47 protein-coding genes and 1 riboswitch (2 of these 48 only partly in view) are annotated in these 57,671 nt (G+C 65.6%); of the genes, 29 read left to right on the top strand and 18 right to left on the bottom strand.

The features are described 5' to 3' along the window. From BMX85_RS13245 to BMX85_RS13225, 5 genes are all read left to right on the top strand, one after another. Positions 1–174, top strand: the end of a protein-coding gene (locus BMX85_RS13245) for a sugar ABC transporter substrate-binding protein (RefSeq protein WP_090318512.1). 792 nt of this gene lie to the left of the window's left edge; 174 of the gene's 966 nt are visible here — the last part of the coding sequence; its start codon lies off the left edge, out of view; its stop codon occupies positions 172–174. Between the two features lie 62 nt (positions 175–236). Then, on the top strand, positions 237–1,196 hold the full coding sequence (locus tag BMX85_RS13240; protein ID WP_090318508.1) for an ABC transporter permease: 960 nt from the start codon (positions 237–239) through the stop codon (positions 1,194–1,196). A 2-nt stretch (positions 1,197–1,198) separates the two neighbouring features. After that, positions 1,199–1,993 (top strand): ATP-binding cassette domain-containing protein, encoded by a 795-nt coding sequence (locus tag BMX85_RS13235; protein WP_090318505.1) that lies wholly within the window; start codon positions 1,199–1,201, stop codon positions 1,991–1,993. Beyond that, complete coding sequence (locus tag BMX85_RS13230) at positions 1,986–2,438, top strand: RbsD/FucU family protein (RefSeq protein WP_090318502.1); 453 nt, start codon at positions 1,986–1,988, stop codon at positions 2,436–2,438. The genes BMX85_RS13235 and BMX85_RS13230 overlap by 8 nt, the downstream gene beginning before the upstream one ends. 7 nt (positions 2,439–2,445) lie before the next feature. Then, positions 2,446–3,711, top strand: a complete 1,266-nt coding sequence (locus BMX85_RS13225) for an ROK family transcriptional regulator (RefSeq protein ID WP_090318499.1) — start codon at positions 2,446–2,448, stop codon at positions 3,709–3,711. Between the two features lie 17 nt (positions 3,712–3,728). Here the strand turns inward: BMX85_RS13225 and BMX85_RS30465 are convergent, their stop codons facing one another. Together BMX85_RS30465 and BMX85_RS30970 are read right to left on the bottom strand one after the other, a co-directional pair. After that, entirely contained in the window at positions 3,729–4,868 is a 1,140-nt protein-coding gene (locus BMX85_RS30465; protein WP_177196738.1) for a cellulase family glycosylhydrolase, read from the bottom strand. Positions 4,869–5,066: 198 nt separating this feature from the next. Continuing rightward, on the bottom strand, positions 5,067–5,711 hold the full coding sequence (locus BMX85_RS30970) for a PEP-CTERM sorting domain-containing protein (RefSeq protein ID WP_090318496.1): 645 nt from the start codon (positions 5,709–5,711) through the stop codon (positions 5,067–5,069). Between the two features lie 281 nt (positions 5,712–5,992). Here BMX85_RS30970 and BMX85_RS13210 point away from each other — a divergent pair, with 281 nt between their 5' ends. The 8 genes from BMX85_RS13210 to BMX85_RS13175 are packed head-to-tail and all read left to right on the top strand — an operon-like array spanning position 5,993 to position 13,277. Continuing rightward, the gene (locus tag BMX85_RS13210) at positions 5,993–6,736 is read left to right on the top strand and encodes a GntR family transcriptional regulator (protein WP_090318493.1); all 744 of its coding nucleotides are present in this window, start codon (positions 5,993–5,995) and stop codon (positions 6,734–6,736) included. A 46-nt stretch (positions 6,737–6,782) separates the two neighbouring features. After that, on the top strand, positions 6,783–8,567 hold the full coding sequence (locus BMX85_RS13205; RefSeq protein WP_090320020.1) for a fumarate reductase/succinate dehydrogenase flavoprotein subunit: 1,785 nt from the start codon (positions 6,783–6,785) through the stop codon (positions 8,565–8,567). An 11-nt stretch (positions 8,568–8,578) separates the two neighbouring features. Next, positions 8,579–8,812: a 4Fe-4S dicluster domain-containing protein gene (locus BMX85_RS13200; RefSeq protein ID WP_090318490.1), complete on the top strand. Its 234-nt coding sequence runs from the start codon at positions 8,579–8,581 to the stop codon at positions 8,810–8,812. Positions 8,813–8,829: 17 nt separating this feature from the next. Next, positions 8,830–10,242 (top strand): ABC transporter substrate-binding protein, encoded by a 1,413-nt coding sequence (locus tag BMX85_RS13195; RefSeq protein WP_090318487.1) that lies wholly within the window; start codon positions 8,830–8,832, stop codon positions 10,240–10,242. Positions 10,243–10,252: 10 nt separating this feature from the next. Next, positions 10,253–11,143, top strand: a complete 891-nt coding sequence (locus BMX85_RS13190) for an ABC transporter permease (RefSeq protein ID WP_090318484.1) — start codon at positions 10,253–10,255, stop codon at positions 11,141–11,143. Beyond that, positions 11,140–11,973 (top strand): ABC transporter ATP-binding protein, encoded by an 834-nt coding sequence (locus tag BMX85_RS13185; RefSeq protein WP_090318481.1) that lies wholly within the window; start codon positions 11,140–11,142, stop codon positions 11,971–11,973. Before BMX85_RS13190 ends, BMX85_RS13185 begins: the two co-directional genes overlap by 4 nt. 9 nt (positions 11,974–11,982) lie before the next feature. Then, positions 11,983–12,981: a HEAT repeat domain-containing protein gene (locus BMX85_RS13180; protein ID WP_090318477.1), complete on the top strand. Its 999-nt coding sequence runs from the start codon at positions 11,983–11,985 to the stop codon at positions 12,979–12,981. Continuing rightward, positions 12,981–13,277, top strand: a complete 297-nt coding sequence (locus BMX85_RS13175; RefSeq protein ID WP_090318475.1) for a DUF971 domain-containing protein — start codon at positions 12,981–12,983, stop codon at positions 13,275–13,277. The genes BMX85_RS13180 and BMX85_RS13175 overlap by 1 nt, the downstream gene beginning before the upstream one ends. Here BMX85_RS13175 and BMX85_RS13170 read toward each other — a convergent pair. From BMX85_RS13170 to BMX85_RS13160, 3 genes are all read right to left on the bottom strand, one after another. After that, complete coding sequence (locus BMX85_RS13170) at positions 13,271–15,379, bottom strand: TonB-dependent receptor (RefSeq protein WP_090318473.1); 2,109 nt, start codon at positions 15,377–15,379, stop codon at positions 13,271–13,273. The genes BMX85_RS13175 and BMX85_RS13170 overlap by 7 nt on opposite strands. 189 nt (positions 15,380–15,568) lie before the next feature. Next, positions 15,569–15,787: riboswitch (cobalamin riboswitch) on the bottom strand. Positions 15,788–15,934: 147 nt separating this feature from the next. After that, a complete protein-coding gene (locus BMX85_RS13165; protein WP_090318470.1) occupies positions 15,935–17,107 on the bottom strand; it encodes a hypothetical protein in 1,173 nt (390 codons plus the stop codon). Positions 17,108–17,217: 110 nt separating this feature from the next. Continuing rightward, positions 17,218–18,120 carry an AraC family transcriptional regulator gene (locus BMX85_RS13160; protein WP_090318468.1) on the bottom strand — a complete coding sequence of 301 codons (903 nt, stop codon included), beginning with the start codon at positions 18,118–18,120 and terminating at the stop codon, positions 17,218–17,220. A 97-nt stretch (positions 18,121–18,217) separates the two neighbouring features. On the opposite strand from BMX85_RS13160, the gene BMX85_RS13155 reads away from it, so the two are divergent. From BMX85_RS13155 to BMX85_RS13125, 7 genes are all read left to right on the top strand, one after another. Continuing rightward, complete coding sequence (locus tag BMX85_RS13155) at positions 18,218–18,976, top strand: SDR family oxidoreductase (RefSeq protein WP_090318465.1); 759 nt, start codon at positions 18,218–18,220, stop codon at positions 18,974–18,976. Between the two features lie 86 nt (positions 18,977–19,062). Continuing rightward, on the top strand, positions 19,063–19,398 hold the full coding sequence (locus BMX85_RS13150; RefSeq protein WP_090318463.1) for a hypothetical protein: 336 nt from the start codon (positions 19,063–19,065) through the stop codon (positions 19,396–19,398). A 270-nt stretch (positions 19,399–19,668) separates the two neighbouring features. Beyond that, positions 19,669–22,890 (top strand): di-heme oxidoredictase family protein, encoded by a 3,222-nt coding sequence (locus tag BMX85_RS13145; RefSeq protein WP_090318460.1) that lies wholly within the window; start codon positions 19,669–19,671, stop codon positions 22,888–22,890. Positions 22,891–22,999: 109 nt separating this feature from the next. Then, complete coding sequence (locus tag BMX85_RS13140) at positions 23,000–25,741, top strand: HAD-IC family P-type ATPase (protein ID WP_090318457.1); 2,742 nt, start codon at positions 23,000–23,002, stop codon at positions 25,739–25,741. A gap of 87 nt (positions 25,742–25,828) precedes the next feature. After that, entirely contained in the window at positions 25,829–29,704 is a 3,876-nt protein-coding gene (locus BMX85_RS13135) for a beta-galactosidase (RefSeq protein WP_090318454.1), read from the top strand. 92 nt (positions 29,705–29,796) lie between these two features. Then, positions 29,797–32,199: a glycosyl hydrolase 115 family protein gene (locus BMX85_RS13130; RefSeq protein ID WP_229210437.1), complete on the top strand. Its 2,403-nt coding sequence runs from the start codon at positions 29,797–29,799 to the stop codon at positions 32,197–32,199. Positions 32,200–32,286: 87 nt separating this feature from the next. After that, positions 32,287–33,141: a class I SAM-dependent methyltransferase gene (locus BMX85_RS13125; RefSeq protein WP_090318447.1), complete on the top strand. Its 855-nt coding sequence runs from the start codon at positions 32,287–32,289 to the stop codon at positions 33,139–33,141. A 180-nt stretch (positions 33,142–33,321) separates the two neighbouring features. Here BMX85_RS13125 and BMX85_RS13120 read toward each other — a convergent pair whose 3' ends face one another. From BMX85_RS13120 to BMX85_RS13060, 13 genes are all read right to left on the bottom strand, one after another. Further along, a complete protein-coding gene (locus BMX85_RS13120; protein WP_143067968.1) occupies positions 33,322–34,023 on the bottom strand; it encodes a poly(ADP-ribose) polymerase family protein in 702 nt (233 codons plus the stop codon). A 258-nt stretch (positions 34,024–34,281) separates the two neighbouring features. Further along, positions 34,282–35,841: a TerC family protein gene (locus BMX85_RS13115; RefSeq protein ID WP_090318441.1), complete on the bottom strand. Its 1,560-nt coding sequence runs from the start codon at positions 35,839–35,841 to the stop codon at positions 34,282–34,284. A 77-nt stretch (positions 35,842–35,918) separates the two neighbouring features. Then, a complete protein-coding gene (locus BMX85_RS13110) occupies positions 35,919–37,322 on the bottom strand; it encodes a glycoside hydrolase family 28 protein (RefSeq protein WP_090318438.1) in 1,404 nt (467 codons plus the stop codon). Positions 37,323–37,465: 143 nt separating this feature from the next. Continuing rightward, positions 37,466–39,667 (bottom strand): aldehyde oxidoreductase molybdenum-binding subunit PaoC, encoded by a 2,202-nt coding sequence (paoC, locus tag BMX85_RS13105; RefSeq protein ID WP_090318433.1) that lies wholly within the window; start codon positions 39,665–39,667, stop codon positions 37,466–37,468. A 4-nt stretch (positions 39,668–39,671) separates the two neighbouring features. Then, a complete protein-coding gene (locus BMX85_RS13100; RefSeq protein WP_090318431.1) occupies positions 39,672–40,625 on the bottom strand; it encodes an FAD binding domain-containing protein in 954 nt (317 codons plus the stop codon). Then, positions 40,622–41,275, bottom strand: a complete 654-nt coding sequence (gene paoA / locus BMX85_RS13095; RefSeq protein WP_090318428.1) for an aldehyde dehydrogenase iron-sulfur subunit PaoA — start codon at positions 41,273–41,275, stop codon at positions 40,622–40,624. Before paoA ends, BMX85_RS13100 begins: the two co-directional genes overlap by 4 nt. Positions 41,276–41,482: 207 nt before the next feature. Continuing rightward, the gene (locus BMX85_RS13090; RefSeq protein WP_090318425.1) at positions 41,483–42,307 is read right to left on the bottom strand and encodes a ferritin-like domain-containing protein; all 825 of its coding nucleotides are present in this window, start codon (positions 42,305–42,307) and stop codon (positions 41,483–41,485) included. 119 nt (positions 42,308–42,426) lie between these two features. After that, positions 42,427–42,747 (bottom strand): type II toxin-antitoxin system PemK/MazF family toxin, encoded by a 321-nt coding sequence (locus BMX85_RS13085; protein ID WP_090318422.1) that lies wholly within the window; start codon positions 42,745–42,747, stop codon positions 42,427–42,429. Then, a complete protein-coding gene (locus BMX85_RS13080; RefSeq protein ID WP_090318420.1) occupies positions 42,741–42,989 on the bottom strand; it encodes an AbrB/MazE/SpoVT family DNA-binding domain-containing protein in 249 nt (82 codons plus the stop codon). Before BMX85_RS13080 ends, BMX85_RS13085 begins: the two co-directional genes overlap by 7 nt. Before the next feature lie 104 nt (positions 42,990–43,093). After that, entirely contained in the window at positions 43,094–44,047 is a 954-nt protein-coding gene (locus tag BMX85_RS13075; protein ID WP_229210436.1) for a S66 peptidase family protein, read from the bottom strand. A gap of 110 nt (positions 44,048–44,157) precedes the next feature. After that, entirely contained in the window at positions 44,158–46,923 is a 2,766-nt protein-coding gene (locus BMX85_RS13070; RefSeq protein ID WP_090318414.1) for a TonB-dependent receptor, read from the bottom strand. A 236-nt stretch (positions 46,924–47,159) separates the two neighbouring features. After that, complete coding sequence (locus tag BMX85_RS13065) at positions 47,160–48,050, bottom strand: LysR family transcriptional regulator (protein ID WP_090318411.1); 891 nt, start codon at positions 48,048–48,050, stop codon at positions 47,160–47,162. Between the two features lie 29 nt (positions 48,051–48,079). After that, positions 48,080–48,964 (bottom strand): N-acetylmuramic acid 6-phosphate etherase, encoded by an 885-nt coding sequence (locus BMX85_RS13060; protein ID WP_090320017.1) that lies wholly within the window; start codon positions 48,962–48,964, stop codon positions 48,080–48,082. A gap of 225 nt (positions 48,965–49,189) precedes the next feature. Between BMX85_RS13060 and BMX85_RS13055 the strand changes: the two genes are divergently transcribed. From BMX85_RS13055 to BMX85_RS13015, 9 genes are all read left to right on the top strand, one after another. After that, positions 49,190–50,431 (top strand): D-amino acid dehydrogenase, encoded by a 1,242-nt coding sequence (locus BMX85_RS13055; protein WP_090318409.1) that lies wholly within the window; start codon positions 49,190–49,192, stop codon positions 50,429–50,431. A 139-nt stretch (positions 50,432–50,570) separates the two neighbouring features. After that, a complete protein-coding gene (locus tag BMX85_RS13050) occupies positions 50,571–51,134 on the top strand; it encodes a PRC-barrel domain-containing protein (RefSeq protein ID WP_090320015.1) in 564 nt (187 codons plus the stop codon). 202 nt (positions 51,135–51,336) lie between these two features. Then, positions 51,337–52,767 (top strand): circularly permuted type 2 ATP-grasp protein, encoded by a 1,431-nt coding sequence (locus tag BMX85_RS13045; RefSeq protein ID WP_090318406.1) that lies wholly within the window; start codon positions 51,337–51,339, stop codon positions 52,765–52,767. A 9-nt stretch (positions 52,768–52,776) separates the two neighbouring features. After that, complete coding sequence (locus tag BMX85_RS13040) at positions 52,777–53,730, top strand: alpha-E domain-containing protein (protein WP_090318404.1); 954 nt, start codon at positions 52,777–52,779, stop codon at positions 53,728–53,730. 15 nt (positions 53,731–53,745) lie between these two features. Further along, entirely contained in the window at positions 53,746–54,549 is an 804-nt protein-coding gene (locus BMX85_RS13035; RefSeq protein ID WP_090318402.1) for a transglutaminase family protein, read from the top strand. Between the two features lie 46 nt (positions 54,550–54,595). Next, positions 54,596–55,465 (top strand): proteasome-type protease, encoded by an 870-nt coding sequence (locus BMX85_RS13030; RefSeq protein WP_090318400.1) that lies wholly within the window; start codon positions 54,596–54,598, stop codon positions 55,463–55,465. A gap of 116 nt (positions 55,466–55,581) precedes the next feature. After that, a complete protein-coding gene (locus tag BMX85_RS13025) occupies positions 55,582–55,992 on the top strand; it encodes an Hpt domain-containing protein (protein ID WP_090318398.1) in 411 nt (136 codons plus the stop codon). 524 nt (positions 55,993–56,516) lie between these two features. Next, positions 56,517–56,822, top strand: a complete 306-nt coding sequence (locus BMX85_RS13020) for a hypothetical protein (protein ID WP_229210434.1) — start codon at positions 56,517–56,519, stop codon at positions 56,820–56,822. A gap of 229 nt (positions 56,823–57,051) precedes the next feature. Further along, positions 57,052–57,671: the beginning of a serine protein kinase gene (locus BMX85_RS13015; protein WP_090318394.1), read on the top strand. 1,318 nt of this gene lie beyond the right edge of the window; 620 of the gene's 1,938 nt are visible here — the first part of the coding sequence; the start codon lies at positions 57,052–57,054; its stop codon lies beyond the right edge, outside the window.

Here is a 57,671-nt window from a genome sequence, read left to right as displayed (position 1 = left end):
CCGTTGAAGATGGCCGCGCTCGGCGTCGAGGCCGGCCTGCTGTACGCCAAGACCGGCAAGAAGACCAGCGGCTATGTCGACACCGGCGTCACGCTCATCACCGACAAGCCGGTGGCGGGTGTGGACAGCAAGGACACCCAGGCCGGCCTCGACGCCTGCTGGGGCAAAAAATAAAAGGAAGAACGACCATGAATACTCCCCTGCAGGGCTCGCTGCCCCTTACCAAGGACGCCTCCATGAACGCCCGCCTGCTCGACCGCCTGCCACCCGTCTCCACGCTGGGGCCGTTCATCGCGCTGGTGGTCGCCTCGCTGTTTTTCGCGTCCCAATCGGACCGCTTTTTGACCGGCCAGAACTTCTCGCTGATCCTGCAACAGGTGATGATCGTCGGCGTCATCGCCCTCGGACAGACGCTGATCGTGCTAACCGCCGGCATCGACCTGTCGTGCGGCATGGTGATGGCGCTCGGCTCGGTCGTGATGAGCAAGTTCGCCGTCGACATGGGCATCGATCCGTACGTCGCCATCGCCTGCGGCATCGCCGTGTGCACGGCCATCGGCGCGCTCAACGGCGCGCTGGTGACGCGGATTAAGCTGCCCGCCTTCATCGTCACGCTCGGCACGATGAACATCGCCTTCGCGCTGACGCAAATCTACTCGGGCGCGCAAACCGTCACCGACGTGCCGGAATCGATGATGTTCTTCGGGAATACCTTCCAGCTCGGCCAGACCTCGATCACCTACGGCACGGTGCTGATGATCGCGCTGTACATCCTGACCTGGCTGTTCCTGCGCGACACCGCGCCCGGCCGCCACGTCTACGCCGTCGGCAACAATCCCGAATCGGCGCGGCTGACCGGCATCGCCACCGACAAGGTCATGCTGGGCGTGTACATGGCCGCGGGCCTGTTCTACGGCATCGCCTCGATGTTGTCGGTGGCCCGCATGGGCGTCGGCGATCCGCAGGCCGGCGCCACGGACAACCTCGACAGCATCACCGCCGTCGTCATCGGCGGCACCAGCCTGTTCGGCGGACGCGGTTCGATCGTCGGCACCTTGATCGGCGTGCTGATCGTCGGCGTGTTCCGCAACGGTTTGACGCTGATGGGCGTGCCCTCGGTGTATCAGGTACTGGTCACGGGCGTGCTCGTGATCCTGGCTGTGGCCACCGACCAACTCACCCACAAGAAGGGTTAATCATGACGATCCCCAACGCAATCCCCGTGTTCCAGGCGCGCGGCCTGACCAAGCGCTATGGCAACGTCACCGCCCTCGACGGCACCGACTTCGAACTGCGCGCCGGCGAAATCCTGGCCGTGATCGGCGACAACGGCGCCGGCAAGTCGAGCCTGATCAAGGCGCTGTCGGGCGCCATCGTGCCCGACACCGGCGAACTGCTGCTCGACGGTAAAGCCGTCCACTTCGGCTCGCCGATCGACGCCCGCCGCCACGGCATCGAAACGGTCTACCAGGACCTGGCCGTCGCGCCGGCGATGACCATCGCCGAGAACCTGTTCCTCGGCCGCGAGATCCTCAAGCCCGGCATCATGGGCAAGTACTTCCGCGTCATCGACAAGAAAAAGATGCTGTCGGAGGCGATCCGCCACATGCAGGATCTTAAAATCGGCATCCGCTCGATGCAGCAGGCGGTCGAAACCCTGTCCGGCGGCCAGCGCCAGGGCGTGGCGGTGGCCCGCAGCACTGCCTTCGCCCGCCACGTCGTCATCCTCGACGAGCCGACCGCCGCGCTCGGCGTCAAGGAAGGCAATATGGTGCTGGAGTTGATCCGCCGCGTGCGCGACCGTGGCCTGGCCGTGGTGCTGATCAGCCACAACATGCCGCACGTGTTCGAGATCGCCGACCGCATCCACATCCAGCGGCTGGGAAGGCGCGCCGCCGTGGTCAACCCCAAGACCATCAGCATGTCCGACACCGTCGCCGTGATGACCGGCGCCAAGGACCCCGCCCACCTGCCGGAAGACGCCCATGCTTAAAGGAATCGATGCCGCGCTCACGCCCGAGCTGCTGAAGGTGTTGTGCGAGATGGGGCACGGCGACGAGATCGTGGTGGTGGACGCCAACTTCACGGCCGCGTCGCTGGGCCGTGGCAAGCCGGTGATCCGCATGCCCGGCATCGACCTGCACCGCGCCTGCAAGGCGGTGCTGTCGGTGTTCCCGCTGGACCAGTCGGTGCAACAACCGGTGGCCTACATGAAGGTCGAGCACACACCGGAGGGCTACGCCTCCGACGTGCAGCGCTCGGTCATCGCGCTGGCCGGCGAACTGGCGGCGGCGGCGCCCGAACAATGCGCGGCGGTCGAGCGTTTCGCCTTCTACGACCGGGTCGGCGGCGCCTACGCCATCGTGCAAACGGGCGAGGCGCAACCGTATGCCAACTTCATTTTTAAGAAGGGCGTTATCGGTGCCGCTCTGGCATAATTAAATAATGCCAAACAATCAAAAATTACAAATAGAGACCGAGCCTGGCGGGCTTCCCGCCGAGGCGGACATCAGGACCTTGCGCCCGCGCGGCTCCAACCAGATCGGCATGAGCCAGTTCAACGAACGGGTCGTGCTGCAAACCATCCGTCTGCACGGCCCGATGCCGAAAGCCGATCTGGCCAGGCAAACCAACCTCAGCACGCAGACCATCTCGCTGATCATCAACCGCCTGCTTGACGAGGGCCTGGTGCTCAAACGCGAAGCGCTGCGCGGCAAGGTCGGGCAACCGTCGGTGCCGATCGCGCTGGACCCGGACGGCGCTTTTTCGATCGGCATCAAGATCGGGCGGCGCAATCTGGACGTGCTGCTGATCGACTTCGTCGGCAAGACGCGCGAGCGCTCGTCGCTGTCGTACACCTTCCCCGATCCGGACACGCTGTTCATCGAAATTGAAAAACAGCTGGCGCTGATCCACGAGCGGCTCGGCCCGGCGCGCGCCAAGCGCCTCAGCGGCATCGGCATCGCCGCCCCGCTGGCCCTGGGCGGCTGGCAGAAGCTGCTCGGCATCGCCCCGGAGCAGGCGGAAAAATGGAACCGGATCGACATCCGCGAACGGGTGCAGGCGATGACCGGGCTGCCGGTGCAGTTCGTCAAGGACACCGCCGCCGCCTGCGTGGCCGAGTTGGTGGCCGGCCGGGGCCGCAGCATCAAGAGTTTTCTATACGTGTTCGTCGACACCTTTATCGGCGGCGGCCTCGTCATCGACAGCGACCTGCGCGGCGGCCTGCACGGCAACGCCGGCGCCATCGGCTCGATCCCGCTGGGCCTGGCCCGGCGCGGCGACAGCGCGCAGCCGGCGCAGCTGCTCAGCGACGCCTCGTTGTTCAGCCTGGAGCAATCGTTCATCGCGGCCGGGCTCGACGAGGCGGCCTGCTTCGACGGCCGCGCGCTGCGCGACCCATGGCGTCCGCACACGATGGCATGGCTGGACCACGCGGCGCGCGCCATCGCGCTGACCATCAACAGCGCCGCCTGCCTGCTCGACCTCGACAGCGTGATCATCGACGGCTCGTGCGAGCGCAGCCTGCTCGACGAGCTGCTGCCGCAGGTGGAAGCCGCCCTCGGCTTCTACAGCTGGGAAGGCGTGTCGCGGCCGTCGGTGCTGGGCGGCACCATCGGCTCGGACGCGCGCGCCATCGGCGGCGCGTTGCTGCCGCTGTACGCCAACTTCGCCCCGGACAGCAACTTGTTCCTCAAGTCCGACAAATAAGCGTACAGCGTGGCGCGCTAGTAGATCGACGCCTTCTGCGCGGTGTTGCTGATACCGTACTGGCCGTACCACACCGTGTTGCCCCAGCTGGTGGTGGCGGACCAATTGGTCATCAGATCGAGCCAGGCGTTGGCGCCGTCATTGCCTTGCGTCGACCACGCCACGTAGCCGACGCCGAACTGCTGCGCATACTGCATCAGCAACGGCGCGTCGACCTTGGAGCCGAGGTTGTTGTTGCCGTTGTTGTAGTTGTAGCCGAACTCGCCGATCAACAAGGGCAAGTTGTTGCTCTTGTAGTTGTTCATCATGTTGTAGATGTCGTTCGGGTTGTTGAAGCGGACGTAGGCGTGCACCGAGAACAGCAGATTGTGACGCGGGTCGTGGTTGAGCAAGTCCCAGCCGTACAACAAGCCGGCGCTGGCGTCCTGGCCCCAGGCGGGACTGTCGATGACGATGGTCGTGGTGAAGCCGGCGTTGCGCAGGGTCGTGATCGGCTGCATGTAGGCGTTGCGCCACTGCAGCGCCGTCATATCGTTGTCGCCCCACTCGTTGGCGATGTTGATCATCGTGCTGCGCTCGTGTTTCTTGAGCACGGCGGCGACATCGCTGCGCACCCAGTAGTTGGCCATGCTCTGCAGCACGGTGGTGCTGTTGCTGCCGGTGCCGTCATGCAGTTCGACGATGGACACCATCTTCTGCGCCTCGATGGCGGTCAGGATCTGGTCGAGGCGCGACGCGCTGCCGTTCATGGTCCAAACGACGCGGATCAGGTTGGTCTTGCGCGCCGCCAGATTCGGCAGCACGTTGTAGGCCTGGGTGTCGAACCACGCGTGCGGATTATTGACGCCACGGGCGATGAAGGTGTTGCCGTTGGCGTCCTTCAGCACGCTGCCGGATACCGTGAAGCCCTTCGCCAATGTGGCGACGACCATGCAGGACTGGTTGTTCTCCCAGCCCCAGCCGTCGCCATCCGGGTCCGATGCGGCGCTCGCGCACTTCGGCGCCACCTTGCACGACTGGTTGTTCTCCCAACCCCAGCCATCGCCATCCGGATCGGACGCCGCGCTGGAACAAGTCGGCGTCTGGGCCTGGGCCTGCGCCACCGCCGACAACACGACCGCGCCGGCGATCAACAGCTGTTTGATATATGTTTTCATCCATGCTCTCCAGTATTGTTATGAAGGGGAAGTCCCCTGGTTTAATTATATGGAAGCAAATGGTGTGAATTTTTGGTGAGCTGGCTTTTACAATCAGTTTAGCGACGGGTGTGCTAAACGCCGGCTGGATCGCGCCGTCCGCTAAACGGCACCCGCTGTTCCTGACTGAGTGACCGATGCGCGCGTTTTCACCCGGCGCTAGCCGGCCCGGCGCTTGGCTGACCTGCGGCGCGCCACGCCGCCCACCAGGCCCAGGCCTGCCAGCAGCATCATGTAGGTTTCGGGCTCGGGCACTGCCGTCGCGCCCATGGTCCAGGTGCCCGGGGTGGTGACCGCGCCCTGGAAGAAGTAATAGGTCTCGTAGCCGCCCAGCACGCTGTCGCCGTTGTTGGAGGTGGCGATCCGGCTGATGTCTTCCCTGCCCTCTGGGGTGTTCAATTGGCGCAACAGGCTGATGTCCCACACCGTGGGCAGGCCGTTGGCGTCCACTTCGCCGATATTCATACTCACCGTCCAATTGGGATTCCACACCGAGCCTGGCGGACGGGTCGGGTCGGCGTCCGTGTTGGGATAGAGCAGCGACTGCGGATGGGTCGGGGAATCGTTCGAATACCGGTTCATATAGATGACCGTGTCGGACGACCACGAGGAGCCGGCCGTCAGCAGCGTCGGCGTGACGATCTGCACGGTAATGACGCTGTAATGGGTGAACGTCAAATCGCTTCGATACGAGGTGTGTTCGACCGGAATCACCTGGCTGACATAATTGTACTGATAGGCGTGGGCCGCGCCGCCAAACAAGCTGGCGAACGAAATGCACATAGCAATCAACAAGTTACGCATACTGCCTCCTGTATTTTCTCGCGCGCTGATCGGCGCAACGCGAGCTTAATACACTTGGCAATTCTGCATGATAGTTTTTTTATTAGGGGCGGCACGTAGCCGAAGAATCCGGCAATCGAGCTGATCATTATCCCGACGGCGAGCGCCCGGCCTCCACGCGAAACTTTTTGCATAAGCAAACACACAATCATTCGTTCACACGCTGAAACGGCCTCGATAGACTGCAAGTTCTTTCGATAGTCATGACCTGTTATGACAGGTTATGCAGCCCAGGTGAGCCGATGACCAATTTCCGTACCGTAGAACTGTCCCCCGTCCCGCTCTACACGCAGGTGAAGGAAAACCTGCGCGAGCGCATCCTCGACGGCAGCTATCCCGCCCACGCCAAATTGCCCGCCGAGAGCGAGCTGAGCACGATCTTCGGCGTCAGCCGCATCACCGTGCGCCAGGCGCTCAACGACCTGCAGAAGGAAGGCGTCATCTTCAAGATCCCCGGCAAGGGCACCTTCGTCTCCAAGCCCAAGGCGTTCCAGCAGTTGACCCAGCTCGAAGGCTTCGGCGAGGCCATGGGCCGCATGGGCTACGAGATCTACAACCAGGTCACCAGCCACAAGATCATCGCCGCGCCGGCCCATGTGGCGCAGCGGCTGGGTCTGGCGGCCGGCGCCGACGTCGCCGAGATCAAACGCGTGCGCCACCTCAACCGCGAGCCGGTGTCGCTGGAGGTGACCTATCTGCCGCCCGACATCGGCGAGCGCTTGCGGCGAGAGGACCTGGCCGGGCGCGACATCTTCCTGATCCTGGAAAACGATTACGGCATCGCCTTGGGCCGGGCCGACCTGCAGATCGACGCCATGCTGGCCGACGACACGCTGGCCCACGCGCTGCGCATCGAGGCCGGCACGGCGTTGCTGCGCATCGAGCGCCTGACCCACGCGGCCGACGGCACGCCGCTCGACTTCGAATACCTGTATTTCCGTGGCGACGCCTTCCAGTATCGCCTGCAGATCGCGCGCCGCGGCTGAACGCGCCGCCGTCGTCCTTGTCCCCATCTACCTGGAGCAAAACACCATGCAAACCATCATCGAAACCGTCGACGTGCTGGTGATCGGCGGCGGCACCGCCGGCCCGATGGCCGCCGTCAAGGCCAAGGAAGCCAATCCCAAGCTGCGCGTGCTGCTGCTGGAAAAGGCCCACGTCAAGCGCAGCGGCGCCATCTCCATGGGCATGGACGGGCTCAACAACGCTGTGGTCCCCGGTTTCGCCACCCCGGAGCAGTACGTGAAGGAGATCACCACCGCCAACGACGGCATCGTCAACCAGCGCACGGTGCTGACCTACGCCGAAAACAGCTATCCGATGATCGAGGAGCTGGACCGCTGGGGCGTCAAGTTCGAAAAAGACGAGACCGGCGACTACGCGATGCGCAAGGTGCACCACATGGGCACCTATGTGTTGCCGATGCCCGAGGGGCACGACATCAAAAAGGTGCTGTACCGCCGCCTCAAGCGCCAGCGCGTGGAGATTAGCAACCGCCTGGTGGCAACGCGCCTGCTGACGGCGGCCGACGGCAGCATCGCCGGCGCCATGTCGTTCGACTGCCGCACCGGCGACTTCCACGTGATCCGCGCCAAGGCGGTGGTGCTGGCCACCGGCGCCGCCGGGCGGCTGGGGCTGCCCGCCTCGGGCTACCTGTTCGGCACCTATGAAAACCCGACCAACGCCGGCGACGGCTACAGCATGGCCTACCACGCCGGGGCGGAATTGTCGGGCATCGAGTGCTTTCAGATCAATCCGCTCATCAAGGATTACAACGGCCCCGCCTGCGCGTACGTGACCGGTCCGTTCGGCGGTTTCACGACCAATAACAAGGGCGAGCGGTTTATCGAATGCGACTACTGGAGCGGCCAGATGATGCAGGAGTTCTACAACGAACTGCAAGGCGGGAACGGCCCGGTGTTCCTCAAGCTGGACCATCTGGCCGAGGAAACCATCAGCACCATCGAAACGATTTTGCACACCAACGAGCGGCCCAGCCGTGGCAGGTTCCACGAGGGCCGCGGCACCGATTATCGCGCGCAGATGGTGGAGATGCACATCTCGGAGATCGGCCTGTGCAGCGGCCATTCGGCCTCCGGCGTGTGGGTCGACGAGCATGCCGAGACCACGGTGGCCGGGCTGTACGCGGCCGGCGACCTGGCCTGCGTGCCGCACAACTACATGCTGGGCGCCTTTGTCTACGGCAAGCTGGCCGGCGAGAGCGCGGCGCGCCGCTGCGCCGACACCGAACTGGCGCCGCTCGACGACGCCCAGGTCGAGGCCGAACGGGAGCGCGTCTGGGCGCCGCTCAGCCGGGTCGACGGCTTGCCGCCGGCCCAGGTCGAATACAAGCTGCGCCGCATGGTCAACGACTACCTGCAGCCGCCCAAGGTCACGCGCAAGATGGAGATCGGCCTGACCCGCTTCGAGGCCATCCGCGCCGACCTGGAGCGCCTGTCGGCCGCCGGCCCGCACGAGCTGATGCGCGCGTTGGAGGTGCACGCGATCCGCGATTGCGCCGAGATGGCGGCGCGCGCCTCGCTGTTCCGCACCGAGAGCCGCTGGGGCTTGTACCACAACCGGGTCGACCATCCCGAACGCAACGACGCCGACTGGCTGTGCCACGTGCAGGTCAAGAAGGTCGGCGGCGAAATGACTTGCTTCAAGCGTCCGCTGGAGCCGTACATCGTCGCCCTCGACGAACAGGAGAAGCAGGCTTACCAGCGGTTGCGCATCGCCAGGGAGACGTCCGGCAAGGAAGCCGGCACAGCAGATACCGCGCCGCACGCCGAAGCGCTTGCCGCGCTTGCCGTTTAAAGGAGAACACCATGCCCATCGCACTCAACCCAAGCAGCGTGCCGGTCCGCGTCAACGAAGAGCTGTGCATCGCCGACAAGGGCTGCACCGTGTGCGTCGATGTCTGCCCGCTCGACGTGCTGGCCATCGACTTCACCAAAGGCAAGGCCTTTATGAAATTCGACGAATGCTGGTACTGCATGCCCTGCGAAAAAGATTGCCCGACCGGCGCCGTCACGGTCGATATTCCCTACTTGTTGCGCTGACCCTTCTGGAGAATGACATGAGTTTGCATCGCCTTCTACCCGCCCTGCTGCTGGCCGCCATCGGCAGCGGCGCCGCCCACGCAGAAACCATCCGCATCGCCATCGGCACCCAGGACACGACGATCAACTGCGCCACCGGCGGCCTGCTGATCCGCGAACTGAAGCTGCTCGAAAAATACCTGCCGCGCGACGGCAAGTACAAGGATGCGCAATACGAAATCGTCTGGAAGAACTTCACGTCCGGCGCGCCGTTGACCAACGAGATGGTCGCCGGCAAGCTCGACATCGGCTCGATGGCCGACTTCCCCGGCTCCTTCAACGGCGCCGCGTTCGAAAAGGCCGGCAAGAAAAGCCTGTTCATCACCGTGCTGTCGGGCAGCGTGCAAGGCAGCGGCAACGGCATCGTCGTGCCGAAGGCGTCGACGGTGCAGTCGCTTGCCGACCTCAAGGGCAAGACCATCTCGGTGCCGTTCGCGTCGACCGCGCACGGCATGCTGCTGCGCGCCATCAAGGCGCAGGGCTGGGAACTGGACAAGGACGTCACCGTTGTCACGCAGGCGCCGGAAGTGGCCGGCTCTGCGCTGCAAAGCAACAAGATCGACGCCCACGCCGACTTCGTGCCGTTCGCCGAACTGTTCCCGCACCGCGGCTACGCGCGCAAGATCTTCGACGGTTCGCAGGCCAAGTCCCCCACCCTGCACGGCAGCCTGGTCGATGCTTCCTACGCGGCCAGGTATCCGGAGATCGTCACCGCCTTCCTGCGCGCCGCCATCGAAGCCGACCGCCTGATCGCGGCCGAGCCGGAGAAATACAGCGAGCTGATCGCCAAGGTGACCGGCATCGAGGCCGAGGTCGACTATCTGTTCCACGGCCCGCTGGGCTTGCAGACGCGCGACTTCAGCTGGAAGCCGGAGTACCGCCAGGCCGTCAAGACCTCGATCGACACGCTGCGGCTGATGAAGCGCACCGACAACGACCTCGACGTCAACACCTTCATCGACGACCGCTACATCCGCGCCGCCTTCAAGCAGGCCGGCCTGGACTACGACGCGCGGCTGAAAAACTACAACCGCCTGCCGCTGGTGGCCAAGGACGCGGCCACCGGCAAGCCGGTCACCGACTTCTCGCGCTTGACGCAAATCTGGGTCGAGGGCGAACCGCTGGTGCGCCACTACGCCAGCGCCGACAGCGCCTTCGCCGCGCTGCGCCAGCTTGAAAAGGACGGCAAGAAAGTGCGCGTGGTCTACGCCCACGACCGCGACAGCGGCCTCAAGCTGTTTGCCCGCGACGCCTGGTTCGTCACCGCCAAAGGCGACACCAGCGCCTTCCTGACGCGCGCGTCAGCCGACGCCTGGGCCGCCCGCAACGGCGGTTCCGTCGTCGACTTCGCCGCCGTGCGCGGCGGCACGCCCGCGCTCGCGGCAAAATAGGAGCGCGCCGATGGACAGCACACAGCAAGCGCTCGGCGGCAATCGCATCGCGGCGGCCGCTGGCACGGCCGCCGTCGTGAGCCTGGGCGCCAGCCCGGCGGACGGCCCCGGCGCGGGGCTGGGGAACGGCGCCGCCCGCTGGGGCGCCGGCGCCGTCTCGTTGTTGGTCTGCCTGCTGGCCTGGCAATGGGCCTCGGCCAGCCACCTGAACCTGGGCCTGGTGACGTTTCAAAACGTGCCGCCGCCGACCGAGGTCGCCCAGGCCGGTTGGGCCTTGCTGCAATCGCCGCAACTGCTGGGCCATCTGAAGGCCAGCCTGGCGCGGGTGTTCAGCGGCTTTCTGGTCGCCGCGCTGGTCGGCATCGTGCTCGGGCTGGTCATCGGCCGCTCGCGCCGGCTGGAGAACTGGCTGATGCCGCCGCTGGAAATGCTGCGGCCGATTCCGGCGGTGGCGTGGATACCGCTGGCGATCCTGATGTTCCCGTCGTCGGAGTTGTCGATGGTGTTCATCACCTTCACCGGCGCGCTGTTTCCGATCCTGCTCAACACCGTCCACGGCGTCGAAAACATCGATCCGCGCCTGGTCGCCTCGGCCCGCAGCCTGGGCGGCGGACGGCGCGCCATCTTCACCGAAGTGGTGCTGCCGGGCGCCGCGCCGAGCATCGTCACCGGACTGTCGATCGGCATGGGCACGGCGTGGTTTTGCCTGGTCACGGCGGAGATGATCTCCGGCCAGTTCGGCATCGGCTACTACACCTGGGCGTCGTACACGATCCAGAACTACGCCGACATCGTCGTCGGCATGCTGGTCATCGGCCTGCTGGGCATGGGTAGCAGCGCGCTGGTCAAAACCATCGGCCAGGTCTTGATGCCCTGGCACCAACCGGAGGGCAAGCCATGAGCGTCGGCCAAATTGAGATCGACAAGCTGCATCTGCGGGTCGGACACGGCGCGCAGGCGTTCGAGGCGGTGCAGGACGTCAGCCTGACGGTGGCCCCGGGCGAGTTCGTCTGCCTGCTCGGCCCGTCCGGCTGCGGCAAGTCGACCTTGCTGGGCGCGCTGGCCGGCCACCTGAGGCCGAGCCGTGGCGCGATCTCCGTCGACGGCCGCGCCATCGACGGTCCGCACGCCGAACGCGGGCTGGTGTTCCAGCACCACACGTTGTTCCCGTGGCGCAAAGTGGTCGACAACGTCGCCTTCGGATTGAAGATGCAAGGCGTGCCGCGCGCCGAGCGCCGCCGCCGCGCGCTGGAGTTGCTGGCCATGGTGGGGCTGGAGGCGTTCGCCGGGCACTATCCGGCGCAGCTGTCCGGCGGCATGAAGCAGCGGGTCGAGATCGCCCGCGTGCTCATCAACCACCCGCGCGTGATGCTGATGGACGAACCGTTCGGCGCGCTCGATGCGCAGACGCGCCTGATGATGCAGCAATTGCTGCTGGATTTGTGGGCGCGCATCCGCACCACCATCGTCTTCATCACGCACGACATCGACGAGGCGCTGTTCCTGGCCGACCGGGTGCTGGTGATGGGTCCGCGTCCGGGGCGCATCATCGAGCAGATCGCCGTGCCCTTCGCCCGTCCTCGCGACGCGTCGCTGGTGACGTCGCCGGAGTTTACGGCGCTGAAGCGGCGCTGCCTGCAGCTGCTACATCCGGCCAACGCCGAGCTGCCGCTGGAACGACTCAGCCCATTGGGCGCGCCCGCGCCACGCCAACTGCAATTCGCCATCTGAAAGGACATCATGAACACCGTAAACGACGGCACCGAACTGTGCGAACTGCGCGACCGCCTGACCAACCCCGACGCCACCGTGCGCCGCATCGCCCTGCTCGACCTGTCCGACTGGGCCGGCGACGAACATATCGACCTGTTCATCGACACGCTGCGCGACGCCGACGCCACCGTGCGCGCCGAGGCCGCACGCGCGCTCGAAGGCTTCGAAACCCCGGACGGCGTCGCCGGCCTCGCCCGCCTCCTCGGCGACCCGGACCAGAGCGTGCGCCAGGCCGCCTCCCAAAGCCTGAGCGAAGTAAAGCAACCGGAAAGCGCCCAGGTACTGCTAGCGCACCTCGCGCACACCGATGCATTCGTGAAAACCGCCGTGCTGCGCGCCGTGCGCGAACTGCGCTCGCCGCACAGCTACGCGCCGGCGCTGGCCGCGCTGTCCGACAGCGACGCCGGCGTGCGCCGCGAAGCCGTCGCCGTCCTCGGCTACCTGAAACAACCCGACGCGCTGCCCGCCCTCACGGCGCTGGTCAGCAACGACCCGGACGCCGAAGTGCGGCGCGCGGCGGTGGGCGCCGCCGGCTACGGCGCCGGAGCAAGCGCCGCCAAGGCCTTGCTGGAAGCGCTGCGCGATCCGGTATGGCAAGTGCGCGAGGAGGCGGCCACGACCCTGGGCAAACTGGCCCTGGTCCAAAACGGCGCCGACGCCGCCGATCTGTCGGCCGTCGGGACGGCACTGATGGCCGCGCTCGACGACAGCTACTGGCAGATCCGCCTGCGCGCCGCGCGCAGCTTAGGGCGCCTGAAATACGGCGGCGCCCTGCCCGCGCTGCTGCCGGTGCTGACGCACGCGATCAGCAACCTGCGCAAGGAGGCCGCGCTGGCACTGGGCGAGCTTGGCGACGCCGCCGCGCTGCCGGCATTGGAGCCGGTCGCCGCCGACCCGGACCCCGAGGTGCGCAAGGCCGCGCGCCTGGCGCTGGAACAGATCCACGCCGCCACGCGGAGCCGCTGATGGACTACCCCGCCGAAATCAGCAACGACCGTGCTGGACGGCTGCTGACCATCGTCTGGCAGGACGGCGTCCGGCAGCAATGGCCGCATGCGCAATTGCGGGCGCACTGCAAATGCACGCAATGCCAGTCGCAACGGCTGCTCGGCGCGAAACCGCTACGGTCACAGGAAACGTCGCGCGTCGATAACCTGCGGGTGATAGGCAATTATGGCCTGCAACTGGTCTTCGGCGACCGTCACGAACGCGGAATCTATCCGTGGCCCTATCTGCGCGCGCTGCCCGCCGACGCTCAATAGCGCCACTGCGCCGTCAGCTCGGCGTGGCGGCGGTCGCCCAGCAGATACTGGCTGTCGCTGTAGGACGTGCTGGCGTACAGCTTGTCGGTCAGGTTGCGCAGGTTCAGCTGCACCAGCAGGTTGCGGTTGACGCTCCAGCCCACCGTGGCGTCGAGCGTGGTGTAACCCGGCACCGCCTGCATGTTGCCGTTATCGATGAAGCGCTTGCCGACGTGGCGCAAGCCGGCTCCCGCGCGCCAGGCGTCGGCGCGGTAGCCCAGCCACAGGTTGGCCGACATCTTCGGCACGTCGGTCGGGCGCTTGCCGGCGCGCGAGATGCCTCCGGCTTCGACCAGGGTGTCATAGCTGGCGTCGGTGTAGGCCAGGTTGGCGTCCAGACGCCACGCGCGGGCCAGCGCCGCGCTGGCGGTCAGCTCGGCGCCGCGCGACGATTGCGCGCCGCCCTGCACCGACAACGCCGGGTTGGACGGGTCGCGCGTGACGATGTCGTCCTTGCGTATCCGGTACAGCGCGGCCGTCCATTCGGCCTTGCCCCCGGCCAGCGACTGCTTGATGCCGCCTTCGACCTGGCGCGAGCGCGTCAGCTTGTAGCGGCTGTTGGCGAGGTTCATCGACAACAGGCTGGTCAACGGATCGCTGCCGGTGCTGAGCTGTCCATACAGCGAGGTGTCCGGCGCCAGCTTCCAGGTCAGGCCCAGACGCGCGGCGGTCGATTGCAGCGTCGTGGTGAAATCGGCGCCGCCCCGCAGGCTGGTCAGCGCGACCCGGTAGCGGTCGTGGCGCACGCCGCCCAGCACCAGCAGGCGCTCGTTGATGCTGTACGCGTCCTCCAGATACAAGGCGTTGGTGGTGGTGTCGGTGGCGAAGTTGGGACGCAGCGCGTCGGGACTGTCGAAGCGGCCCGGGTCGAAGCCGGTCGGCGCGACGCTGGAGGCGCCCCCGTACGGCGCGTTATTGGTGTGGGTGAAGTTGATCGCGGCCGCCTCCCATCCGGCCACGACGCGGTTGGCGCCGGCGTTCCAGCGCGCCTCGAGGCGGTTGCCGGTCTGTTCCTGGTCATGCTTGATGGCGATGTAGTCGCTGCGGTCGACCCTGCCGGCCAGCGCATCGTAGACATAGTATTCGGCATTGCGCCAGTTGCGCCGGGCCTTCATGTAGGCCAGCTCGTTGCTGATGGTGAGCGCCGGCGTGGCGCGCCAGGTCAAGCGCGCCACGGCCTTGTCGTCGACGAAATCGATATCGGCGTCGCCGACGTTGTAGTTCTGGTCGCGCAGCGCGCGCGACAGGCCGCCGTCGACCAGCGGCGTGCCGAAGTAGCGCTGCGGTTTCTGCCGCACGTGGTCCAGCTGCACGTCGAGGTCGAGGTCCGGCGTGAGCGCGTACGTGATCGCCGTCAGCAGTTTGGCGTGGCGCGCCTGGCCGCGGTCGATGAAGCCGTCGCTATGGTCGGCGTAGGCGTCGACACGGAACGCGCCGCGTTCCCCCAGCGCGCCGCTGCCGCCGACGCCGGCGCGCAGCGCCCGGCCGCCGCCGACGCCGGCCATCGCCTCGAACGCGGCGGCGCGGCTTGGCGCCTTGCGCACCGCGTTGATGGTGGCGCCGGTGGTGCCGCTGCCGTAGACCACCGAACCTGGCCCGCGCAGCACTTCGATGACCTCGTAGCCCCACGGGTCGGATGGCATGGTCGCCGTCCCCGAGCCCACCAGCAGCCGCTGCCCGCCTTCCAGCATGGCGACGGCGTTGTTGCCGCTGAAGCCGCGCGCCGAATACGCGATGCCGTTGCCGGGCGAGCTGATGTCGGTCAGGCCGGTGGTGCGGGTGACCGCCTCCTTGACCTGCAGGTCGCCGCGCGCCCACATCGCCTCGGCGCCGAGCGACTCCACGCTGGCCGGCACTTCGTCGGCGCGCAGGTTCAGCCGGCTGGCGGCGCCGCTTTGGCGGGCCAGCCCCAAGCCCCCGCCGTTGCGCTCAGCCTCCGCGGTCACGGTGACGGTCTGCAGGACCTGGGTTTGCTGCGCGGCGGCGCCGGTGGCGCACAGCAGCGCGATGGCGGCCGCGATCGGGCGGGTGGTAGGGAACTGGGCGAGGCGGGAAGGAGTCATGTGTATGTCTACGTGGTCGAGTGCCGGAAACTCCGGACGGTCAAGCCGCGACGGCGCACGCGCCCATCTACGCGTGCGCCGGGCGCGGCCGCAAAAACGGCGTGAACGGACACACGCGCGGCGGCGCGCGAATGCTGTGGCGACAACGGGAAGAAAACCAATATCAAGTAAAACCACACCCCGGGTTTTACGTAACGCATCGTGACTGGCCGGTCTTCTGGCTCGCCGTCATCCTTCCCCGATCCTGCCTTCCCGTGCGGTGCACAGTGGCGTACGATCGACGTCGTCAGGCTTACAGCAGCGGGGGCTGCGCCGGACTGGCGCGCGATGAAAATCGCACGCGTCACCGGCTTCCCGTTTCACCCTCCCGCCGACAAGCGGGAGGACACCATTCACGTGTTCAGCGCGCATTTTACACGCGGCATCGCTGCGCTGTACAGGTCCGGGATGCGAAACCGGCGCGCCGCTGCGTCGCACCGGTGCGCCGGCTGGATCAAGCGATGACCGGTCGCTTGGCCGGATTCCGCGCCATTCGTTAGCGCGCTCACCCGGGGATCACGCCGGCGATGCGGCTTTCGCCAACCAGCGGCGGCGCATTGTGCGCCCCGCCCTCCTCGCCAGCCGCGACGCGACGGCCGAGAACGCCAACGCGTACAAATAGATCGCCGCCACCGTCCCGCCGAACATCGCGAACGCGACCGCGCCCGGCTGCCCGCCGATCGGCACGTGGAACTCCGCCGAGGCGAGCGCGACGACGAACATCATGAAAGGAAAATGCGTGGTGAACAATACGAAGCTGGCGCCGCTGAACCAGCGGTTGAGCCGCCACGCGCACCAGCGCAGCCACAATACCGGCGACCGCCTGGCGCCGGCCGTCAGCCAGGATACGGTGAGCAACGCGAAGCTGGCGCCGAACAGCAAATCCAGCGCCATCCGGGCGGCCGGAATCATTGACGCCGGCACTTGCTCGACGTGCGCGCCGCCCCAGCGCGACACCAGCAGGCCGACGACGAAAATCGGCAGGCCATAACGGCGCTGGGAGCGCACGCTGGTGTTGTAAGCGAGCCAGCCGACGCCCGTCCCCATAATCCACAGCAGCAGATACCCGAGGAATTCCGGCGCCAGCACGCTGCCGGCCCAGCCGATGACGATCGCGGCGCACCAGCCCAGGGGCCGGCTGCGTTTACCCAGCACGAACAGCGCGGCCAGCGCCAGATAGGCCCAGCATTCATACGCCAGCAGGTACAGCATCGTGTTGCTGCCCAGTCCGGGAACAACGAAGCGCTGCAGCATTAACATGTTTCCGGCGAAAGCTTCCAGGTCCAGGCTGGGCGAGAACATCGTGAAGTAGGCGTACACCTCGGGATGCGCCAGCGTGCGCGTGCCGAGGAAGTCCAACGCGGCGCCGAGCAATAGCGCCGGGGTCAGCAGGCAGTAAAACCACGTGGAGCGGCGCAGCAGATCGGCCCCGGCGTCGACGCCATGGCGCCAGCGCTGCATCGACAGTCCGCCCAAGGTAACGCCGCTGAGGACCATGTACATGACGAACGCTTCGTGGCCCAGGCTGGTGACGAAATAGAACAAGGTCAGCGCCACGCTTTTTTCCGCGACCTCCGGATAGCCGGCGAACAGCAGGAAGCGCACGTGATAGATGACCGCCATTCCCGCCGCCAACAGCCGCATCAGATTGACCCGGGCCTGGAAACCGCTGTTGATTTGCGCGTCCATGATGTCACTCCATCGATGATAGCTAGTCTCGACCTTAGCGCAAAAGGCGGCTGCGGCTTTGATCCACGTCGTGCTCTGCCCGGCCGCGGCGGCGTCGTCGGCGGCGCCGCTTAGTCGGTCGGCGCGCGCGCGTAGCGGGCCGGCGGCGAGCCGACGTGGCGGGCGAAGGCGACGCTGAACGCGCTGGCCGAACCGTAGCCGACCCGCCGCGCCACGTCGGCGACGCCGCCCTCCTCGGTCCTCAGCAAGTGCTTGGCGCAGGCCATGCGCCAGGCCAGCAAATATTCCATCGGCGCGACGCCCACCGCGCGGCTGAAACGCTCGAAAAACGCGGAACGCGACATCGCCGATTCCTTCGCCAGCTGCGCCACCGTCCACGGCCGCGTCATGCTTTCATGCATATGCCGGATGGCGACGGCCAGGCGTTCGTCGGCCAGTCCGCGCAGCAGCCCCGGAGAGGCGGCCGTGTGCGCCGCCGAGCGCAGCGCTTCGATCATCAGCACCTCCAGCAGCCGGGCCAGGATGACATCGCGCGCGGGCCGCCGCGCCCGCGATTCGTCGCCAACCAGCTCGACGATGGTGGCCAGCCGGCGCTCGCCGCGCACATGCACCAGTCGCGGCAACAGCGAGACCAGCAGCGCCGCGTCGGGCGAATCGAAGGCGCAGTGGCCGATCAACAAGCGCACGTCGGCGGGGCCGTCTTGCCGTCCCAGCCGGAACTCGCCATCGGGCAGCGCCACCGGCTCGGTTTCGGCGTCCGCCGGAGTCATCGGCTCGTTGCCGGACATCGTGAAGCGGTGGGCCGACGGAATCAGCACAAAGTCGCCCTGCCGCAAATGGACCGGTGGCTGAGCTTCGACGCCGAGTTCGCATGCGCCGTCGATCACCGCGCAATAGAAAGGCTGGCCGGATTCGGCGCGGCGCACGCGCCAGGCGCCCGCACCGACCACCACCTTCGAAAAACGCGCCTGCGGCTGGAGCAGCGAAACGACTTCCGCCAGGGGATCGATCATGTGGACTCTCGCGAATGAAGAATGGACGTTTGATTATAGCAAGTCCGGCCGGCGCGCCATATAGTTCAGCTCTGCTTACCAACCACAGGAGTGCTTCATGAAAACCATTTTGATCACCGGTTGCTCGTCCGGCTTCGGCCTGGAAACCGCCCGCTATTTCCTCGACCGCGACTGGAACGTGGTCGCCACGATGCGCACGCTGGCAGAGGACATCCTGCCGCGCTCCGAACGGCTGCGCGTGATCGCACTCGATGTGACCGACCCCGACAGCGTGCGCCGGGCGGTCGAGGCGGCCGGACCGATCGACGTGCTGGTCAACAATGCCGGCGTCGGATTGCTGGGCGCGCTCGAGGGTACATCGATGGCCAGCGCCCACCTCATCTTCGACACCAATACGCTCGGTACCATCGCGATGACGCAGGCGGTGCTGCCGCAGTTCAGGCAGCGCAAGGCTGGCGTGGTCATCAATGTCACGTCCAGCGTCACGCTGGTGCCGCTGCCGCTGCTGTCGGTCTACACGGCAAGCAAGGCGGCCGTCAACGCCTTCACGGAATCGTTGGCGCTGGAGCTTGAGCAATTCGGCGTGCGGGCTAAACTGGTGCTGCCAGGGCGCGCCCCGCAGACCCGTTTCGGCGAAAACGCCCGGCCGCACATGCAAAACGCCATCCCCGAGGCCTACGCCGGCATGGCGCAGCAAGTGTTCGCGGCATGGGCGGAGCAAACGGCGGTGACCCTGGCGGCGGATGTGGCGGAAGCGATATGGCGGGCCGCGACCGATCCGTCATCGCCTGGCCGCGTATACGCGGGCGCCGATGCGCTGCAGATGGCCGGCGGCCAGGGTCGCTATCACGAATAAAATAGGATTGACTGGTTTTGATTCCATGTGGCAATATGGTTAAGGTTATTTAACAATTGCCGGTATCAATCCACGGAGGCGCCAATATGTCCCGCATCGATTCCAATCCGTTTCGAGTTCAAGGCGAGGTTATTTCCATCGCCGAGCTCGCCAAGACCAAGCCTGCCCTGATTGTCGCCGCCGACGATCCGAGGGTCGCGCCCTTCAAGGATCGCATGGCGGAGATACAGGCGGTGTTGAAGCGGGAGTATCCTGAAGAGTTCGCTCTGCGCGCCGAAGCCAATCCCGGCCAGATTTATGAGCCTACGTTGACGCTGGCGCAACCGGAAGTCACCGCGGCCTCCGCCAAGCAGAAGTTCAGCAGCTTGGAATGGGAACTGGCGCGCTCGCGCATGACGTTGGACGCTTTGGTCAAGAAATAAGTCAAGAACGCGAATCGCGGCGCCAGGCCGCGCGGCCGGCGCAGGCACCCGATCTTCCCCAACCGCTTCGATGACATTTTTGTGACCTGCCTTGACACGCGGGTCAACACAAGATATCTTCGGCAACGTTGCTCAATCGAAAGTTTTTGTAACTGAAAAGTTCATTCGCGTCCTTATCCGGGGCGCCTGGATGGATCTTCAGCCATAGCAAATGGAAACGTTTCCATGTCGGGACCGTCGCCATGGCCAACCATACAAAAAGGGAATGGAATGAATCGCTCGCCGCGTCGCCACCAACTCAACCTGCGACGTCTGCGCAGGCTCCCCATCCAGGGTTTGCCCCTGGCCTTGATCGCCTTGCTGACGGCCTGCGGCGGGGGCGGCGGCGAGGAAACCGCCCAATCCGCTCCGCGCACCGCCAGCGCCATGCGCATACAGGGCGCCGCAGTGCCGGCGGAGGTGGCGCTGACGCCGGCCAACGTCAGCGCCAGCTCCGTGGAGCGCGGCGACCTGTCCGCCGCTGCCGCCGTCGACCACAACGGCGGCACCCGCTGGGGCAGCGGCTTCGCCGACGACCAGCACCTGACCCTGGACTTCGGCAAGAGCGAGCTCATCACCCGCGTTCGCATCGATTGGGAAAACGCCCACGCCACGCAGTACTTGCTGCAAGTGTCCGACGACAACGCCAGCTGGACCACCATCAAGAGCGTCGACAACAGCGAGGGCGGCACCGAGGATCTGACGGGGCTCAACGGCCAGGGACGCTATCTGCGCATCAAGGGCGTCAAACGCTCGACCCAATACGGTTACTCGATCATCGAGGTGCAGGCGTTCTCGGGCACGCCGGTCGCGGCGCCGGCCGATCCCGCGCCGTCCCCGCCGGTGGCCGATCCGAGCAAGCCCGGCATCGCGATCAAGCCGCTCGCGGCTACCTCTTCCAGGTTGGAGAATCCTGGCCTGTCGGGCGCGATGGCGATCGACGGCAAGCTCAACACACGCTGGGCCAGCGCGTTCGAAGATGGCGCCTGGCTGCAGTTCGACTTCGGCGCCAGGACGCCGATCGGCTACATGAAGCTGCTTTGGGAGAACTCCTACGGCAAGCAGTACAACGTGCTGGTGTCCGACGATGGCCAGAACTGGACCTTGCGGCGCGCCGTCACCAACGGCCAGGGCGGCACCGAGGAATTCTTCAATCTCGGCATCGACGCCCGCTACGTCCGCCTGCAGGGCGTGGCGCGCGCCAGCCAGTACGGCTATTCGCTGTACGAGGTGGAATTCAAGACGCCGGGCAGCGACAACACGCTCGGCGGCGTGGCGACGTCGCCGCTGAACTTCCCCGCCAGCGGCGCCGGCTGGACTCCCCTGCCCTCGGCCGACCAGCCGCTCGAGACGCTGCAATTCACCCTGGCCGACGGCACCCTGGTGACCCGCTTCGGCGCGCGCGGCCTGGCCCGCCACGGCCGCGAGCGCGGCGAGGACTGGAACGAGATCGGCTACGGTCCCAATGAGACGGTCGACGCCGTCACCGGCCTGCCGCGCGACAAGGGGCCGGGCAACTACCTGACCTTCGTGCCGCAATACTTCAAGAACCGCACGTGGGGCGTGGAGATCATCGACAACAGCCGCGTGGCCGGGGTCACCAAGCCGACCCTGACCGTCAACCAGTACACCACGGTTGACTTCCTCAAAGGCGGCGTGGCCTTCTTCCGCGGCTTCGACCGTCCCGGCGTGACCGGCTACGGCTGGATGGCGCCGGGCCAACTGGTCGATGACAACGTCGCCATCTGCAAGCCGGTGGCCTATCCGCTCAACGGCAAGCTGACCAACGCCAACGGCATCAACAACGGCTGCACGATCCGGGTCGACAACTACCCGGGACACGCCGGACTCGGCGCCGACGGCCTGCCCAACGGCACCACCGTCAAGAGCCGCTCGCTGGCGGTCGGCGATGTCATCGAAGTGTCGCCCTCGATGTTCACCACCGTCGATGCGCTGGCCGCCAAGGGCGACACCGGCGGCGTGCGCTATTACTCGTACGAATGGGCGTATGTCGTCGGCGCCGGGCTCAAGCCATGGTACGGCGTGCAGCCGCGCCTGAACACGATACCGTTGCCCGAGGAGACGCTGTCGGGCGGCGCCGGATCGGTGTCCTACAACTACTCGGACAACGGCCAGTTCATGTTCCAGCAGCCGCACAACAACGTCGGCATGCAGAACATGCAGCGCTTCGTCGAGGGCCGGCGCCTGGTGCACACCAATTTCACCACCGGCGACCACAACGAACCGGGCAATGACCGCTACGCGCAGGCGGTGGGACTGCAGGGAGCGCGGTTCAACCAGTCCGCCTGTATCGCCTGCCACGTCAACAACGGCCGCAGCCCGGCGCCGGCGGCGATCAACCAGCGGCTCGACAGCATGTCGATCCGCGTCGCCACCGTCAACGCCAGCGGCCAGCAGCTGCCGCATCCGCAATACGGCACGGCGGTGCAGATGAACGCGGTGTCATCCACCGGCAAGCCGCAGAACTGGGGCAACGGCGTGCGCGTGGCCGGCTTCGAAACGCGCTCGGTCAAGCTGGCCGACGGCACGACGGTCGAATTGCGCAAGCCGACGCTGGCGTTCGAGGGCGCGACGCCGGACATCTTCTCGCTGCGCGCGGCGCAGCCGATGATCGGCGCCGGCTTGCTGGAGGCGATACCGGAGGCGAGCATCCTGGCGCTGGCCCGTTCGGCGCCGGACGCGGACGGCGTCAAGGGCGTGGCCAACTACGTCTACGATCCGGAAAGTGGCGCGGTGCGGGTGGGACGCTTCGGCTGGAAGGCGGCCAAGGCGACCTTGCGCCAGCAGTCGGCCGAAGCGCTGCTGCTCGACATGGCGGTGACCTCGCCGGTCTACCGCAGCCGCGACTGCGTCAACGGGCCGGTCGCCTGCCGCGCCGGCGCGGCCCAGGCCGGCATTTCCGAGGCCGACCTGCAATCGATCTCCAACTACCTGTCGCTGGTGGCGGTACCGGCCCAGCGCAGCGTGGCCAGCGGCTTCCCGAAAGGCGTGGCGCCGCTCGACGAGCACCGGGTCGACTCGCAGCAGGTCGCCGCCGGCGCCAGGCTGTTCCAGGGCATGCGCTGCGTGGCCTGCCACACGGCCGAGATCAAGACCGGCTCAGGCCACCTGTTCGCCGAACTGCGCAACCAGACCATCCGCCCCTACACCGACTTGCTGCTGCACGACATGGGCGCGGGGTTGGCCGACAAGTTCGTCGAAGGCCAGGCCAAGGGCGCGATGTGGCGCACGGCGCCGCTGTGGGGCATCGGCTACACGGACAAGGTGATGGGCGGCGCCGGCAAGGCCGGCTACCTGCACGACGGCCGCGCCCGCACGCTGACCGAGGCCGTCCTGTGGCACGGCGGCGAAGCCGACCGCTCGCGCCAGCGCTTCGAGGCGCTGTCGAAGGCGGACCGCGACGCCGTGCTGGCGTTCCTGAAGTCGCTGTGACACACCCGCGCGCACGAGCCTGATGCCGAATAAATTGATATAGGTCAAAGTTCGTGCGCGGGCCGGCAGCATAGGATAGCGTTTCCTGAACCATCACCGATGGCCCACAATGACCTGCTCCACACACGCGCCCGGTCAAGGCGCTCCCGATCGCGGGTCGCGGTCCGCCGGCACCGGCTGGCACGCGCTGTCGCCGGAGCAAGCGATGGCGCGGCTGGGGACCAGTCCCGACGGCCTGGAGGCGCATGAGGCCGAACGTCGTCTCGCCGCTTCCGGCGCCAATACCTTGCCGGCGGCGCCGGCGCAGAGGCCCCTCAAGCGCCTGCTGCTGCAATTTCACAATCTTCTCATCTACGTACTGCTGGCGTCGGCGCTGCTATCGGTGTCGCTCGGCCACCTGGCCGACGCGTCGGTGATATTGGCGGTGGTGGCGCTGAACGCGGCGATCGGCTTTTTCCAGGAGGGCCGGGCGGCCGCCGCGCTCGACGCCATCCGCGGCATGGCGGCGCAGCGCGCGTCGGTACGGCGCGACGGCCGTCGGACCACCATCGACGCCGCGCACATCGTCCCCGGCGACGTCGTGCTGCTGGAGGCGGGCGACCGCGTCCCCGCCGACCTGCGTTTGCTCAGAGCCAGCAACCTCAACATCGACGAAGCGGTGCTCACCGGCGAATCGGCGCCGGTCGAAAAAAGCGGGCAGCCGGTGGCGGCCGACAGCACGCTCGCCGAGCGCGCCTCGATGGCGTTGTCCGGCACTTATGTGACGTCGGGCCAGGGCGTTGGCGTGGCGACCGCCACCGGCGCCAACACGGCCCTGGGCGGCATCGGCGTCCTGGTCGGCCAGGTCGAATCGCTGGAAACGCCGCTGATCCGCCAGATGGCCGGCTTCGCCCGGCAGCTGACGCTGGTCATCCTGGCGGTGTCCGTGCTGACGCTGCTGTTCGCGCGCTACGTGCGCGCCTATCCGCTCGCCGACGCGCTGATGGCCGTGGTCGGCGTGGCGGTGGCGGCCATTCCCGAAGGCTTGCCCGCCATCATGAGCATCGCGCTGGCGATCGGCGTGCGCCGCATGGCTGCGCGCAACGCCATCGTGCGGCGGCTGCCGGCCGTCGAAACGTTGGGCGCCGTGTCGGTCATCTGCACCGACAAGACCGGCACGCTGACCTGCAACGCGATGACCGTGCGCACCTTCGTCACCGGCGTCGATACCTATGAGGCGACCGGGGCCGGCTATGATCCGGCCGGCGCCATCTGCGCCGGCGGCGTCGAGATCGATCCGGCCGCGCGCGCCGACGTGGCCGAGCTGGCGCGCGCCGCCCTGCTCTGCAATGACGCGTCCGTCCAGCCGGGGGAACATGGCTGGCGGGTCGACGGCGACCCGATGGAGGGCGCGCTGGCGACGCTGGCGATGAAGGCCGGTCTCGACCCGGCGCTGCTGCGCAAGCAATTCCCCCGCGCCGACGAGATCCCGTTCGACGCCAGGCACCGCTTCATGGCCAGCCTGCATCACAGCCACGAGGATGGCGGCACGATCCTGGTCAAGGGCGCGCCGGAGCACATCCTGGCCCTGTGCGCCAGCGAACGCTGCGCCGAGGGCGAGCGGCCGCTGCGGGCGGCGCATTGGCAGGCGCGGGTCGACGCCCTGGCGTCCCGGGGCCAGCGGGTGCTGGCGTTGGCCGTCAAGCCGGCGCGTGCGGGCCAGCACGAGCTGGTCTTCGGCGACATCGACGGGCTCATCTTCATCGGCCTGGCCGGCTTCATCGACCCGCCCCGGGAGGAGGCGACAGCGGCCGTGGCCAGTTGCCGCGCGGCCGGCATCCGCGTCGTCATGATCACCGGCGACCATGCCGTGACCGCCACCGAAATCGCGCGCCAGCTCGGTATCGCGGACCAGCCCAGGACCTTGCCCGGGGCCGCGCTCGACGCGCTCGACGATCGGCAACTGCAAGACGTGGCGCTTGAAACCGACGTGTTCGCTCGCACCACGCCGCTGCACAAGCTGCGCCTGGTCCAGGCCCTGCAGGCGCGCGGCCTGGTGGTGGCGATGACGGGCGACGGCGTCAACGACGCCCCCGCGCTCAAGCGCGCCGACATCGGCGTGGCCATGGGCGACAACGGCACCGAGGCGGCCAAGCAGGCGGCCGAGATGGTGCTGCTCGACGACAACTTCGCCTCCATCGTCGCCGCCGTGCGCGAAGGCCGCACAGTCTACGACAACCTGATGAAGGTGATCGCCTGGACGCTGCCGACCAACACCGGCCAGGCGCTCACCATCGTCGCCGCCATCGTGCTGGGCCTGGCGTTGCCCATCACACCGATACAGATCCTATGGATTAACATGGTGACGGCGGTCGCCCTCGGCCTGACCTTGGCCTTCGAGCCGAGCGAAGCGGGTACGATGCTGCGACCGCCACGCGCGGCGCGGCGACCGATCGTCACGCTGGACCTGCTGTGGCGCATCCTGTTCGTGTCGGCGCTGTTCGTCGCGGCGGCCTTCGGCATGTACTTCTGGGTGGAAGATCGCGGACTCGGCACGGAGCTGGCGCGCACCATGGTGGTCAACACGCTGGTGGTGCTGGAGATTTTTTATCTGTTCAGCGTGCGCTATGTGCACGGGTCGTCGCTGACCTGGCAAGGCGCGCTCGGCACACCGGCGGTGCTCGGCGGCGTCGCGCTCACCATCGCCGCGCAGGCGCTGTTCACCTACGCGCCGTTCATGCAAGCCATCTTCGGGACGCGCCCGGTGGCATGGCGCGATGGTTTGGCCATTGTCGGCGCCGGCCTGGTCTTGCTGGCCATCGTCGAGGCCGAAAAAGCGCTACGCCGGCGGCTGGCGCAGCGCCTCGACTGAATCACTCAACTTGTTGATCGGGTGGCGTGTTGCCCGTGGGGCATATGGACTTATGATGTGGGGTTCTTACCTCACCGAACCAGGTCCATGCCGAACCTCACACGCATCGCTCGAAAAACCATCGCCGGCATCGGCGCTGCGACCCTGGCACTGGGCTGCGCCGCCCAGGAACTGGGCATTCCGCAGGCCTCGGACGCGGACCGGCCGGCCAGCCAGGCGCGCGGCGGAGCGGCCGACGCCTCAGCGTTTCTGATGGCCAGTTTCAACAGCACGTCGGACAACTGGCTCAGCCTGTTCTCGTCGACCGACGGCGTCACCTTCACGTCGCTGGCTTCCGATGCGTACCGGCCACCGAGCAAGCTGATGCGCGACCCGGCGATTGTGCGCCACAGTGACGGATACTATTATGTGCTGTACGCCACCGGCGCGGACAGCGCCGAGCTGGGACTCACCCGCTCCCGGGACCTGAAGAGTTGGCAGTTCGTGCGCAACGTGCCGCTGGCACTGCCGGGCAACGCCCAGGTCGTCGCGCCGGAATGGCTGCGCGACAAGGATGGATCGCTGAAGGCCATCGTCTCGCGCAGCGCCGGCGGCAGCTATGTGTTGACGCCGAGCGCCGACTTCGGCGCATGGTCGGCGCCGCAGCCGTTGCAGGGTTTGCCGGACAACTATGTCGACACGATCGTCGCCGTCACCGACGGCGGCTACACCGCCCTCGCCCGCAACGGCGCCACCGGCCTGATCGAGATGGCCGGCGCCAAGTCGTTGCAAGGCCCGTGGACCGTCGAGCGGCAAGGCGACTGGGCCAGGTGGGGCGCCACCAGCGGCGCCCATTCGCTGGTCAAGCTGCCCGGCGGCCAATGGCGCCTGTACTTCGGCGACGCCGCCACCGGCCGCCGCTGGTACTCCGACAGCGACGATGGCTTGCGCACGTGGCGCGCGGCCAAACAACTGGGCGGCGTGTCCGGCATTATCGGCCAGGCCTCGGTGCTGGTCGATGACCGCAAGGCGCTGGCGCAGGCCACCAAGCCGAAAGGCCAACCGAAAAAGGTCGGCTGGGACGAACATTCGATGCTGATCGACGGCAAGCGCGTGGTGGTCTGGTCCGGCGAGATCCACCCGTTCCGCCTGCCCAATCCATCACTATGGCGCGACGTCATCCAGAAGATGAAGGCGCTCGGCTTCAACGGCGTGGCGTTCTATTTCGACTGGGGTTACCACTCCGCCGCGCCCGGCGTCTACGATTTCTCGCATGTGCGCAACGTCGAACGCGCGCTCGAGATCGCCGAAGAGGAAGGCATGTACGTCATCGCCCGCACCGGCCCGTATGTGAACGCGGAGCTGACCGGCGGCGGCTATCCCGGCTGGATGTTCCGCAACCGCGCCGAGGCGCGCACCGACGATCCGGTCTACCTGAGCGCCGTCGACGAGTGGATGACGCAAATTAACGCCATCATCGCGCGCCATCAGGTCACCACCGGCGGCGGCAACGTCATCGCCTACCAGCTCGAGAACGAGCTGGGCAAAGTCGAGCCGAAGCACGTGCGCCACATGGAGCACCTGGCGAGGAAGGCGCGCGCGGACGGCATCAGCGTGCCGTTCTTCCACAACGCCGCCGGACGGCTGCCTGACTGGACGCCCAAGGATTCGACCGCGCCGTGGGCCAATCCCGGCCCGACCGACATGTACGCGTTCGATGGCTACCCCGGCGGCACCTGCAACGTGCACGCCGATCCCGCCGGTCCGAACAGGGCGCCGGACTGGGGCATCTACGGTAAGAATTCGCCGAAGATCGGTGCGCTGTCGTCGCCGAAGACGCCGGGTTTCGCCGCCGAACTGGGCGGCGGGTGGTTCGACTACTGGGGCTCGAACGGCACCTACAATTGCACCGGCGAGCGCCAGGGAACCGGCTACCAACGGGTCTTCTATGGCACCAACCTGATCAACCGCATCACGATCCACAACATCTACATGACGTTCGGCGGCACCTCGTGGGGCTGGCTGGCCGGGCCGGTGGTGTACACCTCCTACGATTACGGCGCGCCGATCTCGGAGGACCGGGGCTTGCGGACCAAGGCCTACGGGCTGAAACAGCAAGGCATGCTGGTGCAGGCGGCCGAGCAGGCGCTGGCGAAGATGGACAAGGGACCGGAGATCAAGACCTCGTCCGACAAGGTCAAGGTTTATCACAACATCAATCCCGATCTGAACACGCATATCCTGTTCGCGGTCCACAGCCCGTCCGACCTGCTGACCAGCGACAGCTTCACCTTCGACCTGACGACCAGGGACGGCACGTACAAGGTACCGCTGCGCCTGAACGGCCAGGACGCCAAGATGCTGCTGGCCGACTACAAGCTGGAGCGTCATCACCTGGTCTACTCGACGTCGGAACTGCAGACGCACTTCGCCAACGGCGAGCGCGACATCGCGCTGCTGCACGGCCGCGGCGGCGAGCCGGGCGAGACCTTGCTGCGCTACGCCAGCGCGCCCAGGGTGGAGGTCATCGAAGGCAAGGTGACATCGCGCTACGACAACGGCGTCCTCAAGCTAGATTACGTCCACGACGGCCTGGCGCGCGTGCGCATCTCCGGCGGCGGCCGCACGCCGCTGCTGCTGTTGCTGGCCGACGAGAAACACAGCATCGCCTTCTGGAGCCAGAAAACGCCGGCCGGCCAGGTTCTTCAACTGAGTCCCGCGATGGTGCGCTCGGCCAGCCTGGCGGGCGGAAAGCTGGCGCTAACGGGCGATACGACAGCCGTCAGCGATATGCAGATTTGGGGACCATCCGTCGCGGCGGTCACCTTCAACGGCGAGAGCCTTGCGGTCACCGCCCAGCCGGACGGCAGCCTGCGCACCGCCGCGTTGAAAGGGCCGGAAGTCGTGAAGCTGCCCGACCTCGGCGCGCTGGGCTGGACGCGGCGCATGGACAGGCCCGAGGCGCAACCGAAGTTCGACGACTCGGCCTGGATCAAGGCCGACCAACGCGCCTCGGCGGCGCAGACATGGACCATGCCGGAACGCGGCCAGCCGACCTTGTCGATGAGCGATTACGGTTTCCACCACGGCGACGTCTGGTATCGCGGCCGCCTCGACCTGACCGACACGAAGAGCAATCAGCTGGAACTGTTTTACGGCGCCGGTGGCGCGGGCATGATACAGGTGTGGGTCGATGGTAAGTTCATCGGCCAGCATGAACTCGACGTCGGCCGCTCCTTCCCCGAGACCACGGACAGCGTGAAGTTCACACTCGGCGACAAGTTGGCGAACGGTCCGCACGTGATTGCGGTCATGGTGCGCAACAACTCGCACAACTGGAACCTGATGGCCGACGACTATCACCGCGAGGCGCGCGGCTTGATCTCGGCCTCGCTGACGTCGCGCGGCGGCCGGCGCTACGCCGTGCCGATCGACTGGCGCATCCAGGGCACGCAGGGTGGCGAGAACATCGTCGACGTCGTGCGCGGTCCGATGAACAACGGCGGCCTGTACGGCGAACGAGAGGGCTGGTACCTGCCGGCGGCGGCTGGCAAGACTTTCAATGCCGGCTGGGCCAAGGCCAGGACCGGCGACGCGCCGCCGGCGCCGGGCACCTACTGGCTGCGGACCGCGTTCGATCTGGACTTGCCGAAGGGCCACGACATCCAGCTTGGACTGGCGTTCGGCGACACCACCAAGCCGCGTTCGGAGCGCGAGAACCGCGCGCTGATCTTCGTCAACGGCTGGAACATGGGACAGTTCATCGCCCACATCGGGCCGCAACGCGTCTTTGTGATCCCGCCGGGCATCCTGAACCCGAACGGCGCCAACACTATCGCGCTGGCGGTCACCACCGACGGCAAGCCCGGCAACGCGCTGGAACCCGTCAAGCTGGTCAACCTGCGAACCGTGCGCGGGGGCGTGCCGCTCGAGATCATGCCGGGGGCGGCGCCTGCTTCCACCTCGGCCAGCGCGCAGCGATGAGGCTCGCCGGACCGCTCGCCTGTTGGGCGTTGTACGCCTCCGTGCAGAGCGCCGGCGCCGGTGAGCTGGCCTTGTATCGGCGAGGCGGTCCGGTGGCAGCCATTGTTCATGACGACCAGAAAACCTATGCGCTGGCGGCGCGACTGCTGGGCCGCGACCTGCAGGCGCTGAGTGGCGAGTCGCCGCGCATCTCGTCGCGCTTGCAGGACTGCGGCAAGACCTGCGTGGTCATCGGCGCCTACGACACGCCGCTGCTGCGCCAGCTGGCCAAGCGCGACGGCCTTGATCTGGCGGCGTTGCGCGGAGAGTGGGAGCGGCACAAACGGCTGGTCGTCCGTTCCAAAAAGCAGAGCTATGTGTTGATCGCCGGTTCCGACGTCCGTGGCACGGTCTACGGCGTGGTGGACCTGACGCGCGAACTCGGCGTCTCGGCCTGGGAATGGTGGGCGGACGTGACGCCGCGCCGCCAGGCCCGCGTGGCCATCGATGATGCCACCGTGTTCTCGCGCGCGCCGTCGGTCCACTATCGCGGCATCTTCCTCAACGACGAGGACTGGGGTTTGCAGCCGTGGGCGGCAAAGACCTACGATCCCAAGACCGGCGACATCGGCCCCGCCACCTACGCGCGTATCTACGAGCTGATGTGGCGCCTGAAGGCCAATACGCTGTGGCCGGCGATGCACGACTCGACCAAGCCTTTCTATCAGATCGCCGGCAACCCGGAGATGGCGCGCGATTACGCCATCGTGGTCGGTACCTCCCACGCCGAGCCGATGATGCGCAACAACGTGCGCGAATGGAATCTGAAGGCGAACGGCCCGTTCAACTTCTTCACCAACCGCGACCGCATGATCGCCTATTGGGATGAGCGTGTCCGCCAAGTCAAACGTTTCGAAACCCTGATGTCGGTCGGCTTGCGCGGCGTGCACGACAGCGCGATGGAAGGCGCGAAGACGATCGCGGAGGCGCGCGACGGCGTCGAACAGGTGATCGATATCCAGCGCGGCTTGCTGTCCAGGGCGCAGGGCCGTCCGCCGGAGCGGATTCCGCAAGTGCTCACCTTGTACAAGGAAGTGCTCGATATTTACAAGGCCGGGCTGAAGGTGCCGGACGACATCAGCCTGATTTGGCCGGACGACAACTACGGATATATCAGCCAGCTCGGCACCGCGACCGAGGCCAAACGCGGCGGCGGCGCGGGGCTTTACTATCATTTGTCCTACTGGGGCCGGCCGCACGATTATCTGTGGCTGGGAACGACGCATCCGTCGCTGGTGCGCGAGCAACTGGAGCGCGCCTGGCACACCGGCGCGCGCAAGCTGTGGGTGGCCAACGTCGGCGATATCAAGCCGCTGGAATACCTGAGCCAGTACTTTCTCGATCTGGCCTTCGATCACACTCTGCTGGCTCAGGCGCCCAGCGAACACCTGCATGACTGGTTGGCGCGCCAGTTCGATACTGAACAAGCGCGGCAGATCACCGACATCATGATGGAATACTACGCGCTGGCCTGGGAGCGCCGGCCGGAATTCATGGGCTTCGGCCAGACCGAGCCGACCACGCCGAACAAGCCGACGGCGTATCTGCAATCGGGCGGCGACGAGGCGCTGCGCCGTCTGGATAGATATGCCGCCATCACCGCGCGCGCCGAGGCGCTGGCGCAAGCGATGCCGGCCGAGCGCCGCGACGCGTTCCACGAACTGGTGCTGTACCCGGTACGCGCGAGCGCCAACCTCAACGCGCGCATCCTGAAGCTGGAGTTGGCAGGGTTGCCGGACAACGCCGGCGCCCGCGCCGAGCAGTATGTGACGCAGGCCAAGGCGGCGCACCGAGCCATTGTCGCCGATACCGCCGAATACAATGGACTGGCCAACGGCAAATGGCGCCACATGATGGATATGGCGCCTCGCAGACTGCCGGTGTTTGCCGAGCCGGCCTGGCCGCCTCCACCGGGCGCCGCCTCAGCGGCAGCGGCCACGCCGTCCGCCTCTCCGCCAACGCAGGCAGCGCGGCCGCGCGCGGTGTCGATCGCGGCTTCCAGCGCGGCGCCGCATCCGCAATGGCAAAAGATCGAGGAGCTGGGCAGCATGGGCGCGGTGCTGCGTTCGTCGCTGGCCTTGTCCTCCGTCGAGGCGGGCCAGGCTGCGGATGTGGCGCCGCTGGTGATCGAGTTCCACTCCGATTCCAGCGGCCCGGTCGGCGTGAACATCGTCGCCCTCCCCACCCATCCCCTGACGTCGGAAAATCAACTCAGGCTCGGTTATCGCATCGATGACGGCGCGCTGGCGATACTCGACTTCCGCACCCACGGGCGCAGCGACGAATGGAAGCTCAACGTGCTGAGCAATACTGCGGTGCGGTCGTTGCCGCCGCAGCGGCTTGCGCCGGGCAAGCATCGGCTGCGCCTGTACGCGATGGACCCCGGGTTCATGCTGGACCGTGTCGACATCGTTCCCGAGGGCGCGGCGCGTTACTACGGCGCGACACCGCGATAGCGCGATAGCCCAAGTCATCGTTCTGCAATATCTCCATGCTAATCTTTCTCGGCACGCTCCCGCAACCGACCAGCCGGACATCAGCCCATGACTATCGCTGCACGACTAAGGATCTCTCCGCTCCGCGCGCACGGCGGTGACGAAATCGACTTACCCTACGCGCCCTCGCCGTGGCGGCTGAAACAGTGCAGGCAGACCGGCATTGTGTTCCTGGCCAATCCTCCGGCATACGAGGAGCTGTCACAGGACTTCGCCTACGAGGTGACGTTCGAAAAGGAAACGCAGGCCCGCAAGCAAGCGGAGCCTTTGCGCTACGCGATCAGCACCGCGCTCAAACGCTTCCGCGGCCGCATCCTGAAGCGCAACAAGAGCCTGACCTTGGTGCAGCGGCTGATCCGCGATGCGCGCGGCGCCAGGATCAACGTGCTCGATGTCGGCTGTGGCTGGGGTTCGCTGCTCGATGATTTGTTCAAGTCGCTGCCGGCCGATTTGCGTGGCAAAAGCGTGCCGCACGGCATAGAGATATCGCAAGAGCTGTCGAGGATATCGGACGGCAAGCTGCGCAAGGCCGGCGGCCGCTGCGTGCACGCGTCGGCGATGGATGGGTTGGACGATTTCGACGACGGGTACTTCGACGTTATCATCATGGCGTCTTTTCTTGAGCACGACATCAATCCGCTGACGGTGCTGGAGCGCTCGGCGAAGCGGCTCAAACCCGGTGGATCGATACTGGTCAAGGTGCCCAACTACAATTGCTTCAACCGGTATTTGCGCGGGTCGCGCTGGTGCGGATTCCGTTGGCCGGACCATGTGAATTACTTCACGCCGGAGACATTGAAGGCGACGGCGCGGTTGGCCGGGTTGGATGTGGTGCGGATGTCGATCTTGGATCGCAGCCCGCTCAGCGACAATATGTATGCGATTTTGCGGCGGATGAAGTGATGGTGGAGCATGTCCGTTTTACTAGTTGACACTTGACCCGAGACGCGGTGTCTGGCGGGCCAACGACAGCGCCCGCCGCATTGCAGACGTGCAAGCGCTGGCTTCAGCGTGCTCTTCCAAACGCGAAGCAGTCGAGCTGGTAGGCCAGTCTGGTGGCGACACCCGCCCCCCGGGCCGCCGTCACGAGATGGTTTTGCTGATGACGTCATTGGTGGCAAACGACCTGAGCACCGGCGCGTTCTGGCCATCCATGTACAAAGCCCGCGGCACCGGCATCAACATGATGCATTTCGAAATCTCGGGGCCGAAGAAAAACGTTTCTGGAAGCGATGCCTCGCCGGTCCCCGGGGTCTGCGGACCTGACAAGGAGCAATACCTCAAATTTGGATCACTGCGCTGGCGGGTGACAAAGCGCTTTGCCATCTCACCGTCCATGCCTTCGTTCACAGGCAACTTGTAGTTGTGACCGACATATTCCCTTTTCACATAGATGCGGAACATCGTGCCGCCTTCGCCGCCATCATCCCCCAAGTAACCCTTGGCGACCTCGATGTCGGAAGACCCATAGAGCCCGGCCCAAATCTCGGTGACGCTGCCGAAATCCTGGATCGGCCGGCTGTAAATATCCCAGGCAGGCCGTGGCCGCTTGCTCGGCACCAGATCCATGTCGAATCGCGGATTTGGCTTGCGCGTTCCCTTCCACCCGATCGGACGCCATCCTTTTGCGAGAATATAGGGGTGAAGATCGCGAAAGACGTCGGGCGTGTAGCGCTCCGTCCAAATCCCCGCCATGGCGTGATATCGCTGTCGCGTGCTCTTGGGCGCGTCCGCGCTCTTTTTGGACCGTAGGAATTCTTCGAACACCATGCGCGCTGGACTCATATGCTTCTCCTTCGATTGATCGCGTTAGTCTGCCAAGGCCTCTTAGTGCCTTGCCGCGACCGGCGGCACTTCACCGGTCATTCAGACATAAATACGTACGCATCCTTGATGTGGATGCATCGAAAGTGAAAAGTTCAGACACGCGCTGGGCGAATGGGCACCGGCTTGGCAGGCCTCGGGTGACCGCCTCGGCGTGTCCACGCTGCGCGCTGGGACACGTCAGCGGCCTGGAAATGCGCCGCCGACGACCCCCGCGCGTTATTCGTCGACCGATGTCGCCGGTTCGACGCGCGTCACCATCACGGCCGCGATGCGCCGCTCGACCACCTCGATCACCTCGAACCGCAGACCGTCAACCTCGACCGCCTCGCCCACGGTGGGCAGGTTGCCGAGACGCTCCAGCATGAAGCCCGCCAGCGACGTGTAATCGTCGTTCTCGCTGATCAGTTCGTCCGTCTCCAGCACTTGCTCCAGATAATGCAGATCGGCCGTGCCGGCGACGCGCCAGCAACCCGGCCCCTGCTCCTGCACATCCGGCTGCTCGTCCTCGTCGGGGAACTCGCCGGCGATCGCTTCCAGGATATCGATCGGCGTCACCACGCCCTGGATCGTGCCGTACTCGTCGGCGATCAACACCAATTGACCGCGCGAACGCTTCAACGTCTCCATCACCTTCAGCACGCCGCTGGCCTCGGGCATGATGATGGGCTCGCGGATATGCTCGGGCGGGATCGGCACGCCGCGCGCCAGGTTGGCCATCAGCTCCTTGGCGCGGACGACGCCGATGATGTTGTCCAGCTGCCCACGGCTGACCGGGAAGAAACTGTGCGGCGTTTCCAGAATCTGGCCCTGGATCGTGGCCGTGTCGGCGTCCAGGTCGATCCATGAAATGTTCGAGCGCACCGTCATGATCGAGCGCACCGAGCGTTGCGACAAGCTGAGCACGCCGCTGACCATGTTGCGCTCTTCTTGCTCGAACGCTTCCGGCACCACGGCCGTCGTGGTGCCCTCTTCTTCGCCACCGGCGGCGACGCGCTTCTTGCTGCCCAACAGGCGCAACACGGCATCGGCGGTGCGGTCGCGCAATGGAACACGCGATTCGCGGGTGACGAAATTACGGCGCGCCAACTGGTTGAGCGCCTCGATCACCACCGAGAAGCCGATGGCGGCATACAGATAACCCTTCGGAATGTGGAAGCCGAGGCCCTCGGCGATCAGGCTCAGGCCGATCATCAAGAGGAAACTCAGGCACAGCACCACCACCGTCGGATGGGCATTGACGAAGCGGGTCAGCGGCTTGGAGGCAAGCAGCATCACGCCCATCGAAATGACGACGGCGGCCATCATGACGCCAAGCTCATCCACCATGCCGACCGCCGTGATGACCGCGTCGAGCGAAAACACGGCGTCGAGCACGATGATCTGGGCGACGACCGCGCCGAAACCGGCGTAGACCCTGGAGCCGCCCTGGGTTTCGTGCACCTTGCCTTCGACCCGCTCGTGGAGCTCGATCGTGGCTTTGAACAGCAGGAAGAAGCCGCCCAGCAGCAGGATCAAATCCCGTCCGGAGAAGCTTAGCGCGGCAATCGAGAACAGCGGTTCGGTCAGGGTGACCAGCCAGGACATTACGCTCAACAAGCCCAGGCGCATCAGCATCGCCAGGCTCAGGCCGACGAGCCTCGCCTTGTCGCGCTGCTCCGGCGCCAGTTTATCGGCGAGGATCGCGATGAAGATGAGATTGTCGACGCCAAGTACGATTTCGAGAACGATTAATGCAAACAGACCGACCCAAATGTTTGGGTCGAATAGCCATTCCATGCGCTGCTTTCAGTGTTGAGAAGCATGCATTGTAATCCATGCCGGCGCCGCGCCCGATTGTCGCCGCGCCGGCCGGACTAGTTTGCGTTGACGAAACCAACAACGTTTTCCGTCATAATCGGCGTTTCCCTCACCGCCCGGACGGCGATATTTTCGAGCTTGACCGTTTTGACCGGCATCTCGCGCTCGGCCTTCACCCGGCAGACGAAGGCGGCTTCGCCGACCGCAATATTACGAACGTGCAAACCTTCGATCGGTGTCAGCCGGCGCTCGTAGGTCGGCACCAGGTTCTTCCACTGGTATAAAACATCGGTTTCGACGCACAGCACGCCGCCGGCGATCCTCGTGGCGATGACGTCGGACATATAAATGTTGCGGACATACCCGCCGCGCCGCTCGTTGGTTTTAACGTACAGCAAGTTGGTGATGGTGCTTGCGGTGGCCGAGCCGGAGGCATCGAAGTGGCAGTTATCGACCAGCACGTTCTCGACGCCGGCCGACAGTTCGCTGCCGATGGCGATCAGCTGGTGGCCGTTCTTGATGCGGCAATTGCGCATGACAATGTTTTTGGACGGTACGCCCAGCCGCCAGGCGTCGCGATCGCGGCCGGATTTGACGGAGATCGCGTCGTCGCCCTGGTCGAACACGCAATCCTCGATCAGCACGTTTTGGGTCATTTCCGGATCGACGCCATCGTTGTTATGGCCATGCGCACTGATTTTGACGCGGCGGATGACGACATCGCGGCTCAGCAGCGGGTGCAACACCCAGAACGGACTGTCCTCGATACTGATATCCTCGACCAGCACGTGCCGGCAGCGGTTGAACTGGATGAACTGCGGCCGCAGATTGGCCGCGCCGGCGGTCATCTGGCGCTCGGAAACCGGTGCCTCGATGGCCGCCAGCTTATACAGCGCCACCAGCGCCTCCATATGCGGTTGCGGGCGTTGGTACCACTCCCGCCAGACGTCCAGTTTGGCCTTGAGTCTGCCTTCGCCGGTAATGGCGACGTTGTCGCACTCAAACGCGTAGACCAGCGGCGAGTAGTTGTAGCACTCGAGCCCTTCCCAGCTGCTCAGCACGGCCGGCAGATAGTCCGCCGGCTTTTCGGAGAACAACAAGGTGGCGCCCTTGGCGAGATGCAGGTTGACGTTGCTTTTAAGGTGGATCTTGGCGGTAGGCCAGGTGCCGGGCGGAACGACAACGATGCCTGAACCGGCCGCGCTGGCGGCCATGATGGCGGCGGCGATGGCGTCGGAAGTCTTGCGCTGGTCGTTTTGGTCGGCGCCGAAATCGGTGATGGGAAAGCGTGGACTGGCGGAAAAGTCGGGAATGGCGATGGCCGGCATGGCGAACGGCGCGCTGACTTGCACCAGCAGCTGCGGGTGGCGCGGACCGAACGGCATGCGGGCGCAAGCCGAGAGCAAGGGGACGGCGAAGCCGGCGAACAGCACCGTTCGCCGCGACATCGAGTGGGGCATTGAGCTACTCCTGGATTGATTCGGCGTAGCGATGGTAGAACAGGTCGTCCACCGCTACGCTTGGCCATGAGAAATACTCATGGCTGTGATCAATCCGGGGTCAGGTCTGCCTTTGGTACACGGGCGCGACCGTATCCCCGCTTTTACGCCGTCAACGGCATTTTATCGATCAACTTATCGAGGGTGATCGGGTAGTCGCGCACGCGCACACCGGTGGCGTTATAGACCGCGTTGGCGATGGCCGCGCCCACGCCGCAAATGCCCAGCTCGCCCACGCCCTTGGCCTTCATCGGCGACGAGATCGGATCGGTCTCATCCAGGAATATGACTTCCTGGTGCGGAATGTCGGCGTGCACGGGCACTTCATAGCCCGCCAGATCGTGGTTGACGAAGAAACCGCCCCGCTTGTCGACGACCAGATGCTCCATCAACGCGGCGCCGGCGCCCATCGTCATCGCGCCGATCACCTGGCTGCGCGCCGACTTGGGATTGAGAATGCGGCCGGCCGCGCACACCGCCAGCATGCGGCGGATGCGCGTCTCGCCGGTGTAGGCGTCGACCGCCACCTCGACGAAATGCGCGCCGAACGTCGATTGCTGGAACTTCTTATCCAGATCGCCGTACTCCATCGTGTCCTCGGCAACGATCTCGCCGTCCTGCGCTGCCTGCTGCAACGTCAACGATTTGCCGCCGGCGCGCACCGAGCCGCCGCTGAATTCCGCTTCGGCGGCGTTCATGCCGGCCTTCTGCGCGATCGCCTCGCGCAGCTTGACGCAAGCGGCGTACACGCCCGCCGTCGAGCTGTTGGCGCCCCACTGCCCGCCCGAGCCGGCCGAGACCGGGAAATCGGAGTCGCCCAGCTTGACCACCACCTTGTCGATGGGCAGGCCCATCATTTCGGCGGCGGTCTGCGCGATGATGGTATAGGTGCCGGTGCCGATATCGGTCATGTCGGTCTCGACCGTGACGACGCCCTTGCCGTCCAGGCGCACGCGGGCGGCCGATTTCATCACGATATTGTTGCGGAACGCGGCGGCGACGCCCATGCCGACCAGCCAGCGGCCATCGCGCACCTTGCCCGGCTCCACGCTGCGCTTGCTCCAGCCGAAGCGCTCGGCGCCGCTGCGCAGGCACTCGACCAATCGCCGCTGCGAGAACTTGCGCTCGCGCTGGGCCGGATCGTGCGTGACGTCGTTGATGATCCGGAACGTCACCGGGTCCATCTTGAGTTTTTCCGACAGCTCGTCGACGGCGATTTCCAGCGCCATCAAACCGGGCGCCTCGCCCGGCGCGCGCATGGCGTTACCTTCCGGCAGGTCGAGCACGGACAGGCGCATCTTGGTCATGCGGTTGGCGCCCGCGTACAGCAGCTTGGTCTGGTTGACCGCCGTTTCCGGTTGGCCTTCCGGCAGGTCGCCCGACCAGCTTTCGTGGCCGATGGCGGTGATCTTGCCTTCCCTGCTGGCGCCGATGCGGATGCGCTGGATAGTCGCCGGCCGGTGTGTGGTGTTGTTGAACATCAGCGGCCGCTGCAAGGTCACTTTGACCGGCCGGTTGGCCGCCTTGGCGCCCAGCGCCGCCAGCACCGCCTCGGCGCGCACGAACAACTTGCCGCCGAAGCCGCCGCCGATGTACGGCGACACCAGCCGCACTTTTTCCTTGGGGATGCCAAGCGTCTTGGCGACGTCGCCCTGGCCCCAGGCGATCATCTGGTTCGCCGTCCACACGGTGACCTTGTCGCCGTCCCACTTGGCGATGGACGCGTGCGGCTCCATCATCGCGTGCGATTGATCCGGCGTGGTGTAGGTGGCGTCGATGCGCACCGGCGCCGACGCGAAGGCGCCGGCGAAGTCGCCGACCTTGGAATCGGCGTTCTCCTTGTCCTTGTGCGGCACGCCCTTGTCTTTTTCCTTGGCCAGGTCGTACGCGCCCTTGGCGGCGGCGTACTTGACCTGCACCAGTTGCGCCGCCGCGCGCGCCTGTTCGAAGGTCTCGGCGACCACCAGCGCGACCGCCTGGTGATAGTGCTGGATCTCCGGTCCGCCGAGCAGCTTGGCGGTGTTCATCTTGCCCTTGCCCAGCTTGCCGGCGTTGTCGGCGGTGACGATGGCGATGACGCCGGGCGCGCGCTTGGCGGCGGCCAGGTCCATCGAGACGATGCGTCCCTTGGCGATGGCGGCGCCGACCACGTAGCCGTAGGCGGCGTTGGGCGCGGCCTCGTGCTGTTCATAGGCGTACGGCGCGGTGCCGGTGGTTTTCATCGGACCGTCGATGCGGTCCAGGGGCTTGCCGACGACCTTGAGCTGGTCGATCGGATTGGTGGTGGCTGGAGTGGTGAATTTCATGGCGTCAGGCTTTCTTCGCTTCCGCCAGCACAGATTCTATCGTGCGCTGAACCAGGGTGATCTTAAAGGCGTTTTCTTCGGTGGTCTTGGCGCCGGCCAGCAACTGGGCGGCCACGGCTTTGCCGCCGCGCGGCAGGCTGTCGTCGGCGCCCGGCATGCGCCAGGGCTTGTGGGCGACACCGCCCAGCGCGACCCGGCCGGTGCCGTCCGGCAGCACGACCGCCGCCACCGAGATCAGCGCGAAGGCGTACGACGAGCGGTCGCGCACCTTGCGGTAGTAATGTTTGCCGCCCAGCGGCTTGGGCAAGGTCACGGCGGTGATCATCTCGCCCGGCATCAGCGTGGTTTCGATGTGCGGGGTCTTGCCCGGCAGGCGGTGGAACTCGGCCATCGGGATGCTGCGGGTCGAACCGTCGGGACGCACGGTCTCGACGACCGCGTCCAGCAATTGCATGGCGACCGCCATGTCGCTCGGATGGGTGGCGATGCACTCGTCGCTGACGCCGACGATGGCGTGGTTGCGGCTATGGCCGGCGATGGCCGAGCAGCCGCTGCCCGGCGTGCGCTTGTTGCAGGCCTGGTTGGTGTCGTAGAAGTAAGGGCAACGGGTACGCTGCAGCAAGTTGCCGGCGGTGGTGGCCTTGTTGCGCAGCTGCGCCGAGGCGCCGGCCAGCAAGGCGCGCGACAGTACGCCGTAATCGCGGCGGATGCGCTCGTCGGCGGCCAGGTCGGTGTTGCGCACCATGGCGCCGATGCGGACCCCACCTTGTGGCGTGCCTTCGATCTTGTCGAGGCCGACGCCGTTGACGTCGATCAGGTGGGCCGGGGTTTCGATCTCCAGCTTCATCAGGTCCAGCAGATTGGTGCCGCCGGCGATGAACTTGGCGTTGGGCGTGCGTGCGGCGATGGCGGCCGCTTCGGCCGGCGATTGCGCGCGCTGATAGGTGAAGGCTCTCATGCGGCGCTCCCGGCGACTTCGCTGATCGCGTCGATGATGTTGGAATAGGCGCCGCAACGGCAGATATTGCCGCTCATGCGTTCGCGCAATTCGGTAGCGTTGAGCAAGGGACGCGCGGTCAAATCCGGGCTGACGTGGCTCGGAATGCCCTGCTTGATTTCCTCAAGCGCGGAGACGGCCGAACAGATTTGCCCCGGAGTACAGTAGCCGCACTGGTAGCCGTCGTGCTTGACGAAGGCCGCCTGCATCGGGTGCAGCTTGGCCGGCGTGCCGAGGCCCTCGATGGTGGTGACCTTGGCGCCTTCGTGCATCACGGCAAGGGTCAGGCAGGAATTGATGCGGCGGCCGTCGACGATCACCGTGCAGGCGCCGCACTGGCCGTGGTCGCAGCCCTTCTTGGTGCCGGTCAGATGCAGGTTCTCGCGCAGGGCGTCGAGCAAGGTGGTGCGCGTGTCGACTTCGAGCTTGCGCACTTCGCCGTTGACCTGGAACGACACTTTCGCGGTCACTGGCGGAGTGGCGGCCTGGGCGGCAGTGGCGCTGCCCGTCTGGGCGGCGGCGATCGACGGTACGGCGCTCGCGGTCGCCGACAGCGCGCCGGCGATCAATAGCTCCCGCCTGGAGAGTGTAACTTGGCTAAGGTCGTTCATGGGTTCGCGTCCTAATGGCTGATGTTGTAGAGGCCCCTTTGGATGAGGCAGTCTCTTTTATATTAAGCGCATTCGGGGTGGTGGATTCGCACTGTTGGATCAGGCAATCGAACCGTGGAATTGGGCAATCCGGCCCATGTGGTTTTGCTCCTGCCAACGGGTTCCTAATCCCGTGCGGCGGCCGCCGGGCCGCATGAATACGCGCTTTCAGCCGCCCATTGCGCGGATTTCGTCCATCGTGAACCCGGCCCGCACCCGTGCCTCGACGTTGAACGGGCCGCGCAATGCGGGGGCGCGGTAACGCAAGGCCAAGGCTGCATAAGCGGCGCCCGGCTCCAGTCCATTCTGCTCGCACAGGTATCTGTACCAGCGGTTGCCGATCTCCACATGGCCGATCTCGTCGCGCAGGATAATGTCGAGGATATGGGCTGCCGGCATGTCGCCGGCCTGTGCCAGCTTGGCGCGCAGCGGCGGATTGGCGTCCAGGCCGCGCGCTTCCAGGGTGCGCGGCACCAGCGCCATGCGGGCCAGCACGTCGCCGGTGGTCCGCTCGACCATCTCCCATAAACTGTCGTGGGCGGGAAAATCGCCGTATGTGTGACCTAGCGCACCCAAGTGCTTAACCAGCAGTGAAAAATGCAACGCTTCTTCGTCGGCGACGCGCAACCAATCGGTGTAATAGCCTGGCGGCAAGTCCGGGAAACGCCAAAGCGCGTCGAGGGCGAGGTTGATGGCGTTGAATTCGATGTGGGCCAGCGCATGGATCAGCATGGCCCGGCCTTCGAGCGTGTTCATCGAGCGGCGCCCTACTTCGCGCGGCGGTACCAGATCGGGTTTTTGCGGGCGGCCGGGGATGGCGGCGGTGGCTTGCAGCATGGAGGACGGGTTCGGCGGACACAGGCCGGCGGCCGACGCGGCGGCCATGGCGACGACGGCGGCGACCTTTTTGGATGGATCGGCTTCCAGCAGGCAATTCAGCGCGTAGGCGCGCAGTTCGGTCGGGGCGGATTCGGGGCTTGGGGATGGGTGCATCGGGTCTAGGGGACTTGCGGGAAAGGCGGCAGTTTAACATCGCAGCGCTCCGCTCACTCGACCTCAGTAACCGCATCTCCTGTTTTCGCCCCGGCGTAGCCCGGGGGGCGTCCGCACGTTCACGGTGCGAAGATTTCTTGAAGCGTGCGCAGAGCGACCACTAGCGTCTTTGAATTAACAACGCCGAATTTTGTCATTAAACGTGTCTTATCGACAGTTCTGATTTGATCCAGGAGAATAAGCCCCTTCTTTCCACCGTGAGTGATGGCGATGCGAAATGGCGCGGGCCGTCTTCCGGTGGACATTGGCGCAATCACGACTGTCCTAAGGTGGTCGTGCATTTCCGGCGGTGAAATAATCACGCACGGGCGCGATTTTTGAATTTCGCTTCCGACAGTCGGGTCAAGATTCACCAACCAGATTTCACCCCGTTTTACCACTTGATGGCCTCGTCCTCGGCGTTAACGAAATCCGGCATGACCAAACCGTCATCCCCTGCCGCCGCCAGCGACTTACTCGCCTCCGCCCACCCACTACGAACAGGCTGAGCTGGCGCACGAACTACAATCGCACCATCCTCCACCGTTACTTCGGCCTCATCTTTCAGACCGACTTGGGCCAAGAGAGACGTAGGGAAAATCAGTCCTTTGGAATTTCCGATACGTCGAATCGATATCCGCATATACCCTCCAGTGTAATAACAATGTTATACCGGCCTACACACAAGGTCAACGTCATAGTGATAACAATGCCGCAATTCCGGACGCGAAAAGGCCCTGAGCCGTCCTAGAGCACCCCTGGCTCCAGCAGCGTCAGCGTTTGTTGCGCCGTGTCGAGCCGCGCCCGGATGCCGACCGGCATCGTGAACTGGTGGCGGATGTGGCCGAAGGAATAGCCGGCAACCGCCGGACGGGTCAATGGCGACAGATGCTGGTCGACCGTCTCGTCCAGAGACAGCGCGTTGTCGCCGTCGATCCCTTCGCAATGCTCGAAAATGCCCAGCATGACGGCGGCCGCGTTGCGATATCCCTGGCTCAGCTGCAACTGCGTCATCATGCGGTCGATACGGTACGGCTCCTCGTTCACATCCTCCAGATACAGGATGGCGTCGGTGAAGTCGACTGCGTAGGGCGTGCCGGCCAGCGCGCTGAACAACGACAGGTTGCCGCCGATCAGCCGGCCGGTGGCGACGCCCGCATGGATCGTGCGGATCCGGTAGTTGGCGTGGTCCTCGCCCGCCAGCGCGTTTTCCGGCGACATGGTGATCACATAATTGTCGTGCGGCGTCATCAGCACGTTGCGCAGATGGGTGACGGCGTAGTCCGAGAGCGTGGACGAGGCCACCGGGCCGTGGAAAGTCACCAGCCCCGCGTGCTTGAGGAGCGCCAGATGCAGGCAGGTGATGTCCGAATAGCCGATCAATACCTTCGGATGGGCGCGTATCAGCCGGTAATCGATGTGTTCGAGCAGCGCGATACAGCCCGAGCCGCCCCGTATCGCCCACACCGCCTTGATCTCCGGATCGAGGAACATGCCGTGCAGGTCGTCCAGCCGCTGCTGGACGGTGCCCGCATAGTTGCCGTAGACGTAGTGGATGTTGTTGGCGACGCGTGCGCGCAGGCCCAACGACTCGATATTGGCGACCGCTTTCGCCAGCGCCTCCTCGTTGGTGTGGCCGCCCGGCGCGATGATGCCGACCAGGTCGCCCGGCAGCAATCTGGCGGGTTTAATCGGACGCATGGGTTTCCTCCGACGCGAAGCCGGCGCGGCCGCCACCGCCGCCGCGCTCGTCCCCAGCGCGGCGGCGGCCAGCAGGTTGCCGAACCGCCGCCGGCTCAATCCCCCCGACATTACAGGAACTTGTACTTCAGCAAAACGCTAAGCGAGCGGCCGCGCGGATCGGCCACACGCGGGTCCCAGCCTGCGCCCACCACTTCGTCGACGTTATGCGCCGTGAAAGGCGGATCGGTGTCGAGGATGTTCTGGATGCCCACCGTGATCGTGGTGTTGCGGATGCCGCTGTAGGTGGCCGACAAGTCGTACTTGGTGTAGGCCTTGACGTTGGGGTTGAATCCCGGCGGCGGCGCCGACTTGCCATTGTTGGGCAACTGGTCCTTGTAACCGGTGCTGTAGTTCTGGATCAGCATGGCGCTCCAGTCGCCCTTCGCCAGGCTGATGCTGGCGTTGTGCTTCCAGCGCAGATACAGGTCGCGGGTGTAGAAGTTGCCCACGTATTCCTTATACTCCTGCCCTTCGAACTCGGCGAACTTGAAGCTGTTGGTGTAGGTGCCGTCGAGGTTGAAGCTCCAGTTGTAGTTGCTGACTTTGCCTTCGCCGCGCAGGCTCAGGTCGGCGCCGCGCGTCTTGGCGCCGGCGGCGTTGATCCAGCCGGCCTGTACGTAGGCGATGGTGTTGTCCGGATTGCGTATGATGTTCTCGGACAGCGCGGCCGCGTTGGCCAGCACCACTTGCGGCGTGCGGTTCAGGATGCGGTTGAGCGTGTTGATGGCCCAGTAGTCGAGCGAGGCCGAATAGCCCTTGACCGGCTCGAAGACGACGCCGAGGCTGCCCTGTTTCGAGGTTTCCGGCTTCAGCCTGGTGTTGCCGCCGGTCAGATACTCCAGGCGCGGAATGGCGCAGAACGCCGGATTGCCGGGATTGGCCGGGCAGCCGATCGGGTCGATGATGCCGTTCGGCAATTCCTGCAACAGGCTGCCGGAATACAGTTGCGTAAAGCTTGGCGCCAGGAAGCCCTTGTTGGCCGAGCCACGGAACAGCAGCGAGCTGTTGGGCTGGTAGCGGAACGACACTTTCGGGTTGGTGGTGTCGCCGAACACGCTGTAGTGGTCGCGCCGCACGGCCAGTTGCACTTCCAGCTCCTTGGTGACGGGCACCAGCAGCTCGGTGTAGAAGGCCTTGATGTCGCGCGTGGCCTCGTTCAACGCCGCGTTGCCGGGCGCCAGCAGGATTTGCGTGGCGTCGACGTCCTGGGCGAAGCTGTAGCCTTCGCGGCGCAGGTCGAAGCCGACCGCCATCGACATCGCTCCGGCCGGCAGCTGCATCACCTCGCCGGAGATGTTGCCGTCGATCTGGGTCAGCTTGGTCTTGCCGTGCTGCAGCGGCCCGCGATAGCGGGTCGAGTCGATCAGCGCGATCGCCTCCGGCGTCTGGGTCTGGCCCGGCGCCAGCCACGGATTGATCAGGCCGGTGCCGAGCGCGGCGTAGATCTTGCTGCTGTAGCCGTAGCCGTCGAGCAGGCGGGTCTTGGTCTTGCTCTCGCCGTGCGACACGCCGGCGCGGTAGTCCCACTTGCCCAGCAGGACGCCCTCGGCGCCGAGCAGCAGGCGGGCGTTGTCGGTGACGTTCTCCTGCTTGCGGTAGCCCCAGTCGTTGGCGCGCCATTTGTACGAAATCGGCTTGGACTTGTCGAACGTGGAAATATACGGCGACAAATCCTGATAATAGGCGCCGCCGACCGGATAGACGCCGCCGTTGGCCACGGTGGCCGAGATCTGCACCGGCGTCAATTCCGACAGCGCCTTGGTGTGGCCGTACAAGGCCTCGACGAACACCTTGTGATCCGGATTGATCTGCAAGCTGCCGCGCGAGACCGCGTTCAGGCGCTCGACCGGGAAGCTGATGATGTAGTCGGCGCCGTAATCGTAGGCGCACGAATAGGTGCTGCGGGTGGCGGCGGTGACGTCTTTCCACAGCGCCGTCTGGTATTGCGACATGCCGGGAATCGAGTCGCACTTGCCCTGGAAGCTCAGGGGGTTCGCCTGCAGGTAGGTGGTACTGTCGCCCGGCATCTTGAAACCGGCGCCGAGCGCGGTGCCGGGGCCGTTCAACTGATTGGCGAACGGCGTGCCGGTGGTGTCGGGCGACAGGCCGCGCGCGGGCTGGAAGCCGTTGGCGAACGAGCGCTCGCGCGAGCTCAGCTTTTCGTCGTTGTCGTAGGTGACGCTGCCCATCAGGTTGTAGCCGTCGGTCTGCAGCGAGCCGGTGCCGCCCAGCAGCGACAGGCGGCGCTTGGCGCCGCCGCCCTCCTCGGTGAAGTTGCCGGTATAGGACGCCTCCAGGCCGCGATAATCGGTGCGCAGGATGAAGTTGATGACGCCGCCGATGGCGTCGGTGCCGTAGATGGCGGAGGCGCCGTCCTTAAGGATCTCGACGCGGGCGATGGCGCCCAGCGGAATCGCGTTCAGGTCGACCGACTTGCCGCTGGCGCCGTAGGTGGCGATGCGGCGGCCGTTGAGCAGCACCAGCGTGCTGTTGGGGCCCAGCCCGCGCAGCGACGCGTACGACGCGCCGCCGCTGACGCGGTCGGCGTCGGCGCCGAAGACGTTATTACCGGAAGTCATATTGTCGGCGCCGGTGCCGTTGGCCGACAGAGTGCGGATCAGTTGCTCGGTGCTGGTGATGCCCTGCTTCTCGATGGTGTCGTAATTGATCACCTGCACCGGCAACGCGCCCTCCTTGGCCACCCGTTTGATGCTGCTGCCGGTGATTTCGACCCGTTGCATGCTCGGTTCGCCGCTTTGCGCCAGCACCGGGCCCGCTGCCGGGGCCACCACACCTATCAGCGCAATCATGTGCGCCAGTTTCTTAACCCTCACGGCCTCTCCCTTTGATGTACCTGCGATCTATCGAGTGTGGCGGTTGGCGGCGTCATGGCGCCGCGCTGTCCCGCCAACCCAGATTAGCCGCTCGACTTTGTCGCCATCCAATGAAAATAGCTTTTGAGGTTATAACTTTTAGTCATAAAGTGAGCGGCGCAGGATGAGGATGCCAGCCGGGCCGCGTTTGCGGAATGGCATTTGTATCATTTTTGCCACGGAGTAAAGAATAAAGTCTATTCCAGCAGCGACCTGGCAGCCGCCGCGATGCTGTCGGCCAACTGGCGGGCGCCGTGCGAGAGCGGCGCGTGGGCCGGCGTTAACAGATAGAGCGGGATCGGAATCGCCGGCGACCAGGGTCTGCTTTGCAGCCGCCCTCGCCCGGATGCGGCGGTGAACGGATCGACCACCGCCATGCCGCCACCCGCCTCCACCAGCGAACGGGCGATCTGGTAGGTTTGCACCACGGTGTGGACCGACGGCGCGATGCCCTGCGCCTCGCAGGCGGCTTCCACCTGCGCGCCCAGCGGATCGTTGTCGGTGTAGCCGATCAGCTCGCCTTTCAGGCCCGCGGCCGACAGCGGCGCGCCCTCTGCCGCCGCCGACCAGCTGCCCGGCGGCGCGATCACCGTCATCACCCCTTGCGCGATCGGCTCGGCGAGGATGCCCGGATGGCGCGGGTCCTGCAGCGACAGACCGAGATCGGCCTCGCCGAGACGCAATGTATTGATGATCTCGCTCGTGTGATGCGTCGCCAGCTCGCAGCGGGTATCGGCGAACGCGCGGCGCCATGCGCTCATCGCCTGCGGCAGCACGCTGACGGCGATGGTGGGCGTGGCCACCAGGCGGATCGTCTCCACCGTGCGGCTTTTGAGGCTGGCGGCGAGGCGGCGGATGCCTTGCAGTTCGTGGTGCAGCTTTTCGGTCTCGGCGAACAGGCGGTGCGCCTCGGGCTTGGGATACAGCTTGCCACGCACGCGTTCGAACAGCGGCATGCCCAGTTGCAGCTCGCAATGTTGCAGCACCTTGGTGACGGCCGGCTGGGAAATGTGCAGCACCTGCGCCGCGCCGCTGATGGTGCCAACTTGCATGATCGCGTGGAAAACTTCTATATGCCGTAACCGCATGGTCCTTCTTTCAATAACGCATCTTCGCGCTACTGTAGCAGGAGTGCGGCGCGCACACTGCCGGCGCTGCGGTCGAGCAAGGCCTGCGCCCGCGGTATTGAGAGTTCCTTGAGCAAAGCGACGATGGCGACCTTGACGTGGAAGCCGCATTGCTCCAGGGCCGCGCGGGCGCGCGCCTCGTCGGCGCCGGTGGCGTGCATAGTCAGCGCGACGGCCCGCTGCACCAGCTTGGAGTTGCTCGGCTTCATGTCCACCATCAGGTTGCCGTAGACCTTGTGCAGCCGGACCATGATGGCGCTGGAGATGGTGTTGAGCACGATTTTCTGCGACGTGCCGGCCTTTAGCCGGGTGCTGCCGGAGATCACTTCGGGACCGGTGTCGAGCGTGATGCCGATGGCCGCCCGCAGCACCAGCGGCGCGCCGGCATTGTTGGCGATGCCGACGGTCAGCGCCTCGCTGGCGCGGGCGGCGTCCAGCGCACCGAGCACGTAGGGCGTGGCGCCCGAGGCGGCCAGCAGCAGGATCACATCGTTGCGCCCGGGCCGCAGCGCCGCGAGGTCGGCGGCGCCCTGGCCGGCGTCATCCTCCGCGCCCTCGACCGCCTGGAACATCGCGTCCTTGCCGCCGGCCAGCAGCGACAGCGCGCGCTCGTGCGGCCATGAGAACGTGGGATGCAACTCGACACCGTCCAGCACGCCCAGCCGGCCCGAGGTTCCGGCACCCACGTAGATCAGCCGTCCGCCCGCCGCGATGCGCAGTACGGCCGCCTCGACGACGGCGCAAATCTGCGCCGCGGCCCGGCGCACCGCCGCGATGGCGTTGAGTTGGTCGGCGATCAGCGTCTCGACCAGGTCCGGCACCGGATATTGATCCAGGCCGGCATGTTCCTGGCTGGGAATTTCGGTTGTGAGCATCGTCATGCCTCGATGGATACGATACCGCCAGTGTAATCGCCAAACGCATGCTTGAGGCATGAAACGTTGCCGGACGCGCATTCCTTCAGGTTATGGCGCCAGCGCCGGTTTTCATTGGCAACCGCGCGCGTGCCACGCTATGCTGTGCCGCATCGAGTCCGGTACGCGGGAAAGTATTCCGCCGGCTATAAGAATAATGTTGTTGTCATCGGGAGACAGTCTACGATGAGCGAGATCGTCGTCATCGGCGGGGGCGTGACCGGCCTGGCGTCGGCCTGGTGGCTGGCCGAGGCCGGATTCCAGGTGCGCCTGGTCGAGCGCGAGGCGCAAGTCGGCAGCATGGCCAGCTACCGCAACGGCGGCCAGCTCAGCTATCGCTACGTGTCGCCGCTGGCCGATGCCGGCGTGCCGCTGAAAGCGCTGCAGTGGCTGTTCCAGCAGGACGGGCCGCTGCGCTTCCGTCCGGAGGCGGACCCGAGGCAATGGCGCTGGTTGCTGCAATTCCTGCGCCACTGCAATGCCGACACCAACCGCCGCACCACCGCCACCTTGCTGCAACTGGGCGAACTGAGCCGCAATGCGATGGCCGAATTGTCACCGGTGCTGCCGCCGTCCGCGTTCGGCTGGCGCGACGCCGGCAAGCTGATCGTCTATCGCAGCCGCGCGCAGTTCGAGCGCGCGGCCGCGCTGGCCGCCGCCGATGCCGAGGTGCTGTCGGCGGCCGCCACGGTGGCGCGCGAACCGGCGCTGGCGGCGCTGCATCGCGTGCTGGCGGGCGGCATCTTCAACCCCGGCGAGGCGGTGGCCGACTGCCACGCCTTCTGCGTGGCGCTGGAACTGCGGCTGCGCGCCCATCCGAATTTTCTGGGCGTCACCCATGCCGATGTGCACGCCTTGATGGTGGAAGCCGGCCGGGTGTGCGGACTCGACACCTCCATCGGCCGCATCGGCGGCGATCATTATGTGCTGGCGGCGGGCATCGACAGCCGCAACCTGGCGGGCCGAGCCGGGATCTATTTGCCGCTGTATCCGCTGAAGGGCTACAGTCTGACGGCGCCGATACGCGCGCGCGACCACGCGCCGGAAATCAGCGTGACCGACTTCGAGCGCAAGGTGCTGTACGCCCGCATCGGCGGCCGGCTGCGGGTGGCGGCGATGGTCGACTTGGTCGGCGCCAGCCTGGCCATCGAGCGCCGCCGCGTGCAAAGCTTGATGCGGCTGGCGAAGGAAGCGATGCCGGACGCGGCCGACTACGGCAACGTCGAAACGTGGGCGGGCCTGCGTCCGGCCACGCCGGGCGGCGGGCCGATCATCGGCGCCACGCGCTACGGCAATCTGTGGCTCAACGTCGGCCACGGCGCGCTCGGCTTCACGTTCGCCTGCGGCAGCGCCAAGCTGCTGGCCGGTGCATTGCGCGGCGACACCCCGCCGTTCGCGCTCGACGGCCTGCGACTAACTTGCAGCTAGCTATGTTCTCCAGTAACTCATCCCCGTCCTACACCGACACCGCACGCGCACCTATACCTCTACCGTCGCGCTGGACGCATGATGAGCCCTGTTCCCGCGGCACGTATGACGGGACTTGTTCAACCACTTGGAGACCATCATGAGCTACCTAGACCGCGACACCTACGGCATTTACACCGACCTCGATAACGACCTCGACGTCAACAGCGGCCCCGGCCCACGCCTGATGGGCGCAGACACGCTGATCGGCGAGGATGTCTACAATCGCCAGGAAGAAGACCTGGGCGACATCAAGGAAATCATGCTCGACATGCGCCAAGGCAAAGTGGCCTACGCGGTGCTGTCGTTCGGCGGCTGGCTGGGCATGGGCGACAAACTGTTCGCCGTGCCTTGGGAGGCCCTGCAACTGGATACCGTCAACAAACGCTTCCTGCTGGACGTGTCGAAAGACCACCTGAAAAACGCGCCGGGATTCGACAAGGATAACTGGCCCGACATGGCCAGCGCCGAGTTCAGCACGCAGCTGCACAACTTCTACGGCACCCAGCAAGGCGCCCTGGGCACCCGCACCGCCAGCGGCAGCGTGATGGGCGCGGGCAGCTCCAGCCTGCAAAGCGATCCGGGCTACGGCAGCCAGTCCGGCGTCGGCAGCCAGACCGGTTCCGGCTATGGCAGCACCGGCTCGGGCAGCGGCAACCTTTAATTGTTGAGGGGACAGCACGATTGCATTCTGTCCAACACAATTCCCAGCGCCAAGGTATGCTTCGTAGCGTGCCTTGGCGTTTTGCGTCCTTATCGTCCAAAGTGTAGTTATCCCCATAGTGTAGTAACGCACCAATATCGGGCATTTCCTCTGGCACACTTCTTGATAGAAGATAAAGGCACTCCACAGAGGAACGTTCGACATGGCAAAATTTTTCAACGAAATGACCGCTGATGGCCTGGCCCACCACGCCAGCGCCGAGGTACGTGAACATTACCGCGAGTTTTGCGGCTGGCTCCAGCGCCAATCCGCCGAAACCATCGAGCGCAAGCGGGCCGAGGCCGATCTGACCTTCCGCCGCGTCGGCATCACCTTCGCCGTCTACGGCGACGACGCCGGCACCGAACGGCTGATCCCCTTTGATACGATTCCCCGCATCATCCCCGCCGCCGAGTGGAAAAAGATGGAAGCCGGGCTGGTTCAACGTGTGAAAGCGTTGAACATGTTCATTCACGACATCTACCACGACCAGAACATCATCAAGGCCGGCCTGATTCCCGCCGAGCAGATCTACAAAAACGCCCAGTACCGGCCGGAGATGCAAGGCATCAACGTGGCGTCGGACATCTACGCCCACATCGCCGGGGTCGACATCGTGCGCGCCGGCGCCGGCGAGTTCTACGTGCTCGAGGACAATCTGCGCGTCCCTTCCGGCGTCTCCTACATGCTGGAAGACCGCAAGATGATGATGCGGCTGTTCCCGGAATTGTTCGCCCGCAACAAAATCGCGCCGGTCGACCATTATCCGGACATGTTGCTCGACAATCTGCGCTCGGTCGCGCCGATGGGCATCAACGATCCGACGGTGGTGGTGATGACGCCGGGCATGTACAACTCGGCCTACTTCGAGCACGCCTTCCTGGCCCAGCAAATGGGCGTGGAGCTGGTCGAGGGCAAGGATTTGTTCGTCAGCGATAACACCGTGTTCATGCGCACCACGCGCGGACCCAAGCGCGTCGACGTGATTTATCGCCGCCTGGACGACGACTTCCTCGATCCGCTGGCGTTCCGCCCGGATTCCTCGCTCGGCGTGCCGGGCCTGCTGTCGGTGTACCGCGCCGGCCGCGTGACCCTGGCCAACGCCATCGGCACCGGCGTGGCCGACGACAAGTCCATCTATCCATTCGTGCCGGAGATGATCAAGTTCTACCTGTCCGAGGAACCGGTGCTGAACAACGTGCCGACCTACCAATGCCGCAAAAAAGAGGACCTGGCCTATACGCTGGCCAATCTGGGCGAGCTGGTGGTCAAGGAGGTGCACGGCGCCGGCGGCTACGGCATGCTGGTCGGACCGGCGTCGACCAAGGCGCAGATCGAGGACTTCCGCCAGCGCCTGCTGGCCAAGCCCGACGGCTACATCGCCCAGCCGACGTTGGCGTTGTCGGCCTGCCCCACTTATGTCGAGAACGGCATCGCGCCGCGCCACATCGACCTGCGTCCGTTTGTGCTGTCCGGCAAGACCATTTCGATGGTGCCCGGCGGCCTGACCCGCGTGGCATTGCAGGAAGGCTCGCTGGTGGTGAACTCGTCGCAAGGCGGCGGCACCAAAGACACCTGGATACTGGAACGCTAAGGAGACACCATGTTAAGCCGTACCGCAGATCACCTGTTCTGGATGGCGCGCTATACCGAGCGCGCCGAAAACACCGCCCGCATGCTGGACGTCAACGTGCAGACGTCGATGCTGCCGCAGTCCGACGAGGACAACGCCCACGGCTGGAAAGCCATGCTCGGCATTTCCGAGCTGCAGGCGGCCTACGACGCCAAGCACAAGACGCTGGAGGCGCGCGAGGTCATCGATTTCATGGTGCGCGATCCGGACAATTCGTCGTCGATCGTGGCCTGCCTGACCGAGGCGCGCGAGAACGCCCGCGCGGTGCGCGGCACCCTGACCACCGAAGTATGGGAAATCCAGAACCAGACCTGGCTCGACATGCAGAAGCGCCTCGACAGCGATTTGCTGGAGGACGATCCGAGCAAATTCTTCGAATGGGTCAAGTTCCGCTCGCACCTGTCGCGCGGCGTGACCGTGGGCACCATGCTGCGCGACGAGGCCGTGCATTTCATCCGTCTCGGCACCTTCCTCGAACGGGCCGACAACACGGCGCGCATCCTCGACGTCAAGTTCCATGGCGGCGGCGCCGAGGCCACCCGTAGCGAGGCCATGAGCCAGCACGATTTCTACTACTGGGGCGCGCTGCTGCGTTCGGTGTCCGGCTTCGAGATCTACCGCAAGGTGTACCGCGACGTGATCACGCCGGCCCGCATCGCCGAGCTGCTGATGCTGCGCGGTGACATGCCGCGCTCGCTGCTGGCGTGCATGGACGAGGTGGTGCAGAACCTGGCCGAAGTCCGCAACGACGTCTCGGCCGATACCGAGCGCCTCGCTGGCCGGCTGCGCGCGGCGCTGCAATTCAGCAACATCGACGACATCCTGGAGGCCGGCCTGCACGAGACGCTGACCCGCTTCCTGGCCGACATCAACCAACTGGGCGACCGCGTCAGCCGCGATTTCCTGGTGCCGCTGGCGGCCTGAGGGAGCGACTGATCCATGCAACTGAATATACGGCATGAAACGCGCTACACCTACACCACGCCGCTGGCCTACACCATCCAGCAGTTGCACCTGACACCGCGCAAGGAACCGCAGCAGCACGTGTTGTCGTGGAATATCGCGATGCCCGGCCACGTGCACGCCTACACCGACGCCTACGGCAACCTGTCGCATATGATGACGATGGCCACGCCGCACCACGGCCTGACCATCGTCGCCGCCGGCGTGATCCAGACCGAGATGCCGCTAAAGGGCCGGGTGCCGAACGGCGACACGCTGTCGCCGCTGATATTCACGGTGCCGACGCGCCTGACCGAGGCCACGCCCGCGATCCTGGAACTGGCCGCGTCGTGTCTGCCGGAAGGCCGGGCGCAAAGCAAGGACCTGCTTTCGCTCGCCGAGCACATCTTTGGTGCGGTCCGGTATCAAAGCGGTGCGACCGTCGTGACCACCACCGCCAGTGACGCGCTGGCGCTGGGCCAGGGCGTGTGCCAGGACCACGCCCACCTGTTCCTGGCCTGCTGCCATGCGCACGGCATCCCGGCGCGCTATGTGTCCGGCTACATCGATCCCGAGGACACCGGCCACGCGGCCAGCCACGCCTGGGTCGACGCCTGGGCCGAGGACAAGGACTACGTCGGCTGGATCAGCATCGACGTCACCCACGCGCGCCTGATGACCGACGCCTATTGCCGTTTGGCCATCGGCCGCGACTACGACGCCGCCGCCCCGGTGCGTGGCGTGCGGCGCGGCGGCGGCCAGGAATCGATGGAAGTCGACGTGAAAATAGGCGCCAAGTAATTACCACGTGTAAAATAGTCGTACTTATATTCAATACTTTACGACGATGACTTACTGTGTGGGCATGCGCCTCGACGCCGGGCTGGTGTTTTTATCGGATTCGCGCACCAACGCGGGCGTCGACCAGGTGGGCACGTTCCGCAAGATGAGCGTGTTCGAGGTCCCGGGCGAGCGCATGCTGGTCATGATGACCGCCGGGAACTTGTCGATTTCGCAATCGATACGCCAGTTGGTGTCGGAGCAGGCGGCCGACGGCCACAGCCTGTGGGACGCGCCGGACATGTACGAGGCCGCCCGCATCCTCGGCGACGCCGTGCGCCGCGTGCACGAGCGCGACGCCAAGTCGTTGGCCGGGTTCGGCATCGACTTCAATGTCAGCATTATCTTCGGCGGCCAGATCAAGGGCGAGCGCTGCCGCCTGTTCCAGATCTATTCGGCCGGCAATTTCATCGAGTCGCACGACGAAAACACCTACTTCCAGATCGGCGAGGCCAAATACGGCAAACCGATCATCGACCGCGTGGTCACGCCCGCCACCAGTCTCGACGATGCCGCCAAGTGCGCGCTCATTTCGATGGATTCGACGTTGCGCTCCAACGTCTCGGTCGGCCTGCCGCTCGACTTGCTGGTCTACGCGACCGATACGCTGGCGGTGACGCATTTCGTCACCATCGACGAGCGCAACCAGTATTTCCAGATGATCCGCAACACCTGGGGCGACCAGCTCAAGCGGGTGTTCGAGGGGCTCGACAACCCGGTGTGGAACGCCGCGCCCGAAGCGACGGCCAACGTGCTGCACGCAACCAAGACGGGCGGCAAGCCGGTGCGCGTGGCCCCGCCCGAAGGCGCCGCGCCGGCCGTCGCCGCCGTGCCGCTGCAGACGCTGGCGCAGCAATTCAACAACGGTCAACAGTAGTGTGTTGATGTAGCCCAAACGTGCGTCGACCAGGCCGGCGTAAGTTCGGACAATCTCTACGGCAACATCCGCCGTCAGTGTATTATTAGTCAATTATTGTCGTTGTGGAGCGCCGCATGTCTGAAACCAGTACGTCTGCACCCGAAGAGAATGTATTCTCGGTCGTCACGTTGCTCAAATACATGGGCAACGACGACAAGGCGCTGGCGATCGTGTCCAAAATCGTCCGCGACGCCTGCGCGCCCGGCCTGGCCCCGTTCGACCAGGCCCGCGCCGCCATCGAGGAACAGCGTCTTGTCGATGCCGGCAAGATTTTCCACAGCTTGCGCGGCTCCGTCGGCACGCTGGGCGCCAAGCGCCTGGTGGCGTCCTCGCTCAAGCTGGAGCAGGCGCTCGCCGAGCGGCAGACCCAGCATATCCCTGCCCTGTTCGCCGATTTGCAAGCCGAATATCAACTCGTACTGCGGCACGCCGAGGACTGGCTGCTGCGTAACGTCCCCCGCGACGGCCCCACCACACCGGCCTGACGTAACGGTGGCCATCCCGGCCACCGCCTGCGGCTGTTCCGTGGCCGCACTGAACCCTCCGCAAACGCTCGAGCATCGTGACGAACGCTCATGTTGCAGTGCACACTGGCATGCTCGATGCAACCGTTATTTGCCTGGTTAACGAATGGTTACAATTGTTACCCCGATTCGCCACTTGCAATCCGATGTGTCAAAGTCTTCATGTTAATATCGCCACCATTCGACGTGCGCGGGGCGTACAACGTGGCTGAGCCGGACGTGCGACAGGGATTTGGACGATATCGTATGCTCTCGCACGCGGATTTCGTGTCTGCGTAGTATTGCGTAAGAGACAATTTGCCGAAATGCAAGTATAATGGTGCAATGCGTCTTAAACGGCGATTACCAAGGGTAACTAAAATATGGATTTATTCAACAAGTCAGGTGTGTTGGTATCATCGGTTCTGGTTCTGGTCGGGGCGTTGATCGCCTGCCAGGCACAGGAAGGTACCGTACCCGCCTCGACCGTGATTGAAGCCGCCGCGATGCAAATCGGTCCCCAGGGCCAGCCGGCGGCGGAACGACGTCTACAGGAATGGGCGGACCAGGGTTCGGCGGTCGCCCAGCGCGAACTGGCACTGCGGTATTTGTCGAACCCCGACAAGCGCAGCGAGGCCATCGCCTTGTTCGAACGCGCGGCGAGCGCCGGCGACGCCCAGGCGGCCGTCGGCCTGGTTGGCATGGCGCACGAAGCCGGCGACGGCATCGGTGGCGACGGCGCCGCCAATGCGGCGCGCACCGCCGGCCGCGTGATCAAGGAAGCGACCAGCGTCAACTACGCACCGCACTGACACCCGCATCGGGTTTTCCCGGTGCCGGACATCGAACCGCTGCGCCTGACGGTGCCGCGGTTTTTTTTCGCCTGTGCCTCCGGCGGCCGCCTTCGGCCAGCGATGACCGCGCCGCAGCCATAAAAATCCCTTTTTCCATTTGAGGCAGATCAGGGGACCTGCTTTGCGTCGGACCATACTTCGAAGTGCCGCGCTTCCGGCTTTGCGCGACGCTGGAGGACAGGCGACGATGGATCAACCGACCGAACAAGCACAATTCCAGCAACAGCTGCTGGCCTTCACGCGCCAGCACCGTGCCGGGCACTGGACCGGTAGTTTTTCGCAGTTCATGGAGCAGGTGTTGCCGGCCTCCCCGTGCCAGTACGCGCGCAGCTCGCACCAGTACATCTGGGACATGCTGCGCTGGAGCGGCAAGCACGGCGAGGACGGCAAGCTGCGCTGCGGCCTGTTCGCGGACGAGTTGTTCGGCATTGACGACGCCCTGGCGCGCGTGGCCGACTATTTCAAGGCCGCCGCCGCCGGCTCCGAGGTCGGCCGGCGGCTGTTGCTGCTGCTCGGTCCACCGTCCGGCGGCAAATCCACGCTGGTGATCCGGCTCAAACGGGGACTCGAGGAATACAGCCGTACCGACCAGGGCGCGCTGTACGGCATCGCCGGCTGTCCAGTGCACGAATCGCCGCTGCACCTGGTGCCGCACACGATGCGCTCGGGCTTCCGCGTCACCTATGACGTCGAGGTCGCCGGCGAGCTGTGCCCGCACTGCCGCGCGCGGCTGGAGGACAAACTGGCCGGCGACTTCCTGCGCATGCCGGTCGAACGCATCTTTATTTCCGAGGCGGGCCGCAGCGC

Source organism: Duganella sp. CF517, from assembly GCF_900110275.1.
Classification (GTDB): domain Bacteria; phylum Pseudomonadota; class Gammaproteobacteria; order Burkholderiales; family Burkholderiaceae_D; genus Rugamonas.
Note: the sequence above shows the minus strand (reverse complement) of the source record. Positions and strands in the feature narration are given on the sequence as shown.

Coding starts and splice junctions, on each gene's coding strand:
- BMX85_RS13195 (WP_090318487.1), top strand. CDS start 8,830: ATGAGTTTGCATCGCCTTCTACCCGCCCTGCTGCTGGCCGCCATCGGC.
- BMX85_RS13200 (WP_090318490.1), top strand. CDS start 8,579: ATGCCCATCGCACTCAACCCAAGCAGCGTGCCGGTCCGCGTCAACGAA.
- BMX85_RS13225 (WP_090318499.1), top strand. CDS start 2,446: ATGCCAAACAATCAAAAATTACAAATAGAGACCGAGCCTGGCGGGCTT.
- BMX85_RS13050 (WP_090320015.1), top strand. CDS start 50,571: ATGAGCTACCTAGACCGCGACACCTACGGCATTTACACCGACCTCGAT.
- BMX85_RS13170 (WP_090318473.1), bottom strand. CDS start 15,379: ATGACTCCTTCCCGCCTCGCCCAGTTCCCTACCACCCGCCCGATCGCG.
- paoA (WP_090318428.1), bottom strand. CDS start 41,275: ATGAACGACCTTAGCCAAGTTACACTCTCCAGGCGGGAGCTATTGATC.
- BMX85_RS13110 (WP_090318438.1), bottom strand. CDS start 37,322: ATGCCCCACTCGATGTCGCGGCGAACGGTGCTGTTCGCCGGCTTCGCC.
- BMX85_RS13140 (WP_090318457.1), top strand. CDS start 23,000: ATGACCTGCTCCACACACGCGCCCGGTCAAGGCGCTCCCGATCGCGGG.
- BMX85_RS13065 (WP_090318411.1), bottom strand. CDS start 48,050: ATGCGGTTACGGCATATAGAAGTTTTCCACGCGATCATGCAAGTTGGC.
- BMX85_RS13210 (WP_090318493.1), top strand. CDS start 5,993: ATGACCAATTTCCGTACCGTAGAACTGTCCCCCGTCCCGCTCTACACG.
- BMX85_RS13150 (WP_090318463.1), top strand. CDS start 19,063: ATGTCCCGCATCGATTCCAATCCGTTTCGAGTTCAAGGCGAGGTTATT.
- BMX85_RS13030 (WP_090318400.1), top strand. CDS start 54,596: ATGACTTACTGTGTGGGCATGCGCCTCGACGCCGGGCTGGTGTTTTTA.
- BMX85_RS13165 (WP_090318470.1), bottom strand. CDS start 17,107: ATGGACGCGCAAATCAACAGCGGTTTCCAGGCCCGGGTCAATCTGATG.
- BMX85_RS13240 (WP_090318508.1), top strand. CDS start 237: ATGAACGCCCGCCTGCTCGACCGCCTGCCACCCGTCTCCACGCTGGGG.
- BMX85_RS13075 (WP_229210436.1), bottom strand. CDS start 44,047: ATGCGTCCGATTAAACCCGCCAGATTGCTGCCGGGCGACCTGGTCGGC.
- BMX85_RS13180 (WP_090318477.1), top strand. CDS start 11,983: ATGAACACCGTAAACGACGGCACCGAACTGTGCGAACTGCGCGACCGC.
- BMX85_RS30465 (WP_177196738.1), bottom strand. CDS start 4,868: ATGAAAACATATATCAAACAGCTGTTGATCGCCGGCGCGGTCGTGTTG.
- BMX85_RS13035 (WP_090318402.1), top strand. CDS start 53,746: ATGCAACTGAATATACGGCATGAAACGCGCTACACCTACACCACGCCG.
- BMX85_RS13020 (WP_229210434.1), top strand. CDS start 56,517: ATGCAAATCGGTCCCCAGGGCCAGCCGGCGGCGGAACGACGTCTACAG.
- BMX85_RS13160 (WP_090318468.1), bottom strand. CDS start 18,120: ATGATCGATCCCCTGGCGGAAGTCGTTTCGCTGCTCCAGCCGCAGGCG.
- BMX85_RS13230 (WP_090318502.1), top strand. CDS start 1,986: ATGCTTAAAGGAATCGATGCCGCGCTCACGCCCGAGCTGCTGAAGGTG.
- BMX85_RS13185 (WP_090318481.1), top strand. CDS start 11,140: ATGAGCGTCGGCCAAATTGAGATCGACAAGCTGCATCTGCGGGTCGGA.
- BMX85_RS13055 (WP_090318409.1), top strand. CDS start 49,190: ATGAGCGAGATCGTCGTCATCGGCGGGGGCGTGACCGGCCTGGCGTCG.
- BMX85_RS13145 (WP_090318460.1), top strand. CDS start 19,669: ATGAATCGCTCGCCGCGTCGCCACCAACTCAACCTGCGACGTCTGCGC.
- BMX85_RS13060 (WP_090320017.1), bottom strand. CDS start 48,964: ATGCTCACAACCGAAATTCCCAGCCAGGAACATGCCGGCCTGGATCAA.
- BMX85_RS30970 (WP_090318496.1), bottom strand. CDS start 5,711: ATGCGTAACTTGTTGATTGCTATGTGCATTTCGTTCGCCAGCTTGTTT.
- BMX85_RS13155 (WP_090318465.1), top strand. CDS start 18,218: ATGAAAACCATTTTGATCACCGGTTGCTCGTCCGGCTTCGGCCTGGAA.
- paoC (WP_090318433.1), bottom strand. CDS start 39,667: ATGAAATTCACCACTCCAGCCACCACCAATCCGATCGACCAGCTCAAG.
- BMX85_RS13115 (WP_090318441.1), bottom strand. CDS start 35,841: ATGGAATGGCTATTCGACCCAAACATTTGGGTCGGTCTGTTTGCATTA.
- BMX85_RS13100 (WP_090318431.1), bottom strand. CDS start 40,625: ATGAGAGCCTTCACCTATCAGCGCGCGCAATCGCCGGCCGAAGCGGCC.
- BMX85_RS13205 (WP_090320020.1), top strand. CDS start 6,783: ATGCAAACCATCATCGAAACCGTCGACGTGCTGGTGATCGGCGGCGGC.
- BMX85_RS13025 (WP_090318398.1), top strand. CDS start 55,582: ATGTCTGAAACCAGTACGTCTGCACCCGAAGAGAATGTATTCTCGGTC.
- BMX85_RS13120 (WP_143067968.1), bottom strand. CDS start 34,023: ATGAGTCCAGCGCGCATGGTGTTCGAAGAATTCCTACGGTCCAAAAAG.
- BMX85_RS13135 (WP_090318454.1), top strand. CDS start 25,829: ATGCCGAACCTCACACGCATCGCTCGAAAAACCATCGCCGGCATCGGC.
- BMX85_RS13080 (WP_090318420.1), bottom strand. CDS start 42,989: ATGCGGATATCGATTCGACGTATCGGAAATTCCAAAGGACTGATTTTC.
- BMX85_RS13090 (WP_090318425.1), bottom strand. CDS start 42,307: ATGCACCCATCCCCAAGCCCCGAATCCGCCCCGACCGAACTGCGCGCC.
- BMX85_RS13190 (WP_090318484.1), top strand. CDS start 10,253: ATGGACAGCACACAGCAAGCGCTCGGCGGCAATCGCATCGCGGCGGCC.
- BMX85_RS13235 (WP_090318505.1), top strand. CDS start 1,199: ATGACGATCCCCAACGCAATCCCCGTGTTCCAGGCGCGCGGCCTGACC.
- BMX85_RS13175 (WP_090318475.1), top strand. CDS start 12,981: ATGGACTACCCCGCCGAAATCAGCAACGACCGTGCTGGACGGCTGCTG.
- BMX85_RS13045 (WP_090318406.1), top strand. CDS start 51,337: ATGGCAAAATTTTTCAACGAAATGACCGCTGATGGCCTGGCCCACCAC.
- BMX85_RS13125 (WP_090318447.1), top strand. CDS start 32,287: ATGACTATCGCTGCACGACTAAGGATCTCTCCGCTCCGCGCGCACGGC.
- BMX85_RS13040 (WP_090318404.1), top strand. CDS start 52,777: ATGTTAAGCCGTACCGCAGATCACCTGTTCTGGATGGCGCGCTATACC.